General features: G+C 62.8%; 64 protein-coding genes (2 of these 64 running past the window's edge). 37 read left to right on the top strand and 27 right to left on the bottom strand.

The window, feature by feature from the left end; all coding sequences use genetic code 11:
• Positions 1 to 535, bottom strand: the 5' portion of a protein-coding gene (locus ACTJKM_RS15180) for a GNAT family N-acetyltransferase (RefSeq protein ID WP_058326245.1). 20 nt of this gene lie to the left of the window's left edge; the window shows 535 of its 555 coding nt (coding positions 1-535); its start codon is at positions 533 to 535; its stop codon lies off the left edge, out of view.
• Positions 536 to 582: 47 nt separating this feature from the next.
• On the opposite strand from ACTJKM_RS15180, the gene ACTJKM_RS15175 reads away from it, so the two are divergent.
• The 5 genes from ACTJKM_RS15175 (at position 583) to ACTJKM_RS15155 (ending at position 4,554) form a co-directional block, all read left to right on the top strand.
• The gene (locus tag ACTJKM_RS15175) at positions 583 to 951 is read left to right on the top strand and encodes a TspO/MBR family protein (protein WP_245296031.1); all 369 of its coding nucleotides are present in this window, start codon (positions 583 to 585) and stop codon (positions 949 to 951) included.
• Between the two features lie 35 nt (positions 952 to 986).
• The gene (locus ACTJKM_RS15170) at positions 987 to 1,439 is read left to right on the top strand and encodes a PaaI family thioesterase (protein ID WP_057247911.1); all 453 of its coding nucleotides are present in this window, start codon (positions 987 to 989) and stop codon (positions 1,437 to 1,439) included.
• Positions 1,436 to 2,074, top strand: a complete 639-nt coding sequence (locus tag ACTJKM_RS15165; RefSeq protein WP_058326243.1) for a 5'-methylthioadenosine/S-adenosylhomocysteine nucleosidase — start codon at positions 1,436 to 1,438, stop codon at positions 2,072 to 2,074. Before ACTJKM_RS15170 ends, ACTJKM_RS15165 begins: the two co-directional genes overlap by 4 nt.
• Before the next feature lie 161 nt (positions 2,075 to 2,235).
• Positions 2,236 to 3,798 carry a glutamine-hydrolyzing GMP synthase gene (gene guaA / locus ACTJKM_RS15160; protein WP_058324584.1) on the top strand — a complete coding sequence of 521 codons (1,563 nt, stop codon included), beginning with the start codon at positions 2,236 to 2,238 and terminating at the stop codon, positions 3,796 to 3,798.
• A gap of 12 nt (positions 3,799 to 3,810) precedes the next feature.
• Entirely contained in the window at positions 3,811 to 4,554 is a 744-nt protein-coding gene (locus tag ACTJKM_RS15155; protein WP_058326242.1) for a class I SAM-dependent methyltransferase, read from the top strand.
• Between the two features lie 42 nt (positions 4,555 to 4,596).
• Here the strand turns inward: ACTJKM_RS15155 and ACTJKM_RS15150 are convergent, their stop codons facing one another.
• On the bottom strand, positions 4,597 to 4,941 hold the full coding sequence (locus ACTJKM_RS15150) for a nuclear transport factor 2 family protein (protein WP_348627334.1): 345 nt from the start codon (positions 4,939 to 4,941) through the stop codon (positions 4,597 to 4,599).
• A gap of 134 nt (positions 4,942 to 5,075) precedes the next feature.
• A complete protein-coding gene (locus ACTJKM_RS15145; protein ID WP_440660554.1) occupies positions 5,076 to 5,501 on the bottom strand; it encodes a DoxX family protein in 426 nt (141 codons plus the stop codon).
• 112 nt (positions 5,502 to 5,613) lie between these two features.
• Between ACTJKM_RS15145 and ACTJKM_RS15140 the strand changes: the two genes are divergently transcribed.
• Positions 5,614 to 6,576: a LysR family transcriptional regulator gene (locus ACTJKM_RS15140; RefSeq protein ID WP_058326240.1), complete on the top strand. Its 963-nt coding sequence runs from the start codon at positions 5,614 to 5,616 to the stop codon at positions 6,574 to 6,576.
• Between the two features lie 36 nt (positions 6,577 to 6,612).
• On the opposite strand, the gene ACTJKM_RS15135 is transcribed toward ACTJKM_RS15140, so the two are convergent.
• Positions 6,613 to 7,059, bottom strand: a complete 447-nt coding sequence (locus tag ACTJKM_RS15135; RefSeq protein ID WP_057247904.1) for a MarR family winged helix-turn-helix transcriptional regulator — start codon at positions 7,057 to 7,059, stop codon at positions 6,613 to 6,615.
• Between the two features lie 149 nt (positions 7,060 to 7,208).
• Here ACTJKM_RS15135 and ACTJKM_RS15130 point away from each other — a divergent pair, with 149 nt between their 5' ends.
• The 5 genes from ACTJKM_RS15130 to ACTJKM_RS15110 all read left to right on the top strand — a co-directional run bounded on the left by ACTJKM_RS15130 (position 7,209) and on the right by ACTJKM_RS15110 (position 10,586).
• Positions 7,209 to 7,967, top strand: a complete 759-nt coding sequence (locus tag ACTJKM_RS15130; protein WP_110877845.1) for an alpha/beta hydrolase — start codon at positions 7,209 to 7,211, stop codon at positions 7,965 to 7,967.
• Positions 7,968 to 8,128: 161 nt separating this feature from the next.
• A complete protein-coding gene (locus ACTJKM_RS15125; RefSeq protein WP_057248239.1) occupies positions 8,129 to 8,458 on the top strand; it encodes an ArsR/SmtB family transcription factor in 330 nt (109 codons plus the stop codon).
• A complete protein-coding gene (locus ACTJKM_RS15120; RefSeq protein WP_058326239.1) occupies positions 8,455 to 8,922 on the top strand; it encodes an SRPBCC family protein in 468 nt (155 codons plus the stop codon). Before ACTJKM_RS15125 ends, ACTJKM_RS15120 begins: the two co-directional genes overlap by 4 nt.
• Before the next feature lie 123 nt (positions 8,923 to 9,045).
• Positions 9,046 to 9,459 carry a GFA family protein gene (locus ACTJKM_RS15115; protein WP_058326238.1) on the top strand — a complete coding sequence of 138 codons (414 nt, stop codon included), beginning with the start codon at positions 9,046 to 9,048 and terminating at the stop codon, positions 9,457 to 9,459.
• Positions 9,460 to 9,674: 215 nt separating this feature from the next.
• On the top strand, positions 9,675 to 10,586 hold the full coding sequence (locus tag ACTJKM_RS15110) for an alpha/beta fold hydrolase (RefSeq protein ID WP_058326237.1): 912 nt from the start codon (positions 9,675 to 9,677) through the stop codon (positions 10,584 to 10,586).
• 105 nt (positions 10,587 to 10,691) lie between these two features.
• Here ACTJKM_RS15110 and ACTJKM_RS15105 read toward each other — a convergent pair whose 3' ends face one another.
• Positions 10,692 to 11,318, bottom strand: coding sequence for a glutathione S-transferase family protein (locus tag ACTJKM_RS15105; protein ID WP_058326236.1), 627 nt, complete (start codon positions 11,316 to 11,318; stop codon positions 10,692 to 10,694).
• Positions 11,319 to 11,594: 276 nt separating this feature from the next.
• Here ACTJKM_RS15105 and ACTJKM_RS15100 point away from each other — a divergent pair, with 276 nt between their 5' ends.
• Positions 11,595 to 12,653: a succinylglutamate desuccinylase/aspartoacylase family protein gene (locus ACTJKM_RS15100; RefSeq protein ID WP_058324574.1), complete on the top strand. Its 1,059-nt coding sequence runs from the start codon at positions 11,595 to 11,597 to the stop codon at positions 12,651 to 12,653.
• Between the two features lie 41 nt (positions 12,654 to 12,694).
• Here ACTJKM_RS15100 and ACTJKM_RS15095 read toward each other — a convergent pair whose 3' ends face one another.
• Positions 12,695 to 13,177, bottom strand: coding sequence for an Lrp/AsnC family transcriptional regulator (locus tag ACTJKM_RS15095; RefSeq protein ID WP_058326235.1), 483 nt, complete (start codon positions 13,175 to 13,177; stop codon positions 12,695 to 12,697).
• A gap of 209 nt (positions 13,178 to 13,386) precedes the next feature.
• Between ACTJKM_RS15095 and tatA the strand changes: the two genes are divergently transcribed.
• The 5 genes from tatA to ACTJKM_RS15070 all read left to right on the top strand — a co-directional run bounded on the left by tatA (position 13,387) and on the right by ACTJKM_RS15070 (position 16,851).
• On the top strand, positions 13,387 to 14,556 hold the full coding sequence (tatA, locus tag ACTJKM_RS15090) for a tyrosine aminotransferase (protein ID WP_058326234.1): 1,170 nt from the start codon (positions 13,387 to 13,389) through the stop codon (positions 14,554 to 14,556).
• A gap of 7 nt (positions 14,557 to 14,563) precedes the next feature.
• On the top strand, positions 14,564 to 15,196 hold the full coding sequence (locus tag ACTJKM_RS15085) for a YitT family protein (protein ID WP_058326233.1): 633 nt from the start codon (positions 14,564 to 14,566) through the stop codon (positions 15,194 to 15,196).
• Between the two features lie 117 nt (positions 15,197 to 15,313).
• Positions 15,314 to 15,658, top strand: coding sequence for an ArsC family reductase (locus ACTJKM_RS15080; RefSeq protein ID WP_058326267.1), 345 nt, complete (start codon positions 15,314 to 15,316; stop codon positions 15,656 to 15,658).
• 21 nt (positions 15,659 to 15,679) lie between these two features.
• Positions 15,680 to 16,153, top strand: a complete 474-nt coding sequence (gene ybaK / locus ACTJKM_RS15075) for a Cys-tRNA(Pro) deacylase (RefSeq protein WP_058326232.1) — start codon at positions 15,680 to 15,682, stop codon at positions 16,151 to 16,153.
• 110 nt (positions 16,154 to 16,263) lie between these two features.
• On the top strand, positions 16,264 to 16,851 hold the full coding sequence (locus ACTJKM_RS15070) for a dual specificity protein phosphatase family protein (RefSeq protein WP_082641181.1): 588 nt from the start codon (positions 16,264 to 16,266) through the stop codon (positions 16,849 to 16,851).
• 289 nt (positions 16,852 to 17,140) lie between these two features.
• Here the strand turns inward: ACTJKM_RS15070 and ACTJKM_RS15065 are convergent, their stop codons facing one another.
• A complete protein-coding gene (locus ACTJKM_RS15065; protein WP_058326231.1) occupies positions 17,141 to 17,596 on the bottom strand; it encodes a MarR family winged helix-turn-helix transcriptional regulator in 456 nt (151 codons plus the stop codon).
• 83 nt (positions 17,597 to 17,679) lie between these two features.
• Here ACTJKM_RS15065 and ACTJKM_RS15060 point away from each other — a divergent pair, with 83 nt between their 5' ends.
• The 3 genes from ACTJKM_RS15060 (at position 17,680) to ACTJKM_RS15050 (ending at position 20,770) form a co-directional block, all read left to right on the top strand.
• Positions 17,680 to 18,351 carry a glutathione S-transferase family protein gene (locus tag ACTJKM_RS15060; protein ID WP_058326230.1) on the top strand — a complete coding sequence of 224 codons (672 nt, stop codon included), beginning with the start codon at positions 17,680 to 17,682 and terminating at the stop codon, positions 18,349 to 18,351.
• Between the two features lie 199 nt (positions 18,352 to 18,550).
• Positions 18,551 to 19,429, top strand: coding sequence for an MBL fold metallo-hydrolase (locus ACTJKM_RS15055; RefSeq protein WP_058326229.1), 879 nt, complete (start codon positions 18,551 to 18,553; stop codon positions 19,427 to 19,429).
• 87 nt (positions 19,430 to 19,516) lie between these two features.
• Entirely contained in the window at positions 19,517 to 20,770 is a 1,254-nt protein-coding gene (locus ACTJKM_RS15050; RefSeq protein ID WP_057247889.1) for an aminopeptidase, read from the top strand.
• 90 nt (positions 20,771 to 20,860) lie between these two features.
• Here the strand turns inward: ACTJKM_RS15050 and ACTJKM_RS15045 are convergent, their stop codons facing one another.
• From ACTJKM_RS15045 to ACTJKM_RS15030, 4 genes are all read right to left on the bottom strand, one after another.
• Positions 20,861 to 21,259 carry a VOC family protein gene (locus ACTJKM_RS15045; protein WP_057247888.1) on the bottom strand — a complete coding sequence of 133 codons (399 nt, stop codon included), beginning with the start codon at positions 21,257 to 21,259 and terminating at the stop codon, positions 20,861 to 20,863.
• 21 nt (positions 21,260 to 21,280) lie between these two features.
• Positions 21,281 to 21,595, bottom strand: coding sequence for a hypothetical protein (locus tag ACTJKM_RS15040; RefSeq protein ID WP_244495500.1), 315 nt, complete (start codon positions 21,593 to 21,595; stop codon positions 21,281 to 21,283).
• A gap of 38 nt (positions 21,596 to 21,633) precedes the next feature.
• On the bottom strand, positions 21,634 to 21,912 hold the full coding sequence (locus ACTJKM_RS15035) for a sigma factor (RefSeq protein WP_244495499.1): 279 nt from the start codon (positions 21,910 to 21,912) through the stop codon (positions 21,634 to 21,636).
• Between the two features lie 64 nt (positions 21,913 to 21,976).
• Positions 21,977 to 22,855 (bottom strand): EamA family transporter, encoded by an 879-nt coding sequence (locus ACTJKM_RS15030; RefSeq protein ID WP_058326228.1) that lies wholly within the window; start codon positions 22,853 to 22,855, stop codon positions 21,977 to 21,979.
• A 101-nt stretch (positions 22,856 to 22,956) separates the two neighbouring features.
• Between ACTJKM_RS15030 and ACTJKM_RS15025 the strand changes: the two genes are divergently transcribed.
• Positions 22,957 to 23,439, top strand: coding sequence for a MarR family winged helix-turn-helix transcriptional regulator (locus tag ACTJKM_RS15025; protein WP_058324561.1), 483 nt, complete (start codon positions 22,957 to 22,959; stop codon positions 23,437 to 23,439).
• Positions 23,440 to 23,445: 6 nt separating this feature from the next.
• Here ACTJKM_RS15025 and ACTJKM_RS15020 read toward each other — a convergent pair whose 3' ends face one another.
• The 4 genes from ACTJKM_RS15020 to ACTJKM_RS15005 form a co-directional block, all read right to left on the bottom strand.
• Entirely contained in the window at positions 23,446 to 24,036 is a 591-nt protein-coding gene (locus ACTJKM_RS15020) for an NAD(P)H-dependent oxidoreductase (RefSeq protein ID WP_058324560.1), read from the bottom strand.
• Between the two features lie 55 nt (positions 24,037 to 24,091).
• The gene (locus ACTJKM_RS15015) at positions 24,092 to 24,676 is read right to left on the bottom strand and encodes a chloramphenicol phosphotransferase CPT family protein (protein ID WP_063891538.1); all 585 of its coding nucleotides are present in this window, start codon (positions 24,674 to 24,676) and stop codon (positions 24,092 to 24,094) included.
• A 103-nt stretch (positions 24,677 to 24,779) separates the two neighbouring features.
• Complete coding sequence (gene xseA / locus ACTJKM_RS15010; protein WP_440660552.1) at positions 24,780 to 26,384, bottom strand: exodeoxyribonuclease VII large subunit; 1,605 nt, start codon at positions 26,382 to 26,384, stop codon at positions 24,780 to 24,782.
• A gap of 77 nt (positions 26,385 to 26,461) precedes the next feature.
• The gene (locus ACTJKM_RS15005) at positions 26,462 to 28,282 is read right to left on the bottom strand and encodes a hypothetical protein (RefSeq protein ID WP_082663435.1); all 1,821 of its coding nucleotides are present in this window, start codon (positions 28,280 to 28,282) and stop codon (positions 26,462 to 26,464) included.
• 149 nt (positions 28,283 to 28,431) lie between these two features.
• On the opposite strand from ACTJKM_RS15005, the gene ACTJKM_RS15000 reads away from it, so the two are divergent.
• From ACTJKM_RS15000 to ACTJKM_RS14985, 4 genes are read left to right on the top strand one after another with little or no spacing between them, the layout of a single operon-like run.
• Entirely contained in the window at positions 28,432 to 29,472 is a 1,041-nt protein-coding gene (locus ACTJKM_RS15000; protein WP_082663434.1) for a glycosyltransferase family 2 protein, read from the top strand.
• Complete coding sequence (locus ACTJKM_RS14995) at positions 29,469 to 30,173, top strand: class I SAM-dependent methyltransferase (RefSeq protein ID WP_057247883.1); 705 nt, start codon at positions 29,469 to 29,471, stop codon at positions 30,171 to 30,173. The genes ACTJKM_RS15000 and ACTJKM_RS14995 overlap by 4 nt, the downstream gene beginning before the upstream one ends.
• 9 nt (positions 30,174 to 30,182) lie before the next feature.
• A complete protein-coding gene (locus ACTJKM_RS14990) occupies positions 30,183 to 30,545 on the top strand; it encodes a hypothetical protein (protein WP_057247882.1) in 363 nt (120 codons plus the stop codon).
• A gap of 14 nt (positions 30,546 to 30,559) precedes the next feature.
• A complete protein-coding gene (locus ACTJKM_RS14985; protein ID WP_058324556.1) occupies positions 30,560 to 30,772 on the top strand; it encodes a hypothetical protein in 213 nt (70 codons plus the stop codon).
• A gap of 33 nt (positions 30,773 to 30,805) precedes the next feature.
• Here the strand turns inward: ACTJKM_RS14985 and ACTJKM_RS14980 are convergent, their stop codons facing one another.
• Positions 30,806 to 31,585, bottom strand: coding sequence for a helix-turn-helix domain-containing protein (locus ACTJKM_RS14980; protein ID WP_058324555.1), 780 nt, complete (start codon positions 31,583 to 31,585; stop codon positions 30,806 to 30,808).
• Between the two features lie 129 nt (positions 31,586 to 31,714).
• Here ACTJKM_RS14980 and ACTJKM_RS14975 point away from each other — a divergent pair, with 129 nt between their 5' ends.
• Entirely contained in the window at positions 31,715 to 32,131 is a 417-nt protein-coding gene (locus ACTJKM_RS14975) for a hypothetical protein (RefSeq protein ID WP_245296030.1), read from the top strand.
• 73 nt (positions 32,132 to 32,204) lie between these two features.
• On the opposite strand, the gene ACTJKM_RS14970 is transcribed toward ACTJKM_RS14975, so the two are convergent.
• A complete protein-coding gene (locus tag ACTJKM_RS14970; RefSeq protein ID WP_058326224.1) occupies positions 32,205 to 33,191 on the bottom strand; it encodes a Gfo/Idh/MocA family protein in 987 nt (328 codons plus the stop codon).
• A 200-nt stretch (positions 33,192 to 33,391) separates the two neighbouring features.
• On the opposite strand from ACTJKM_RS14970, the gene ACTJKM_RS14965 reads away from it, so the two are divergent.
• Positions 33,392 to 34,342 carry an aldo/keto reductase gene (locus tag ACTJKM_RS14965; protein WP_058326223.1) on the top strand — a complete coding sequence of 317 codons (951 nt, stop codon included), beginning with the start codon at positions 33,392 to 33,394 and terminating at the stop codon, positions 34,340 to 34,342.
• Between the two features lie 19 nt (positions 34,343 to 34,361).
• Complete coding sequence (locus tag ACTJKM_RS14960; RefSeq protein WP_058324627.1) at positions 34,362 to 34,835, top strand: GNAT family N-acetyltransferase; 474 nt, start codon at positions 34,362 to 34,364, stop codon at positions 34,833 to 34,835.
• On the opposite strand, the gene ACTJKM_RS14955 is transcribed toward ACTJKM_RS14960, so the two are convergent.
• Both ACTJKM_RS14955 and ACTJKM_RS14950 read right to left on the bottom strand, forming a co-directional pair.
• Positions 34,787 to 35,422, bottom strand: a complete 636-nt coding sequence (locus ACTJKM_RS14955; protein WP_057247876.1) for a hypothetical protein — start codon at positions 35,420 to 35,422, stop codon at positions 34,787 to 34,789. The genes ACTJKM_RS14960 and ACTJKM_RS14955 overlap by 49 nt on opposite strands.
• A gap of 89 nt (positions 35,423 to 35,511) precedes the next feature.
• The gene (locus ACTJKM_RS14950; RefSeq protein WP_058326222.1) at positions 35,512 to 36,399 is read right to left on the bottom strand and encodes a LysR family transcriptional regulator; all 888 of its coding nucleotides are present in this window, start codon (positions 36,397 to 36,399) and stop codon (positions 35,512 to 35,514) included.
• Between the two features lie 246 nt (positions 36,400 to 36,645).
• On the opposite strand from ACTJKM_RS14950, the gene ACTJKM_RS14945 reads away from it, so the two are divergent.
• The 3 genes from ACTJKM_RS14945 to ACTJKM_RS14935 all read left to right on the top strand — a co-directional run bounded on the left by ACTJKM_RS14945 (position 36,646) and on the right by ACTJKM_RS14935 (position 38,606).
• Complete coding sequence (locus ACTJKM_RS14945) at positions 36,646 to 37,641, top strand: aldo/keto reductase (RefSeq protein ID WP_057247874.1); 996 nt, start codon at positions 36,646 to 36,648, stop codon at positions 37,639 to 37,641.
• A gap of 207 nt (positions 37,642 to 37,848) precedes the next feature.
• Positions 37,849 to 38,208, top strand: coding sequence for a nuclear transport factor 2 family protein (locus ACTJKM_RS14940; protein ID WP_057247873.1), 360 nt, complete (start codon positions 37,849 to 37,851; stop codon positions 38,206 to 38,208).
• A complete protein-coding gene (locus ACTJKM_RS14935; protein WP_058326220.1) occupies positions 38,208 to 38,606 on the top strand; it encodes a VOC family protein in 399 nt (132 codons plus the stop codon). The genes ACTJKM_RS14940 and ACTJKM_RS14935 overlap by 1 nt, the downstream gene beginning before the upstream one ends.
• A gap of 64 nt (positions 38,607 to 38,670) precedes the next feature.
• Here ACTJKM_RS14935 and pheT read toward each other — a convergent pair whose 3' ends face one another.
• From pheT to infC, 5 genes are all read right to left on the bottom strand, one after another.
• Positions 38,671 to 41,097 carry a phenylalanine--tRNA ligase subunit beta gene (gene pheT / locus ACTJKM_RS14930; protein WP_440660551.1) on the bottom strand — a complete coding sequence of 809 codons (2,427 nt, stop codon included), beginning with the start codon at positions 41,095 to 41,097 and terminating at the stop codon, positions 38,671 to 38,673.
• A gap of 131 nt (positions 41,098 to 41,228) precedes the next feature.
• A complete protein-coding gene (gene pheS / locus ACTJKM_RS14925; protein ID WP_057247870.1) occupies positions 41,229 to 42,311 on the bottom strand; it encodes a phenylalanine--tRNA ligase subunit alpha in 1,083 nt (360 codons plus the stop codon).
• Positions 42,312 to 42,583: 272 nt separating this feature from the next.
• Positions 42,584 to 42,988: a 50S ribosomal protein L20 gene (gene rplT / locus ACTJKM_RS14920; protein WP_025425551.1), complete on the bottom strand. Its 405-nt coding sequence runs from the start codon at positions 42,986 to 42,988 to the stop codon at positions 42,584 to 42,586.
• Between the two features lie 39 nt (positions 42,989 to 43,027).
• Positions 43,028 to 43,231 carry a 50S ribosomal protein L35 gene (gene rpmI, locus ACTJKM_RS14915; RefSeq protein WP_025425550.1) on the bottom strand — a complete coding sequence of 68 codons (204 nt, stop codon included), beginning with the start codon at positions 43,229 to 43,231 and terminating at the stop codon, positions 43,028 to 43,030.
• 317 nt (positions 43,232 to 43,548) lie between these two features.
• Positions 43,549 to 44,085 carry a translation initiation factor IF-3 gene (gene infC / locus ACTJKM_RS14910; protein ID WP_057247869.1) on the bottom strand — a complete coding sequence of 179 codons (537 nt, stop codon included), beginning with the start codon at positions 44,083 to 44,085 and terminating at the stop codon, positions 43,549 to 43,551.
• A gap of 219 nt (positions 44,086 to 44,304) precedes the next feature.
• On the opposite strand from infC, the gene ACTJKM_RS14905 reads away from it, so the two are divergent.
• A complete protein-coding gene (locus ACTJKM_RS14905; protein ID WP_057247868.1) occupies positions 44,305 to 45,105 on the top strand; it encodes an alpha/beta hydrolase in 801 nt (266 codons plus the stop codon).
• A 288-nt stretch (positions 45,106 to 45,393) separates the two neighbouring features.
• Positions 45,394 to 46,014 carry a transglutaminase-like cysteine peptidase gene (locus ACTJKM_RS14900; protein ID WP_058326218.1) on the top strand — a complete coding sequence of 207 codons (621 nt, stop codon included), beginning with the start codon at positions 45,394 to 45,396 and terminating at the stop codon, positions 46,012 to 46,014.
• A 71-nt stretch (positions 46,015 to 46,085) separates the two neighbouring features.
• Here the strand turns inward: ACTJKM_RS14900 and mbfA are convergent, their stop codons facing one another.
• Positions 46,086 to 47,069: an iron exporter MbfA gene (mbfA, locus tag ACTJKM_RS14895; RefSeq protein ID WP_058326217.1), complete on the bottom strand. Its 984-nt coding sequence runs from the start codon at positions 47,067 to 47,069 to the stop codon at positions 46,086 to 46,088.
• Between the two features lie 163 nt (positions 47,070 to 47,232).
• Between mbfA and ACTJKM_RS14890 the strand changes: the two genes are divergently transcribed.
• Complete coding sequence (locus ACTJKM_RS14890; RefSeq protein WP_058326216.1) at positions 47,233 to 48,063, top strand: lipo-like protein; 831 nt, start codon at positions 47,233 to 47,235, stop codon at positions 48,061 to 48,063.
• Here ACTJKM_RS14890 and ACTJKM_RS14885 read toward each other — a convergent pair.
• Positions 48,053 to 49,294: an SAM-dependent methyltransferase gene (locus tag ACTJKM_RS14885; RefSeq protein ID WP_113512229.1), complete on the bottom strand. Its 1,242-nt coding sequence runs from the start codon at positions 49,292 to 49,294 to the stop codon at positions 48,053 to 48,055. The two genes, ACTJKM_RS14890 and ACTJKM_RS14885, sit on opposite strands and share 11 nt — an antisense overlap.
• A gap of 165 nt (positions 49,295 to 49,459) precedes the next feature.
• Positions 49,460 to 50,029 (bottom strand): elongation factor P, encoded by a 570-nt coding sequence (gene efp / locus ACTJKM_RS14880; RefSeq protein ID WP_057247863.1) that lies wholly within the window; start codon positions 50,027 to 50,029, stop codon positions 49,460 to 49,462.
• 160 nt (positions 50,030 to 50,189) lie between these two features.
• Between efp and epmA the strand changes: the two genes are divergently transcribed.
• From epmA to ACTJKM_RS14865, 3 genes are all read left to right on the top strand, one after another.
• Positions 50,190 to 51,242 (top strand): EF-P lysine aminoacylase EpmA, encoded by a 1,053-nt coding sequence (gene epmA / locus ACTJKM_RS14875; RefSeq protein ID WP_058326214.1) that lies wholly within the window; start codon positions 50,190 to 50,192, stop codon positions 51,240 to 51,242.
• On the top strand, positions 51,239 to 52,291 hold the full coding sequence (locus tag ACTJKM_RS14870) for a lysine-2,3-aminomutase-like protein (RefSeq protein WP_058326213.1): 1,053 nt from the start codon (positions 51,239 to 51,241) through the stop codon (positions 52,289 to 52,291). The genes epmA and ACTJKM_RS14870 overlap by 4 nt, the downstream gene beginning before the upstream one ends.
• Positions 52,292 to 52,459: 168 nt before the next feature.
• On the top strand, positions 52,460 to 52,738 hold the 5' portion of the coding sequence (locus ACTJKM_RS14865; protein ID WP_440637174.1) for a carboxymuconolactone decarboxylase family protein. It continues 153 nt past the right edge of the window; only the first 279 of its 432 coding nucleotides appear in the window; the start codon lies at positions 52,460 to 52,462; the stop codon falls past the right edge of the window.

The following is a 52,738-nucleotide window of genomic DNA, read 5'->3' as shown; positions in this document are numbered from 1 at the left end:
CGCCGGAGAGCTTTGCCAAATCGTCCCAGCGATAGGCGGTCTGGTCGTGGTTTTCGCCGCCGAGGCTTACCTGGCCCTGGCCGACGGCAACCGCACCCAGGTGCTCATAGAACGCCCTGTTCGGATTGCTGGAAAGCACCCAGGCAAACAGAGACTTGCCGCCCAGTTCCCGGCAATGGGCGGCAACGCTGCGCACTAGTGCCGAGCCGATGCCGGCGCCTTGGAATTCCTTGAGGATATAGAGCGCATAGAGCTCGCGATCGAAACGCGGCGGCATCGATCGGGCTTTTCCATAATTGGCAAAACCGATCACCTTGTTCGTGCTCATGTCGACCGCGACCAGATGAAAGACATCGGCGACGCGCATGCGCCTTGCGTGGCGCAGCGCCTGCTCTTCGACGCTCATCCCATCGAGGAAGGCGTCGGAAATCAGTCCGCGGAACGTCGATCGCCAGCTTTCGACGATGACGGAGGCGATCATCATGATGTCATCCGGACCGGCCGGCCGGATGTCGATGCGTCTGAAGCTCTTCATGGCACATGATATAGGTGGCAGATCACGGCTTCAAAACGGCAGCCCCCATGGAAAGCCAGAAAGTCTGTTTTATCTGTCGAGGCCATGAACAGAACGATCGTGTACGCAGTCCTATTCGCCACTGGTCTCGGTCTCGCGCCGCCATGCGATTGTGGCTGGCGCAGATGTTCCTCAACGTCCTCTGGTCGCCGCTGTTCTTCGGGATTGAGGACATCTCCTCGGCCCTGATCATCGCGCTATTGATTGCAGTCGCCGGTTTCGTCGTCGCAAGCCGGCGGCGGGATCGCGTTTCGGCCCTGCTGTTCCTGGTCCTATCTCGCCTGGGTTGCGTTTGCGACGACGCTCAACAGCTCGATTTTGCTCATGAATTGAACTTGTCGGACCTTCACGAGCGTGCCACTGTCCCGCAGGCATAATGATGCCACCCGACAAAAAAAGGCCATGTGGACTGATGGACGACCGTGATCCCCCCGATTTCCGAAAGCGCATCCGTGAGAGTTTCGCGCGGCAGGCGGCAATGCGCACGGTCGGCGCCGAACTGACGCTCGTTGAACAGGGCACGGTCGAGATCGAACTGCCGTTCGATGACAAGCTGACGCAGCAGCATGGCTTCCTGCATGCGGGCGTGATCTCGGCGGCGCTGGATTCGGCCGGCACCTATGCCGCCTATTCGGTGATCGACCCGGATGCCTCGATCCTGACGATCGAGTTCAAGGTCAACCTGCTTTCGCCGGGGCGCGGCGAGCGTTTCCTGTTTCGCGGTGAAGTGACCAAACCCGGCTCGACGATCATCGTCTCCGACGGGCGCGGCTACGCGATCCGCGCCGATGGGCCGGCGAAGCTGATCGCCTCGATGACCGGGACGATGATGGTGGTACGCGGACGCCAGGGGATCGAAGGATGAGTTTTGCCGTCAAAACCGTTGCCGGACGCAGGGTTCTCTACGTCATGGCCGTGGATGCCGAATACGGGACGCACCTCAAGCAGCGGATCAAACCGCTGATGACCGGCGTCGGCCCGGTCGAGGCCGCCGTGGTGCTGACGCGAACGCTCGCGGAGCTCGCCGCGGAGCGAGCCCTGCCCGATCTGGTCGTTTCGCTCGGGTCCGCCGGTGGCGCCAGGCTGGAACAGACGGAGGTCTACCAGGCCGTTTCCGTCGGCTATCGCGACATGGATGCCTCGCCGCTCGGCTTCGAGAAGGGCGCAACGCCGTTTCTCGACCTGCCGGCCGTGGTGCCGCTGCCGCTCAGGATTCCCGGCGTGCCGGAGGCCCGGCTTTCGACCGGCGCCAACATCGTCTCGGGCGCGGCGTACGAGACGATCGACGCCGACATGGTGGAGATGGAGACCTTTGCGGTCCTGCGCGCCTGCCAGTCCTTCGGGGTTCCGCTAATTGCGCTTCGCGGCATTTCCGACGGCAAGGCCGAGCTCAAGCACGTCAGCGACTGGACGGAATATTTGCACGTCATCGACGAGAAGCTTGCAGCCGTGATCGACCGGTTGGAGAATGCGATCTCAAGCGGCGCGATCCGGCTCTAAATGTGATCGTAAGTCAGAGCGGGATGCGGTCGGAAAACCGCACACACTTTTCCTCATCCCGCTCTGAAACCCCGGAATTGTCGGGGTGCAATTGAATCGTTGCGCTGATGACGGCCTTTCATTAAAGGCTCGCCATGATCAAGCTTGTTTGAAGGCCCCCAATGACCCAGACAGCCCATCCCGATACCGTCCTCATCGTCGATTTCGGCAGCCAGGTGACGCAGCTCATCGCCCGGCGCGTGCGCGAAACCGGTGTCTATTGCGAAATCGTGCCGTTCCAGTCGGCGGAGGAAGGCTTCCGCCAGCTGAAGCCGAAGGCCGTCATTCTCTCCGGCAGCCCCGCCTCGACGCTCGACATCGGCTCGCCGCGCGCGGCCTCGGTTATCTTCGATTCCGGCCTGCCGGTCTTCGGCATCTGCTATGGCCAGCAGACCATGTGCGCCCAGCTTGGCGGCAAGGTCGAGAGCGGACATCACCGCGAATTCGGCCGCGCCTTCCTGGAAGTCGAAAAGGACTGCCCGCTGTTTGAAGGCCTCTGGTCCGTCGGCTCGCGCCACCAGGTCTGGATGTCGCATGGCGACCGCGTCACCGCGATCCCCGAGGGCTTCGAGGTCGTCGCGACCTCGGCCAACGCGCCCTTCGCCTTCATCGCCGACGAGAAGCGCAAATATTACGCCGTGCAGTTCCACCCCGAAGTGGTGCACACCCCCGACGGGGCCAAGCTGATTGCCAACTTCGTGCACAAGATCGCCGGCATCAAGGGCGACTGGTCGATGTCGGCCTACCGCGCCAAGGCGGTCGAGGCGATCCGCAACCAGGTCGGTGACAAGAAGGTGATCTGCGCGCTTTCGGGCGGCGTCGACAGCTCGGTCGCGGCACTCCTCATCCATGAGGCTGTCGGCGACCAACTCACCTGCATCCTCGTCGACCACGGCCTGATGCGCAAGGACGAGGCGAAGAACGTCGTTGCGATGTTCGAGGAGCATTACAACCTGCACCTCCTGCACGTCGACGCGTCCGACCGCTTCATCGGCGAACTCGAAGGCGTCAGCGACCCCGAGACCAAGCGCAAGATCATCGGCCGCCTGTTCATCGAAGTGTTCGAGGAAGAGGCGAAGAAGCTCGGCGGCGCGGACTTCCTTGCCCAGGGCACGCTCTATCCCGATGTGATCGAAAGCGTCTCGTTTACCGGCGGCCCGTCGGTGACGATCAAGTCGCACCACAATGTCGGCGGCCTGCCGGAGCGCATGAATATGCAGCTCGTCGAGCCGCTGCGCGAACTGTTCAAGGACGAAGTCCGCGTGCTCGGCCGCGAGCTCGGCCTGCCCGACAGCTTCATCGGCCGCCACCCCTTCCCGGGCCCGGGCCTTGCCATCCGCTGCCCGGGCGGCATCAGCCGCGAGAAGCTCGAGATCCTGCGCGAGGCTGATGCGATCTATCTCGACGAGATCCGCAAGGCCGGCCTCTACGACGCCATCTGGCAAGCGTTTGCCGTGCTTCTGCCGGTGCAGACCGTCGGTGTCATGGGCGACGGCCGCACCTATGAGTTCGTCTGTGCGCTGCGTGCCGTCACCTCGGTCGACGGCATGACGGCCGACTTCTACCACTACGACATGGAATTCCTCGGCCGCGCGGCAACGCGCATCATCAACGAGGTCCGCGGCATCAACCGTGTCGTCTACGACGTCACCTCGAAGCCGCCGGGCACGATCGAGTGGGAATAAGCAGTCATCTCGATGCCGTCAGACAAGCTCTATAGCGATCCAAGCCTTGTAGAGTTCTACGACATCGAGAACGGCTGGACCGCTGATTCCGAATATCTGAAGACCATGGCCGCTAGCCGCACCTCGATCCTCGATCTGGGGTGCGGCACCGGCCTATTGGCTGCTGCTCTTGCTGTGAGTGGCAAACGGGTCGTCGGCGTCGATCCGGCGGCCGCGATGCTCGATGTCGCGAGGTCACGACCCGGCGGCGACCGGGTGCGTTGGGTCGAGGGCGACGGGCGGACCATCCGCCTCGACGAGACCTTCGATATGGTGCTGCTCAGCGGCCATGCCTTCCAGGTCTTCCTGACCAGGGAGGATCAGCTCGCCGCACTCAAGACCATCGCAGCGCATCTGGCTCCCGACGGGCGCTTCATTTTCGACAGCCGCAATCCGCTGGTCGAAGAATGGCGGGAGTGGACCGCGGCCGAATCCGAACGGGACATCGTTCATCCGGTCCTAGGCCAGGTTCTCGCCTGGAACGACGTGCAGCATGATCCGGTGACGGGTATCGTGGAATACGGAACTTTCTATCGGATCGCAGCCGACGGACGCACTTACGCGGCCCAGTCGAAAATCGCCTTCCCTTCCCATGAAGACCTCGTCGCGATGATGGACGAGGCCGGGCTCGTCGTCGAACAGTGGCTCGGCGGCTGGGACGGCAGTTCGTTCGAAACTTCCGCGCCCGAGATCATTCCGATCGGCCGGCTGAGATAGCCGCTTGCCCGGTGCCCGGAAAGCGATCGCGATGCGTCTGATCTATGGAAGCGCATCAAAAAAGAGATAGACGGCGGCGATCTTGCCATCCCGGGCGATGATGAAATCGGTCCCGGCATAGGCCGCTGTTTTGCCGGGACTGCCTGACACCCACCGGACCCGGCCGCCATTGCCTATTTCCTCAGCTGGGGCGATCGGCTGGTATTGAAAGTCGGGATGTGTGGCCTTGATCACGCCCGCGATCCGATCAATCTCGTCGCGGCCGCGGAAGATACCGCCATTGGGGTCATAGAACACGGCGTCTTCATGGAAGATCTCGTCGATCGCGGCACGCCGGCGCTCAGCGTCAATCTCACCGAACACGTCGTGGAGGTTGCGAAGCAACAAGGTCGAAACGGGGAAAGACATCACATTTCTCCGGTTGGGGTCGGGCCGATTGCCGGAAGCGTGAGGACAGGGCACAGGGTCAGGTCTGGATCGCTCAGCCCGGTGGCAACATCCGCCGATCCGGCATTGGCTGACTAATGGGCGGCAACCGCCGCGCCTGTGCCCGGCTCGCCGGCCTGGTGCCGATTGTCGATGCTGAAAGCACCGGCGCCGAATGCAGCGATCTGAAGAAGCCCACCCGCCATCATGACGTTCGTGAGGAAATGGATCATCTGGTTCTGATCGGCGAAATTGCTATGAAACGAGAAGGCCGTTGCGAGGGAGAACAGCGCGAGAGCAGCCGCTACGGAGCGGGTGCGATAGCCGGCAATGAGAAGCAGACCTCCACCAAGCTCGACAAGCACTGCCACGGTGAAGGCCAGCGGTGGAAAGGGCAGCCCGACGGCACCGATCATGCCGGTCGTGGCGCTGTAGGCGCCGAGTTTGCTGAAACCACTCATGGCGAAGGGAAGGCCGATCAGCAGCCGGCCGACAAAGGGAAGATAACGGGTCGCAGACATTGAACGTCTCCTTGACGTGGACTCCGCAATTCGTTGCGGACCAGGCCATGATGTTGCAACTCCGCTCTTTTCGAAATAGAAATGATTGAAAGTCATCATTGCAGAATTGTCGATGTCCAAGCTGCCCGATTTCGAAGCGCTGGCGATGTTTGCCAAGGTGGCGGAGGAGCGTTCCTTCGCTGCGGCGGCACGGACGATGGGGGTTTCGGTCGCAACCGTATCGCGCGCCGTCACCCGTCTCGAAGAGCGACTTGGCGGTCGTCTGCTCAACAGAACCTCGCGCCGACTTGCCCTGACCGACTACGGCCACATGCTGGCCGAACGAGCGTCCAGGATCTTCGCGGATGCCGAAGAGGCGGAGGACCTGGCGCGCGAGGCCGCCAGCCGTCCGCGAGGGCTGGTGAAGCTAGCGGCGCCGCTGTCCTTCGGCACGCGCTGGGTCGCTCCCCTTCTGCCGGAATTCTTTCGGCGCTACCCCGAGATTGCAGTCGACCTTCACTTGACCGATGCGCAGACGGACCTCATCGGCGATGGCTTCGACGCTGCGCTGCGCATCGCCGTGCTGGAGGATTCATCGCTCGTCGCGCGGCTGATCGCACCTGTCCAACGGTTCGTCGTCGCTTCGCCGGCTTACCTTGAAACAAATGGCCGCCCGCAGCACCCGCACGACCTTATCGCCCACCAGTGTCTGAGCTACGCCAACCGGGCGAAACGGGACGTCTGGCGCTTCACCCATCACGAGACCGGCGAGGAAGTGGCGGTTGCGCCCAGGGGGTTGCTGCGAGGGACGAGCGCGGAGGCCTTGCTGCCGACAGTACTCGAAGGGCTGGCGATGACCGAGCTCCCCGAGTTCATCGCCACCCAGTATTTTCCGGACGAACGGTTGGAACCTGTTCTCACCGACTGGCGTCTACCGGAAGGCGGACTGTACTTCGTGACGCCGACGGCCCGCGCGCGTCCCGCGAAGGTCTCTGCCCTCGCCGATTTCCTGATCGCCGGGCTGACGGACGCGCGTTGGAGCGCGAACGCGGTGATGGGCTGGAAGCGCCCGCCACCATCGAGAAGGCAGACATAGCCCGGCGCCGAACCGCGTCGCAATGCTGGCCCGCCTCTACGCCTTGGCTGCGTCCCGCATTCCGTTGCGCAACTTCTGGACCCTTTCGTTCAGATCGATCATCTCCGGTACGGTGAAACCCGAATGCTCCAGCAGGGAGGCCGTCAAGCATCCGGTCTTCACGTGGAGATCCCGGCCCTTGGCGGTGAGGTGAACCTCGACCAGGCGTTCGTCGACCATGCTGCGATGCCGGCCGACGAAACCGGCGGCCTCCAACCGCTTGACCGCCGGCGTAATGGTGCTGGATTCAAGGCTCAGCCGATCAGCGATCGCCGAGATCGTCAGGCCATCCTTTTCCCAAAGCGTACTCAGGACGAGATACTGCGTGTAGGTCACACCCAGCGCATCGAGCATCGGCTTGTAGACGCGGTTGATGGCGATCGAGGCGGAATAGATCGAAAAACAGAGCTGGCTGTCCAGCGGCAGGGTGGGTGCATCAGACATCGTAGTCTCCTTGGCGCAGTTCGAACCTTGTGTTGCGAAAATCAATATCGCGATAAAAAGTATCTTTACAACGAAATCGAGTCGGCGTATACGATGATTATCGCGATAACGATTTTCGCGGAAACAAACTCAACCAAGGAGACCCGAAAATGATCAAGTCCATCATCACCGCCGCCGCTTTCGCCCTCTCCGCAAGCGCGCTGACGCCGGCTGAGGCCGCCCCCGCCACCAAGAATGTCGTGCTCGTTCACGGCGGCTTCGTCGATGGCTCCGGCTGGCAGGGCGTCTACAACATCCTCAAGAAGGACGGCTACAACGTCACCATCGTCCAGAACCCGACCCTGTCGCTTGCCGATGACGTCGCCGTCACCAAGCGCGCGATCGCCGCACAGGACGGCCCGGTCGTACTCGTCGGCCACTCCTATGGCGGCGTGGTCGTTTCCGAAGCCGGCACCGACGAAAAGGTGAAGGCCGTCGTCTATATCGCCGCCTTCGCGCCGGATAAGGGCGAGTCCGTTTCCACGCTGATCGCCAACCCGCCGGCCGGCGCCTCCGTTCCGCCGATCCTGCCGCCGGTCGATGGTTTCCTGGCACTCGACAAGGCGAAATTCGCCGCCGCTTTCGCGGCCGACGTCGATCCCGAGATTGCAGCCTTCATGGCCGACTCCCAGGTGCCGTGGGGCGTGGAAGCGGCAGCCGGTGCCGTCACCGCGCCGGCCTGGAAGGAAAAGCCGAGCTTCTATCTGGTCGCCACCGACGACCACATGATCCCGCCGGCCGCCCAGCGCCAGATGGCAAAACGCGCCGGCTCCACCGTCGTCGAAACATCCGGCAGCCACGCCGTCTACGTCTCGAAGCCCGATGCCGTCGCAGCGCTTATCGAACAGGCCGCTCAAGCCAGCGAATAAGCAACCTCAACCGACAACAATACAAAGGGGCGCACCTTGGGTGGCGCCCCTTTTTCTCGTCTCGAACCCAAACTCGGACGACAGCCTTATCGTTTCAGGAGCGCCGGGCGAAACAAATAGTGTTGACTAATCAATCAGCCTACACTAATGATTTAGCCATGATGATTGAAACCGCCCCCATCACCGCCGTCATGCGCGCCCTTGCCGACCCGACAAGGCGCGCCGTCTTCGAGCGCATCGCCAATGCCGAGGAAATCACCGTGGTCGAGCTCACCCGCGGCAGCGGCGTGACGCAGGGCGCGATTTCCCAGCACCTCAAATCGCTGAAGCAGGCGGGTCTCGTCGCCGAGCGTCCGGAGGGCCGCAACGTCTATTACCGCGCCGAGCCCGAAGGCCTGGCGCCGCTCGTCGACTGGATGAGCCACTACGGCACCTTCTGGCGCGAGCGCTTTGCCGACCTACGCACACTTCTCAAGGAGATTGATCCATGACCGACGCAGCAGTTCTGAAGTCCGAGACGCAAGACATCGTCGTCGACGAGGTGTTTCCGCATACGCCCGAGACGATCTGGAAGACGCTGACCAACGGCGACCTGATGGGCCGATGGATCATGCCGCCGACGGGCTTTCAACCCGTGGAGGGCACGCATTTCACCTTCCAGACGACGCCGGCCGGCGCCTGGGACGGGACGATCCGTTGCCAGGTGCTGGAGGTGCGTCCGCATGAGCGCTTCGTCTACTCCTGGCAGGGCGGGCACGAGGGCAATACCGGCTACGGCTCCCGCCTCGATACGGTCGTCACCTGGACGCTGGCAAAGGTCGACAACGGCACCCGTCTTCGCCTTGTGCATTCCGGCTTCGTCACGCCGAAGAACGACAGCGCCTACAAGAACATGAGCGAGGGCTGGACGAAGGTCCTGTGGCGCCTCGGCTCTGTCACCGACGAACAGCACTAAATGCTAAAGCCGGATCGTCACGGCGATCCGGCACCTCACCAACCCGAACGAGCAAAGAGAATGGTCGGCGTCGCCCTTACGGCCGCGCGCCAGGCTTTGCCGTGCCCGAAACAGGAGGAATGTATGAGCAAGTCCTATATCGGCGGATGCGCCTGCGGTGCGATCCGCTACGAAATCTCCGGAGAACCGGTTTTCTCCAACGACTGCCAGTGCCGCGACTGCCAGCACGAGAGCGGAACCGGACATGGATCGCATATGACGTTCCGCCGCGACGGCGTGAAGCTCGAAGGCGAAGCCACGCACTGGGACATGGTCGCCGATAGCGGCCATGTGAAAACGCGCGGCTTCTGTCCCACCTGCGGCTCGCCCGTCTACATGACCTTTTCGGCCATGCCGGAGTTCTTCAGCGTGCGCGCGGCAAGCCTCGACGATCCCAGCCGCTACAAGCCTCAGGTCGTGACCTACGGCATACGCGGGCATGACTGGGACCATCTCGATCCGGCACTGACCAAATTCGAGAAGATGCCGCCGGCGTAGGACAGCCAATCGAAGGTTTCGCAGGGCGGGCCATGGAGTGCCCGCCCACACCCATCTGGTCGCTACCCCGGTGGGAACGAGAACAAGACCGCACATCGTTCGGCGAAGGCGAACAATAACTCCGCTTTTCGGCTACTAGTTCGAACAACGGCCCAATGTCATCTTCTGCTTATCGAAACGCCTTTTGGCACATACCGACAAACAGGAGAGACAGAATGCTCCGTTCCCTCATTGCCAGCGCAGCCATCGCCCTTGCCGCCCCGGCCCTGGCCGACGTTCAGGCCTATCCGGCGACCTTCACCACCCAGGACATCGCCACCAACGGCACCACCCTTCACGTCCGCATCGGCGGGTCCGGGCCAACCGTCGTGCTGCTGCACGGCTATGGCGAGACCGGCGACATGTGGGCGCCGCTTGCCGCCGAGCTTGCCCGCGACCACCGCGTCATCGTGCCCGACCTCAGGGGCATGGGGCTCTCTGAGAAACCGGCAACCGGCTACGACAAGAAGAACGAAGCAAAAGATATCGCCGGCGTGCTCGACGCCTTGAAGGCGGAAAAGGTCGACGTTGTCGCGCACGACATCGGCAACATGGTCGGCTACCAATTTGCCGCGCAGTACCCGTCCCGGACGACAAAACTTGTGCTCATGGATGCGCCGCTTCCCGGCATCGGCCCTTGGGAAGAGATCCTCAAGAACCCGCTGCTCTGGCACTTCCGTTTTGGCGGGCCTGACATGGAGCGCCTGGTTGCCGGCCGCGAGCGCATCTATCTCGATCGCTTCTGGAACGAATTCTCCGCCGACCCGAAGAAGTGGGACGAAGCATCGCGCGAACACTACGCCAAGCTCTATGCCCAGCCGGGGGCGATGCGCGCCGGTTTCGCCCAGTTCGCAGCCTTCGACCAGGACGCGACCGACAACCAGGCCCTCCTGAAGCAGGGCAAACTCGGCATGCCGGTTCTGGCCGTTGGCGGCGAAAAATCCTTCGGCCCCACGATGGCCGTCGTTGCCAGCGCGGCTGCCGAAAACGTCACGGGCGTGGTCATTCCGGCATCCGGCCACTGGCTGATGGAGGAGCAACCGGAAGCCACGGTGAAAGCGATCCGCAGCTTCCTCGACGCCGAGTAGCCGGAGCGCCTGAAGCCAGCCAGCATTGCCGATCGAGATCGCCGCGCGTCCTCTCCGACGCGCGGCATTGCTGCACTTTGCCGCTCGCCGGAGCGCGCTGAAGCCTCAAGCGGGCGGAATGAAAGGTTGGCTGATCGTCTGGAACACGGGGAGCGCTTCCAGCTTCTGCGCATGTGCCTGCAGATGAGGGTAGTTCGAGATCGCCACAAGATCGGTATGCACGTCGTTAAGGAACCGCAGGACGACCGCAACGGCGATATCGACATGACCGATGCGCTCCGAGAACCAGTATTCGCTCTGGCCTTGCGCACGGCTCGCCTCGAGCACGCCGAGCGTTTCCTCGATCTGGCGGCGGCAGCGATCGACCCAGAGCGCCGAGACTTCGCCATGCAGGCGTTTCTCGTAGAAAAGACTGACCGCCTTGTCGCCAAGGCCGGTCGCGAGCGTGGCGACCCGGAGTGCCCGATGTCGTGCCGGCTCGGTTCGCGGGAACATGACCTGATCGTCGGAAACGAGGCTATCGAGATAGTCGAGGATGATGTGGCTGTCGGTGAGCGCCAGCCCATCGTCCAGCACCAGGGTCGGCACGCGCGTCAGCGGATTGTGGGCTCGAATCTCGTCGGCGTTGCCGAAGGACGACCAGGGGCGGTGTTCGAAGGGGATACCGTAGAGCGTGAGCGCGATGCCCACGCGACGAACGAACGGAGAGTCGTATTGGCCGATCAGGATCATTTTGCCGTCTCCTGCCTGTGCCGCTGCATGTTTCCTTTAATCGTCGCCGATTATAAGGACAAAAACATGCAGCACTTCAAAGTGCTACAGCGACCTTTGCGCGTCTCATAAGACGCGCGGCGCTGTAGCGGTTTCTGGGAACAATAGGCCTTCCCCGGAGGTCAAAGCCAGAGCGACTTCGGCGCAACCCGATTCCGCACCCCAGTTCTTAGCGACTTGCGGAGCGCCGTTGGAATGCCGATAAGCGCCACCAACAAAACGATACGGGAGGAGCCCATGGACATTTCCGAAATCATCATCGCCGGCGATACGTCCGGCATCGAATGGCGCCTGCCTGTCTACCGCTTCAAGGGCAGGAATGCCGCGGCACCGAAGACCTATATCCAGGCGGCGCTGCACGCCAACGAGTTGCCGGGCACCGCGCTGGCGCATTTCCTGCTCGAAAAGCTGCAGCAGGCAGAAAAAGACGGCGCCATCCTCGGCGACATCACAGTCGTGCCGCAGGCAAATCCGATCGGCACGGCGCAATCGCATTTCGGCGAGTTGCAGGGCCGCTTCGACCTCGGCTCACGCACCAACTTCAACCGCGATTTCCCGCTGATCTCGCTTGCCGACCGGGACTACCTCATCGAGGATCTCGATCGTTATTCGGCGACCGACCGGCTAAAGCGCCAGCTGCTGCATATGGCGCTCGGCGCCGACCTGATGCTCGACCTTCACTGCGACGACGAGGCGCTGCAATACGCCTATATCGACGATGCCTTCTGGCCGGAGGCGGGCGACCTCGCTTCTGCGCTCGACATGGAAGCGGTCTTCCTCTCGGACGGCGAAAGTTCCGCCTTCGAGGAGGCTGTCGCCTATGCCTGGAAATATGAGACCGGGCAGAAGAAGGCGCGTGTGCCGGGACGTCTCTCGGTCACCGTCGAGCTTCGCGGCACGCGCGACGTTTATCCGGAGCTTGCCCGTAAGGACGCAGAGGGTGTCTTCCGCTTCCTCGTCGCCCGTGGCGTCGTTACCGGTGACGAAGAGGCGATCGCGCCGTTCGCCGGCATCGTCGCCCCCCTCGACAACATCGAGATGATCCGCGCGCCGGAGGCGGGCGCCATCCTGTTTCATCGCGACATCGGCGAAAGCGTGAAGGCGGGCGACCTGCTCGCCACCATTCTCGCGCGGCCGGGCCAGGCCGGCGGGACCGTCGACGTGCACGCGCCGCAGGATGGGCTGATCGTCACCCGCGTCTCGACCCGCCTTGCACGCCGACGTTCGGACCTGATGAAGATCGCCTGCGCTCAGCCCTCTAACGCCGCGCGCAAGCCGGGACCACTCGAAGCCTAAGCAATCCCGAGGAAGCGCGAAGCCGTCCCCAATCGCCTCATTCAGCGGCCGTCACCCAAGGTGGCGGCTGTCATCTTTGGGCTATCGAGAAGGATGGTCGAGCGCAGCGTCTTGATCTCTGCAATCTGTTCGAACTCGCTCCAGAGCAGGCGCTTGTAGTCGGCGACGTCGCGCACGGCGATCTTCAGGAGAAAATCGAAGTCGCCGGCGACCGTGTGGCATTCCACCACCTCAGGCATGCGCGAAACCAACTCGATGAAACGGTGACCGACCTTGCTTGCGGTGCGCTCCAGCGTCACTTCGACGAACGCCTGGAAACCGACACCGGCAGCCTTCGGATCGACCACGACCTGCTGGCGGATGACGCCCGTCGCATAGAGCCTGGCGAGGCGGCGCGACAGCGGCGCCGGCGAGAGACCGACCCGGGCCGCGAGCTCGTTGTTGCTCAACGACGCATCCTCGACGAGCAGACGGATGATGCGTCGGTCAACCTGATCCAGTTCCATCACCACCTTTTCAACCATCACCAAGCTCCAACGCGCAAATCAGCAAATCAATTGCAGAGTTTTGCGCAAATAGCACGCTGTCGATATTGCTTCTGCGGCAAAAATCGCATCGATTTTGCGCTGATCCTGACTTAAGAAGGAAGCCGCAGGGCAAGCCGGAGGAACGGCGGCCGGCAGGCATTCTCGACCGATAACGCATCGCTGCCATTCAAGGGGGATTTTCCGGCATGTTCGACGCACTGACCCGCCAACCCGACGATCCGTTGCTGGCCCTGATCGGGCTCTACCGCAAGGACGAACGCCCCGGAAAGGTCGATCTCGGCGTCGGCGTCTACCGCGACGAAACCGGCCACACGCCGATCTTCCGCGCCGTCAAGGCGGCCGAGAAGCGGTTGCTCGAAACCCAGGACAGCAAGGCCTATGTCGGCCCGGAAGGCGACCTCGTCTTCATAGATCATCTCTGGACGCTGGTCGGCGGCGATACCATCGATCGCAGCCACATTGCCGGCGTGCAGACGCCGGGGGGTTCCGGCGCTCTCAGGCTCGCGGCCGACCTCATCCATCAGATGGGCGGCAAGCGCATCTGGATCGGCCTGCCGAGCTGGCCGAACCATGCGAGCATCTTCAAGACGGCCGGCCTTGAACCCGCCGGCTACCCGTTCTTCGATGTACCAACACAGACGGTGCTCTTCGACAACATGATCACCGCGCTGCAGGGAGCCTCTGCCGGCGACGCCGTATTGCTGCATGCGAGCTGCCACAACCCGAGCGGCGGCGTGATTACCGAAGCACAGTGGATGGAGCTTGCCGCCGTCATCGCCGAGCGCGGCCTACTGCCGCTCGTCGATCTCGCCTATCAGGGGTTCGGCCGTGGCCTCGACGAGGATGTCGCCGGCCTTCGCCACCTGATCGGCGTCGTGCCCGAGGCGCTGGTTGCCGTCTCCTGCTCCAAGTCCTTCGGCCTCTATCGCGAGCGCGCCGGCGCGATCTTCGCGGTGACGACCTCGTCCTCCTCGGCCGATACGGTCCGCTCCAACCTCGCCGGCCTCGCGCGCACCAGCTATTCGATGCCGCCGGATCATGGCGCCGCCATCGTGCGTTTGATCCTTTCCGACGCCGACCTTAAGCGCGACTGGAAGGAAGAACTCGAAACCATGCGGTTGCGTATCACCAACATCCGACGGGCGCTGGCCGAGGGCCTGCGCGATCGCTGGCAGGCGCTCGGCGCCGTCGCCAGCCAGGAAGGCATGTTCTCGCTGCTGCCACTCGCAGAGGCCGATGTGATGCGGCTCCGGAACGAGCACGGCATCTACATGCCCGGCTCCGGCCGCATCAACATCGCCGGCCTGAAGACGGCCGAAGTCGAGGGCGTCATCGCCAAGTTCAAAAGCCTCTGAGGATAAGATGGCCGAGCGCAGCATCGACGTGTCCGAAGCCCCGGTAGAACGCCATCGCCTCTATGAGGATGCGCTGGCGATTCTCATGGGCACGCTGATCATGTCGCTCGGCGTCATCATCTACAGCAAGGCGATGCTCTTGACCGGCAGCACATCGGGCCTGGCGCTGCTTTTGCAGTATGCAACCGGGGCCGAGTTCTGGCTGGTCTTCTCCCTCGTCAACCTGCCCTTCTACGTCCTGGCGGTCAAACGGCTCGGCTGGATGTTTGCACTGCGCACCTTCATCGCCGTCAGCCTCGTCTCGCTGTTTTCGCGGCTGACGGCCGGGTGGGTTGAGATCGCCCGGCTCGATCCCATCTATGCGGCGGTTGTCGGCGGCGGACTGATGGGCACGGGCCTGCTCATCCTCTTCCGCCATCGCACCGGGCTCGGCGGCATCAACATCGTAGCGATCTATCTCCAGGAAAAGTTCGGCGTCCGCGCCGGTTACTTCCAGCTCGCGGTCGATCTCGCCATCCTTGCCGCCGCCTACTTCGTGCTGCCGCCCGCAAACCTCGTGCTTTCGGTCGTGGGTGCAGCCGTCGTCAACATGACGCTCGCGATCAACCACAGGCCCGGCCGCTATGCCGGCGTGACCTGAAGCAAGGTCGGCGTCTTCCCTCGGGCTCGCCGGGACGCTATCACTCCTGCCACGCTTTGAAATTGTGCGATTCCGGATGGTTTCCCGGAGTTGCTCACGACGATGTTGGGGCATGGAATGACGGTTACGATCTACGGCATCAAGAACTGCGACACGATGAAGAAAGCGCGCACCTGGCTCGAAGGCCGGGGCATTGACTATCGCTTTCACGACTACAAGGCCGAGGGGATCGACCGCCCGCACCTCGAACGCTGGTGCAAGGAAGCCGGGTGGGAAACGGTGTTGAACCGCGCCGGCACGACCTTCCGCAAGCTCGACGACGCCGACAAACAAGACCTTGACCAGGAAAAGGCAATTGCGCTGATGCTGACGCAACCCTCGATGATCAAGCGCCCGGTGCTCGAGGCCGACGGCAATCTCTTGATCGGCTTCAAGCCTGACCTCTACGAGGCAGCGCTGTAGCGCCTGAGCCGGAGCCAAACGATGTCGAAGACCACGCGCGCCACGCAAATGCTTTCGAAGGCCGGCGTCGCCTTCAGCGTGCACAGCTACGACTACGATCCCAATGCCGAGCGCGTCGGCCTGCAGGCGGCCGAAGCGCTCGGCGAAGATCCGAGCCGGGTGCTGAAGACCCTGATGGCCGAGGTCGACGGGAAACCAGTCTGCTGCGTCGTGCCCTCCGACCGCGAAGTCAGCATGAAGAAGCTCGCCAGCGCTTTTGGCGGCAAGTCGGCCGCCATGATGAAGCCGGCCGATGCCGAGCGGCTGACCGGCTACCATGTCGGCGGCATCAGCCCGTTCGGCCAGAAAAAGCTCGTGCCGACGGCGATCGAGGAGGCCGCGCTTGCCGAGACGCAGGTCTATATCAATGGCGGCCAGCGCGGGCTGCAGGTGCGGCTCGCGCCGCACGACGCACAGGCCGCACTGAAGGCGATCGCGGCACCGCTGATCGCCTGAAACGCCCGCCATCAAAATATCGCAGATGCCTTATACGTGCCGCAGAAGCGGGATGAAACTGTGCAACTTTCGCATGCACGTCCGCTCACGAACGGCGTCGGGTCTGTCTCATGGCATCTGCAGGGTTTCTCACCGCGAAGCGTCTTTTGAAACGCCTCGTCGTCGTCACGGGTGCGCTTGGTGCAGCCTTGGCGCTCTATCTCGTCGGCCTGCAATGGACCGGCAACTTCCACACGCTCGTCGCTGGTGAGGTCTATCGTTCGGCGCAGCCAAGCCCTGAGGCGATCGCCGCCTATTCCAAGGGCTACGGTATCCGCACCATTCTCAACCTGCGTGGCGAGAAACCGGACGAGCGCTGGTACCGCGACGAGGTTGCCGCCGCCGAGCGTAACGGTATCCGGCTCATCAACTTTCCCATGTCCGCCTCGGCAGAGATCGACCGCAACGAAACCGACGCGCTGATGGCGATCCTCCGGGATGCGCCGAAACCGCTCTTGATCCACTGCAAGGCCGGCGCCGACCGCACCGGGCTCGTCTCTACGATCTACCTGCAACAGATCGCCGGCGTCGACGAGGAGACGGCCGAGTGGCAGCTTTCGCCGCTCTACGGCCATGTCGCGCTCCCCTATCTCTCCGGCACCTTCGCCATGGACGAAACCTGGGAAGCCCTCGAAAAATCCTTCGGACTGAATAGCTGAGGACGAAGGCGTCATAGATTGGCGCTTGCTGCCCCATGCCCCTCATCCGGCCTGCCGGCCACCTTCTCCCCGCAGGCGGGGCGAAGGAGACTCGCGGCAACCGCTCACCACAGCAAGCATCTCCCTCGATTTCCTCCTCACAGTGTCTCCGTTCGACAGCGTTGCGGCGGGGCACGTCCCCTCTCCGCCTGCGGGGAGAGGGGTAGGGTGAGGGGCAAACTTGCGCACAGGCGGCAGTCCGATTACCTGGCATTGCGAAGACGCGAAGCCGTTGCACGCTTGAAACGCCCTACCTGAGCTTCGCCAGCAGCGTCGCCAGTTGCCGCGACTCCGCTTCGGTCAGTCTGGCGCCGACATGGGCCTCGATCGATGCGCCATATGTCTGCCACATGCGCTCCCGCATCACCCGGCCCGCCTGCGTGATCACCACCCATTGGCCGCGTCCGTCGGCGTCGAAGGCTTCGCGGCAAACGAGGCCTTCCTTGACCAGCCGATCGATCAGGCGCGAGAGGTTGTATTGCGCAAGCAGCGTGCGGGCTTCGAGGTCGAAGGGACGCAGCCGGCCACCTTCCGCTTGCACCAGCTCCCACAACACGTCGTACCAGCCGAGCGGCGGCAAGCCTGAAGCCTTGAAATCGGCCTCAATCCGCGCAAGCACGCGCTCGCGCGCGCGCATCAACCCGATCCAGGCTTCCGTGGTTTCCGGTCGGGGACGCTTTCCGTCGTTTCTTGTCTCAGTGGTCATAGATGCAATTACATCCATCTTGAAAATCGAAGCAAGCCCACATACATGCAAATGCATCTACTTGCTTCAACCGGGAGACTGCCATGCTTACCCTCGTCAGCCACCATCTCTGCCCCTATGTGCAGCGCGCCTCGATTGCGCTGGATGAAAAAGGCGTCCGTTTCGAACGGACCTATATCGACCTCAAGGCCAAGCCCGACTGGTTCCTGAAGATCTCGCCGCTCGGCAAGGTGCCGCTGCTGCAGGTGCCGCAGAAGGGCAATGAAGCCGTGCTGTTCGAAAGCTCCGTCATTGCCGAGTATGTGGAGGAAACCCAATCGGGGGCCAAGCTGCACCCTGAAGACGCGTTGGAGCGCGCCCGGCATCGCGGCTGGATGGAGTTTGGTTCGTCGATCCTTTCGGATCTCTGGGGCTTCGAGACTGCCAAGGACCAGGAAACCTACGAGCAGAAGCGCAAGGCGCTCGCCAGCAAGTTTGCGACCGTTGAAGCGGCGCTCAACGACGGCCCTTATTTCGCCGGCGCCGGCTTTTCACTGGTCGATGCGGTCTTCGCGCCGATCTTCCGCTATTTCGATCTTTTCGACACACTCGCCGATCACGGCATCTTCGACGGGCTCGATCGTATCAGCGCCTGGCGCAAGGCGCTTGCCGAACGGCCGAGCGTCAAGGCGGCGGTAACGGCCGATTACAGCGAGCGGCTGATGGCCTTCCTCAGGGATCACGACGCCTATCTGCTGCGTGCCCGGCAGGCGTAAGGCGGCGGCGCGAGGTCACGTCAGTCCTTCATGCTCCCGCTCCAGCGGCCTGGATCCTTCTCATTGGTTCATTGAAACATCGAATTGACCCAACGCCTTGAAAGCAAGCTATTGCGGACGGAAAAGCGTTTCACACTTTTCCTGGAATTGCTCTAAGACGGTGACCAAGCCGTGTTGAGAGGAGCGCATCGTGGCGGACATGACCTCGACCTTGACGATCCTGGAGCCCTATCCCGGCCTCTACGCCTATTATGACGGGCGCGTCGCCGGGGTGAGGCTCTACTCGGAGGCCCCGAACTGGCTCGACGACGGTGCCTATGAACTGGGCGTCACCTCCTATGCCATCGTCGGCGGCCACGAGGCGCTGGTCTATGACACGCATATCTCGCTCGACCATGCCCGGGCGATCCGCAATCACCTCGAAAGCCTCGGCGTCACCTCGATCCGCGTGGTGCTCAGCCATTGGCACAAGGACCATGTCGCCGGAAACGCTGTCTTTGCTGATTGCGAGATCATCGCGCTGAAGCTGACGGCGGAGAGACTTCACGAAAACCGCGAAAAGATCGAAACAGCGACGCCGCCGATCCGGCCCCTCGTCATGCCGAGCCGGATGTTCGAGGGGACGCTCGCGCTCACCGTCGGCGAACGTCGGGTGGAGTTGCATCACTTCGCCATCCACAGCGCCGACGGCAACGTCATCTGGCTGCCCGAGGAAAAGCTGCTGCTCGCCGGCGATACGCTCGAGGATACAACGACCTATATCAGCGAGGCTGACCAGACGGCGACGCATGTCGCCGAACTCGTGCGCCTGCGGCACTGGCCGATCGAAAGGATCCTGCCTGCTCACGGCGACCGCATGCGCATCGCCGCGGGCGGCTACGGGCCGGAATTCATCGATGCCAATCGCCTCTACATCGAACGGCTGACCGATGCGATCGCGGCCGGCACCCCTATCGGCACGCTCAAGGATTTCGCCGCCGAGGAGATCGCCTCAGGCGCGATCCTCCATTTCGAACCCTACGAGGCGGTGCACCGGAGCAATGTCGAACGGATGCAGGCCGCTCTCAGGACGGATTAAGTTGGGATCGCATGATGACCACCAACCTTCATTTTCGCCGCAAAGCGCTCTAAATCTTCTTCTTCCGATTCAATAGACAGGCAGATCATGACCTATCCCGCCAATACGCCCACTCCCATCGATCCGGTGAAACTCGACAAGCTTGCGGAAGTCGCGATCCAGGTCGGCCTGCAGCTCCAGCGCGGCCAGGACCTGGTGATGACCGCGCCGGTGGCGGCAATGCCACTCGTCCGCCTCATCACCAAGCACGCCTACAAGGCGGGTGCCGGACTGGTGACGACGCTCTACTCCGATGAAGACACGACGCTTTCGCGCTATGCCTACGCTCCCGACGAAAGCTTCGACCGGGCGAGCGACTGGCTCTTCGACGGCATGGCCAAGGCCTTTGCCGGCGGTGCGGCGCGCCTCGCAATCTCCGGCGACAATCCGATGATGCTGTCGGCGCAGGACCCGGCCAAGGTCGCGCGCGCCAACAAGGCGAACTCGATCGCCTACAAGCCGGCGCTCGAAAAGATCTCGAACTTCGACATCAACTGGAACATCGTTTCCTACCCGAACCCATCCTGGGCAAAGCTCGTCTTCCCGAACGATCCGGAAGACGTTGCCGTCGAGAAGCTTGCGAACGCCATTTTCGCCGCCTCGCGCGTCGATGTCGCCGATCCGGTTGCGGCCTGGAAAGAGCACAATGCCAATCTTGCCCGGCGCTCGGCCTGGCTGAATGGCGAGCGTTTCGCAGCACTGCACTTCACCGGCCCCGGCACCGACCTGACCGTGGGCTTGGCCGATGGTCATCTGTGGTGCGGCGGCGCGTCGGAAGCCAAGAACGGCGTTACCTGCAACCCGAACATCCCGACCGAAGAAGTGTTCACGACGCCGCATGCGCTGCGCGTCGAGGGCCATGTCTCCTCGACCAAGCCGCTGTCGCACCAGGGAACGCTGATCGACAATATCCAGGTGCGCTTCGAAGGCGGCCGGATCGTCGAAGCGAAGGCCTCGCGCGGTGAGGAAGTGCTGAACAAGGTGCTCGACACAGATGAGGGTGCACGCCGGCTTGGCGAAGTGGCGCTGGTGCCGCATTCCTCGCCGATCTCGGCAAGCGGTATCCTCTTCTACAACACGCTGTTCGATGAAAACGCCTCCTGCCACATCGCGCTCGGCCAGTGCTATTCCGGCTGCTTCGTCGACGATGCCAAGCTGACGCCGGAACAGATCCGCGCCCAGGGCGGCAATTCAAGCTTGATCCATATCGACTGGATGATCGGCTCGGGTGAGGTGGACATCGACGGCGTGCGCGCCGACGGCAGCCGCGTTCCGGTCATGCGGAAGGGCGAGTGGGCCTGATCACGGCTTCTCCCCCGACTCGGGCATTCTGAAAGTTTCGGTGGCCGTCGCTAAAAATGCGGCGGCCTTTCCTTTGGAGAGTTGACCCCGTCAGCCGTTGGCAACGCGTTTCAGACGCGGCATCTCCGCCGACTGGTAGAGCGACAGCACGTGGCCATCTGGATCGGCGAATTCCGCCGACCAGCCGCCTGGCGCGTGGCTCACCGGCGTGACGATCGTGGTGCCCTTTTCGGCAAGTCCACCGACCACATCGTCGATGCCACCCTCGGCGAGATCGAAGACGACGATCGGTGAATTGCCGGGCTTGCTTTCGGCGACAAAGAAGATCAGCTCGACATTGCTTTCGATGGTGGCCATCAGCCAGACGCCGGCTTCATCGTCATCCATCCGCTGCACCTCAAGACCAAGCACATCGCGATAGAAGGCTTCCGTCCGGATGATATCAGAGACGTAGTAGCAGATGGCTCCGATACGTGGTTTCGACAGCATTGGTTGCTCCCTTTCTGTTGGTTACACCGGCTTGTTGCCGCCGGCCGCCGTTTCGTGAGACGCACGCAAAGAAAAATTGACCGCGAAGAGGTGACCATCGGGATCGTGGCTAGCAAAGGCGGCACGGCCGCTGCGCGTCACCGGCAGGAGCGCCTGGCGGATGCGGCCGCTATCCAGCGGATAACGCAGCCCGGTCAGTTCCAGATTGGTCTCGAGGTGGCCGGCATCGCGCCAGGCTCGGCGCAGCAGCAGGATGCGCTGACGCAGCGCCTCGTCGGAAATCTTGAGGAGATGGCGGATCTCCAGTCGGTTATGACCGGCAATGGCGAGCAGCATCACGATCCTGAGACTGGGCGCGAGCGTGGCCGCAAAGCTTAGAGGATCGCTCGACGCCGCCGCGCCCTGCGTTTCCGGCTCAGGCGCCTGTCGCTCGCGCCGAAGACGACGAGCGGCCGTGCGCGCCTGCATCGCGGCGAGCTTGCGAATGACACCGCGGAACCAGGCGCGATCACCAACGTGGGGAAGCGCTTTGCCTTGAGCGCCACGATCAACGCTTCATGCAGCAAATCCTCCGCTTCGGCCGCACGGCGGGTCTGGCGCTTGGCGAAGCGGAGGAGATCGAAATAGTGCGCCGGCGTCAGGTGCTCGGTCATCAGGGCTCAGGGATTGAGGTTCCCGGCAATGTGAAGCGCTTGCCCTATGGTTGCAAGACCACGCTCAGGCGCGGGCCGGTCGTACCTTCGGCATCAATTGTGCGCGCTGGCTGAGCCAGACACTGGCGAAGACGACGAGGATACCGAGGGCCTGGACCGACGTCAGATGCTCGCCAAGCACGCCCCAGCCGAGCAGGATGGCAACGACCGGGCTCAGGAAGCCGAGCGGCGATACGGCTGACGGTTCGAGGCGCGACAGGCCGCGGAACCAGAGCAGATAGGTGAAGGCGGCGCCGATCAGGCCGAGATAGGCAAGCCCGAGGACGTTGGCCGTGGTCAGCGGCGGTAGCGACGGCTCGAAGAACAGCGCCACCGGCACGAGAAGCAGGCCGCCCGCCGCCAATTGCCAGGCGGTGAAGGTGAGCGGCGGCACCGGTGGCGCCCAATGACGGCTCAGCACCGTGCCAAAGGCCATGGAGACGGCACCGGCGAGGCCAGCAAGAACGCCGAGCGGATCGAGCACGGCGCCGGGCGTCAGCACCAGGAGGGCGACGCCGGCAATGCCGGCCAGACCGGCAACAACGCTGAGTACGCGGATCGGCGACCCCAGGAAGACGCGCGACAGCAGTATGACGATCAGCGGCTGGACGGCGCCGACGGTTGCGGCAACGCCCCCGGGAAGGCGGTAAGCCGAGACGAACAGCATGGCCCAGAAGAAGGAGAAGTTCAGCGCACCCAGCACGAACGTCCGGAGCCACCAGATGCCTTCAGGCAGGCGCCGGACGAAGAGCAGCAATAGAAGCCCGGCTGGCAGCGCGCGCAGCATCGCGACGGTCAGCGGATAGCCTGATGGCAGGAACTCTGTGGTGACGAGGTAGGTGCTGCCCCAGATGGCCGGCGCGATTGCAGTCAAGGCGAGATCGACGTTACGGTTCGTGCTCATATCTTTATCTCAAGAATCTCTACATCAAGATAAATTGAGACTACCATAGTTTATCTCTACGTCAAGATACCCTATAGCTGGCAAAACAGTGGAGACCTCGGATGGATCGTGTCGACAGGATATTGGCCCAATGGCACCGGGAACGGCCGGATCTCGACGTGTCGGCCATGGGCCTGCTCGGTCGCCTCTCGCGGCTTTCGACCCATGTCGCCCGGGAGATCGAGAAAAGCTTTTCCGAACGCGGCCTCAGCGCGTCGAGCTTCGACGTGCTGGCGACGCTGCGCCGCTCCGGCGCACCCTACCGGCTCTCGCCCGGCGAACTTCTGGATACGACCATGGTCAGCTCCGGCACGATGACCAACCGCATCGACCAGCTGGAGAAGGCGGGACTGGTCGAGAGGATCGCCAATCCCGAGGACAGGCGCAGCGTCATCATCGCACTGACGGAAGAAGGGTTGCGCCGTGTCGATGAGGCGGCAACCGCCCATGTGGCGAACCAGCATCGCGTTGTTTCCGAGCTCTCGCCGGAGGAGCGCGCGGCGCTCGACGGGTTGCTACGCAAATATCTTGCTGCCTTCGAGTAGCCGCGGCTAGATACGGGCGACGAGCCGGCGCACACGCGCCAGATGCGCCTTGCGTTTGGCGTCAGTCGCCCTGTCCATGTCGTGCAGGCTGAGCATGCGGAAATTCAGCCCCTTGGCACAGAAGGCGGCGATGCCACGCTTCAACAACCGCTTCACCGGATTGCCCATATAGAGGTGCACCACCCACCAGGGCGAGCCGGTCGTGGTCAGCGCCCAGAAGACTTTGATGTTGTGAAGGCGCGGGATGATGCGGCCACCGGCTGGGTCATTGTCGAAGGCGACGCCCGGTGCGAAGACCCGGTCGAAGAACCCCTTGAGGATCGCCGGGAAATTGAACCACCATTGCGGAAAGACAAGGACCAGGCCATCGGCTGCCTGCAGCCGCTTTATCCAGTCGGCGGCTGCCGATCGATCATAGGCGTCGGTGAAATAGCTGCCTCGCTCCGCCATGCTCAGGCGCGGATCGAAATCCTCGCGATAGAGATCGAGCAGGTCGACGGAATGGCCGCTCGCCTCCAAAGCAGCACGCGCTTCACGCGCCACGTTCGCGGCAAAACTGTCTTCGAGCGGGTGAGCAAGCACGAGCAGAATATGCATCTGTTGTTCCTCATTCGTAGGCTGGGGCCGAAAACGAAGGCAAGCTTTTGCCCGGCTAACGAGGCGGAACGGCCTTTTTCGATCGAGCCTTGAGAGCGAGTTCATCGAAGACGGATGGCGACCGGCGCAACGTCCAGGCGGAGATGAGCTTAGCCGCGTTGTCTTCGGCCGCGTCTCGCGAATGAAGCTGAAGGTCGTAGCGCTGCCCCTCATGAATGCGGTGAAAGTCGTCTGCGGCGCTGCCAATTGGCCGATCGGACCGAAGCGTTTCTCGTCGCACGAGTTCCGCAAGCTCACAGTGAAGCGCGACAAAGTAGACATCGAAGGGTTCGAACATCACCGCCAAATCAGCCGCCCAGCCGGGCTCCTCGAGAATATGCTCCAGCAGGAGACTGTTGCCGGCCGAAGCATAGGCAACCAGCGAGCGATGGAACCCTTCGAAGAAACGGGCACGATGGTCCCTCCAGCGAAAATCTCCGCGCCGAAATCTTTCCATCGGCAGCATGCCCGAGTCGCGCAGATGGTCGATCGAGACGTGCCAGAACGGTTCGCCGATCTGCGCCTGGACCGCGCGCGCCAGCGTGGATTTGCCGCTGCTGGAGGCACCATGGATGAAGATGATCTTGGCTCGTTCGACCATATCCGACTCAATCTCCGAGGGAGCGAACGCTGGCGTTATGCCACCTCCGTGACAGCAGGATGAAACGCGCTAGAGCGTCCTTTGTNAACGCACAAAGGACGCTCTAGAACAGGCTACCCTGCTTTGGCGGGTCTGCCGCCGGCTCCGTGGGCTTCTGCTGCTTCTTGCGCGGCGCCGACGGCGGAGAAACCGGTTCGCTCTCCCCCTCGCCCGCAATCGCCGAAACGCGGCCATCGGCGAATTCCAGGCTGAGTGCCATGCCGGCGGAGACGGCCGCCGCTTGGCGCACAGGACCGCCATCGGCATCGCGAACCAGCGCGAAACCGCGCTGCAGGACGTTGCGATAGGAGAGCGACTGCAGGATGCGATCCTGGGCGACGATGACGCTGCGAAGGCGGCGCACGTCGGCGCGCACGGCAACGTCGGACCGGGCGGCAAGGCCTCCGACGCGATCGGAGGCGCGATGGATCTGGCCGATGAGGCGTGAGGGCAGCGCGCGCAGCGCAGCATCCGCCGCCTGGACCCGCGCCTCGCCGCGATGCACCTGCCGCTCGACGATGCGCTCGGCCTTGTTCATGGCATCGACCAGACGCTGGCGGCGCTCCGAGAACTTGCCTTTGAGAAGATCGGCACGCAGCTCAGACGAGACGCGCTCGAACTGGCGGCGCTTGTTGGCGGTGTTCATCTGCAGGCCACGCCCGAGGCCGAGGGCGGCCTCGTCGAAGCGGCGGCGCGGGAGCGCCAGAAGCTGATCGAGAGACGGCAGGGCACGTGCCAGTGAACGCACCGCCTGGCGGCGATTGTCCATCTGCCGCCCGACCGCAGCCTTGAGGCGCGCCGAGAGGCCGGAGACCCCGGCTTCGAGATCGGCCTTGACCGGTACCGCCATTTCCGCCGCACCCGTCGGCGTCGGCGCCCGCTGGTCGGCGGCATGATCGATCAGCGTCCAGTCGGTCTCGTGACCCACGGCGGAAATCAGCGGGATCTCGGAAGCCGCCGCAGCCCGGACCACCGCCTCGTCATTGAAGCCCCAGAGGTCCTCAAGGCTGCCACCGCCGCGGGCAACGATCAGCACGTCTGGCCGGGCGATCGGCCCACCGGGCGCGATGTCGTTGAAGCCGCGGATCGCCGCCGCCACCTCGTCGCCAGAGCCGTCGCCCTGGACGCGCACCGGCCAGACGACGACATGCACGGGGAAACGGTCGGCAATGCGGTGCAGGATATCGCGAATGACAGCGCCTGTTGGCGAAGTGACGACGCCGATCACCTTGGGCATATAGGGCAACGGCCGCTTGAGGCCGGCATCAAACAACCCTTCCGCAGCCAGCTTGCGCTTGCGTTCTTCGAGGAGCGCCATCAACGCGCCGGCACCGGCCGGCTCCATCGTTTCGATGACGATCTGGTATTTCGACGAACCCGGGAAAGTCGTGACCTTGCCGGTCGCGATCACTTCCATGCCCTCTTCCGGGCGGAAGCGCAGGCGCGAGAAAGTACCCTTCCAGATCACCGCATCGATGCGCGCCCGGTCGTCCTTGAGCGCGAAATAGGCATGGCCCGACGAGTGCGGGCCGCGATAGCCCGAGATCTCGCCGCGCACGCGCACCTGGTCGAAGGCCTGCTCGACCGTTCGCTTGATCGAGCCCGAAAGCTCGGACACCGAATATTCGGTGAGGTTGCTCGGAGAATCGCTGTCGAAGAAAGAAGCCATAGCTTCTTTTACCGCACCCTTCGCCGAAGGCCAGCACATCCGTTGCGCTTTCCAACGCCCCAAGCGGCCGACGCCGCTTACGGTTTCAGCGCATAGAGGCGAATGGGCGAGCCCTCGGAAACCGGCAAGGGCGAAAGGAACGCCGGCACACGCCCGGCGGCAAGCTCAGCATAGAAGCCTTGTGGCGCCCGCGCGGCGATCATTCGCGCCTGCACGTCCGCAGCGCAGAAGGCCAGGACCGGATGTCCGAGCTGGCGCAACATGACCGCCGCGTCCTCGGCCGGTGCCAGACCGATCTTCAGCTCCATGAGCATGCCGGCGGCATTGCGATGGTAGGGTGCGCTCAGCACGCGGTGCTGGGTGCGGCGAAGCAGGGTTGCACCGATATCCGATGGCCCGACAATGAACGACGGCGGCAAGCCTTCCAGATCGGTCAGCGATGACGTTGTCAGGCACGCCTTACCGTTCGAGGTTGCGGTTTCACCCGCCACAACTCCTCCGATTCCCTTGTCGACAAGAACCCCGGCAATGGCCCAAACCGCTGGAACCGAAATGAGAAGCGTGCCGACATAGAGCAGAGACGCGCCCACGCCTGCCGTTCCGCCGTTTGAGCGGGCACGCAGATTCGAGAGCAGCAACGCGATCGGTACGATCGCCAGGAGATTGGAAAAGGCCATTCCGCGTACCTGGATGAGCGCAATCATCAGGCTCGAAGACACAAGCGCGAAGAGGATGAGGTTGAGATCGACCCTGTCGCGACGCCAGATGCGCCAGGCACAGAGAAGCGCGGCAAAGGCACCGGTGAAGTAGTAGGCGCCGATGCTCGCGGGTTCCCCCGTTGCAACGGCTGCGAAAGAGCGCGCTTCGGTGACGTTGTCGAGCCACAGCTCGCGGAGCAACGGGTCAAGCGCTGCCAAGGGATTGCCCAGGCATTGCGGCGCCACCCACAGTGCCACGACAATGACCCCCAGGCCGCAAGCGCCAAGGGCAAAACACCGCACGACAGTCGACCGACGGCTTAGCGTGGCGGCGGCAAGCGCCAGCAGGCCGCCTCCGGTCAGCGCCAGCGAGTAGAAGGCGATCGAGAGGTTGTCGCAGGTTGCGGCCAGGTAGAGGCGCGGCGGTACCGTCACGAAGAAGAAGAGGCTCAGGCTTGCAGCGAGCGAAAGGCCAAAGGCAACGGTAGCCTGCGAAGCCTGTCGGCCGACCCAAACCCACTGGCAGGCAACGACCGCGCAGACCACAGCCACAAACGGCGTCGTTTCCGCACCAATGGCAATCGCCAGCGCCGCCGCCAATCCTGCAATGGCGTAGCTCGACGCGCGAAACTCTCGATCGACCAGCGTTGCTGCCATGGCTGCGACGAGTACCAACTGCACGTTGTGGTGATCGATCGAGCCGCCAAGGAAGCGATTGGTGGTGACGATGAAGATCGTGGTGAGTCCCAGGCAGAAATGCATCGCCGCCACGCCACCGGCACGACGGCCGGCCAGGCCCATGGCCGCCAGCAACGGGATCGCAAGCGAAATCGGCCAGAACCCCAAGGCCAATGTTTCAGCCTGCACCGTCCCGACGAACGGCCTGAAGACGGAAATGAGTGCGGCGATCGGCAGGTCGATGAGGCGTGACCAGTGCATCAGCGTGCCGCCTTCTAGGCCGAGGCGGGCTTGCGTCAGGTCGAACCAGCTCTGGCCACCGAGGAGATCGCGTACCTGAACCAGACGCATGACATCATCATTGTCGCGGCCAACATAGTCGGACGCCATCAGGTACCGGGCGACAAGGACGAGGATGGTGGGAGCGCCGTAGACGAACACCATCGAACGCAGGCTCGACCAGAACGGCCTCGGCGCGTTCTTCGAAATCGCCTCGGAAAGCGTCGCCGTCCCGTTCGCCATGGATCCTCGCCCGTCTCGATCACATCGCAACCTAACGACGAGCGCTCAAAAAAGCGTAAAGCCCGCGACAATTGGGGGAGCCTGCGCGCACGGACGTGGCCCTTGGCGTCTTGTTAACACCCTGATGCCTATGATGGCGCCGATCCAACATGAGCCGAGCCACCCGGATGTTCGACCGTTTCAACATCGCCGTTCTGCTGCCTTGCTACAACGAAGCGTCGACCATCGGGCAAGTGGTTCAGGGCTTCCAGGCGGCGCTGCCGTCAGCGCACATCTATGTCTACGACAACAATTCGACGGACGGCACGGCCCTGAAGGCCATGCTTGCCGGTGCGACCGTCGTGCGCGAGCGCCGGCAGGGCAAGGGGCACGTGGTGCGCCGGATGCTCGCCGATATCGATGCCGACATCTATGTCATGGCCGACGGCGACAGCACCTATTGCCCGACGGATGCGGAAGATCTGATCCGCACCTTGATCACAGAGCGCACCGACATGGTCGTCGGGACCCGGCGCGGCGTCCACAACGACGCGGGCAGACAGGGTCATGCGCTCGGCAACAGGCTCTTCAACCTTCTCTACCGATCGATGTTCGGTACGGATTTCAACGACATCTTCTCCGGCTACCGGGTCTTCTCGCGGCGGTTCGCCAAGAGCTTCCCTGCCATTTCCAACGGCTTCGAAATCGAGACGGAGATGTCCGTCCATGCCTCGCGGCTGAAACTGCCTGTCGCAGAGCTTGAACTGGACTATGGCCGGCGACCCGACGGTTCCCATTCCAAGCTATCGACATACAAGGACGGCGCCAAGATCCTCTGGACCTTCGCAATGCTCATGAAAGAAACGCGGCCTTTCACGTTCTTCGGACTCATTGGCATGGCTTTCCTCTCGACGAGCGTCGGTTTCATGATGCCGGTGTTGCTCGAATATTTCGCCACCGGGCTCGTGCCGCGCATGCCGACCTGGGTCTTCGCGCTGGCCATGCTGATGGTGTCGATCATCATGTTCACGGCGGGCCTGATCCTCGATTCCGTCTCACGGGCCCGGACCGAGCAGCTTCGCCTTCACTATATCGCAACCGCCGCACGGGCCGCTCCCCTCGACAGCGCGAAGGGCGGCCTCGGTTTGTCCCAGACCGAGGATTTGGCGATCGGAACGCAGGCACGGATCGTTCGGGAACGTCACGGATGAACCGGGAAACAACCAACCGCATACGCTTCATCATCGAAGACGTCATACCGCCGATCCTCAGGGATTCGCGCCTGTTCAAGGGCATGGCGAGCCTCGCCTGGGGCAAGCACATCGCGCATCTCGCGGAGTTTCGCGCACGGGCGCCGTTCCTGTCGGCACGCGAATACGAAGACCTCTATCGGCGCCATCCGAGGGTTCACGAGGGAACGGACAATTCCGAAGCCTGCGTACGCAAGATCGCCGCAAGCATCGCCGGCGACAGCGTCTGCGACGTCGGCTGCGGAACCGGCGTTCTGTTGAAACGGATCCGCGCTGCCAATCCCGAGGTCAAGCGCCTGACAGGCGTCGACTTCGCCATCGACGACGCGGCCCGGATCGAGGGCGTGGAATATCACGCGGCGATGATCGAGGACCTGCCATTTGCGGATGGCGAGTTCGACACCGTCGTCTGCACCCATGTCATCGAACATATCCTCGACTATCGCAAAGCGATCTCCGAACTTCGACGGATTGCCCGCCGGCGCCTGATCATTGTCGTGCCACGCGAGCGCGAGTATCGCTACACCTTCAATCCGCACTTCAATTTCTTCCCCTATACCCACTCCTTCCTTCGCGCGGTGCATCCGGTGCCAGCCGAGCACGAGTGCATCGATATCGGCCGCGACATCTACTATCGCGAAGACAAAGCTCTGGCGGTGTGAGACGTGGCGATGAACCTCAATCTTCAGCCCGCCGTCTGGTTCGGACTGTTCTTCACGCCGGTGCTGATTTCGGCCGGTCAGATCCTCTTCAAGCTGACAAGCGCCAAGACCGGGGATGCCAACGCGCAAGGGCTGCTGGCGCTGGCCCTTAACCCGACATTGCTCACCGCCTTGGCCGTCTACGGCATCGGCACGATCATCTGGATCTTCACGATCAAGTCCGTGCCGCTGACGATCGCCTATTCGTTCATGGCGCTCACCTTCTGCATTGTGCCGCTGCTTGCCGCCGTCTTTCTCGGCGAGGCGGTAACGCTGCGCTACGCCCTCGGTGCCGCGCTGATCATCGGCGGCATGATCATCATCAACTCGTAAGGATACCCGGGACCATGATCGTCACCGCCTCCTTCCTTCTCGGCATCATCACATGCGGTCTGCGCTCTGCGCGTGTCTGCGTGCTGGTCGGTGCGGTGCTGCTGGCTTTGGCAGGTGTCAGCGGCAGCTGGGTCGAAGCGGTCGCAGCGATTGGCGCCTATAATATGGGCGTCGCGTTGATGCTATGCGGCGCCATCGCAGTCGGCCTGCAGCGCGACAGCCACTAGCGCCGTGCGCTCAGATGAGCGCACAAAGAATGCTCATCCTTTTCGCTCGAAAAACGCCCTGGTCTCCTCGTCCGCGGGGAAGAAGGATTCGATCAGCACACCCTCCACCAGGGCATCCTGGGTCGAGCCGAAGGTCTGCAGCGTGGTGATGAAGCTCAGCCGCAAGCCGCCGACATCGAGTTCGATCGGCAGAACGGGCAGCCGGTCAGTGTCCGGATGATTCTCGACCGCGCGCGCCACTGCGGGATTGGACGCGGCCTTCTCCAGGCGTTTGCCGAGGCGGCTGCGCGGTCCTTGCAGCCAGGCCTCCGTGCGCACGCGCTGCACGAGATCGGCGGCCGCCGGCTCCCAATTGACGACCAGCTTGCGCACATTGTCATTGCCGAGGAAGGTGTCGAGGAAATTTTCTCCCGGCTGGAACGGAATGTCGGCGGCGACGGCCAGGCTCGCCAGCGCCGGGTTGACCACCAGCAACGTATATTCGTGGTCGAGCACCAGGCCGGGATAGGGATCGTGGCGCGCCAGGATCAGCCTGATGGCATTGGCGACGGCCGGCGGCATGGCGTCCAGGCCCGCGGCCGGCCGTGTCGCCATGCGCGGTCGATAGCCGGCTGCCGAAAACAGCGTCCCCTGGTCGCGGGCCGGGACTTCCAGCACCGAGGCCAACCGCAGGATCATGCCTTCCGACGGTTTCGAGCGGCCGGTTTCGAGGAACGAGAGGTGACGCGCCGAAATGCCGGCGGCGACCGCCAGGTCGAGCTGGCTCATGCGGCGGTGTCCGCGCCACTCCTTCAGATGTTCGCCAAACTGCATGTGTCGTGATTCTCCATTTGCCCGGCAGACTGGCGCGCGTGCCGGGTAAAATCCATTACCTCAGAGGTAATTGGTTTGATGACGTCATCAGCGCAACATCCGGCCATCGACAAACGGATGGAGCCGAAGATGACCCTCTCGAACCGCAGCCCGCTCAACAAGACCTTCCTCGCCGACGGCGCCTTCTCGCTCGTCTCCGGCGCCGCGCTGATCCTCGCAGCAGTGCCGCTGGCTGCACTGGTCAACGCCGCCGCGACGCCCCTCATCACGCCTGTCATGTTGAAGGCGCTGGGTGCCGGTCTGTTGATCTGGGGGATATTCCACCTCTCGGCGGCGCGCAATGGCGGCCCGGTGACGGCTTCGGCGCGCATCAGCATCGCCGGCGACATGCTCTGGCAGGTAGGAAGCTTGGCATTGCTGCTCGCCGCCTATGCCTCCCTTTCCGCCGCCGGCATTGCCCTCGTCGTCATCGGCATGATCGGCGTCGCCGACTTCCTGTTCTTCAAGCTGCGCGGTCTGGCGCAGGAGCGCGGGGCGATCGCCTGACGGATGGTCTCAAGAGATCGCGAAAGGCGTCCGCCGGTCATGCCGGCGGACCTTCTCGTATTCTTCGATCGTCTCAGATGGTCTCCCAGCCATCCTTGGCGCTGGCGCGATAGATCGCGTCGATGAATTTCTGATTGAGACGCGAATTCTCGAGCGTCACCACTTCCTCGTCCTCACCCTTGGCGGCGCGCGAGAAGGCTTCCGCCTGAAGCTTGTACTGGCGGGCATCCTGGAAGCGGAAGAGCTGGGACTGGGCGTGGTTCTGGTTCGTCAATTCCACCTCCTCACGGCCGTAACGATCGGCGTTGAAGGGCGACTTCACCTCGATGAAGCCCTTGTCGCCATGGAAGACCATGACCTGGCGGGCGGCGAGCTGGGTGGAGATATAGAAGCTCAGCTCGAAATCGCCGAAGTCTGCCCGCACGCTCGAATAGATGTCCGTGCCGAATTCCGGATCGCGATCGGTGCTTGCCTGCGCCCGCACCGGCTCCTTGCCGGTGACGAAACGGGTGGTGATCGTCGGGTACACACCGATATCCGGCAGACCGCCGCCGCCGAGCGCTGGAATGTTGCGCATGTTGTTGGGGTCGCGGTTGAAATAGGTGAAGGCGCCCTGGACGTGGCGCAGCCGGCCGATCGCGCCTTCGGCCAGCAGCGAGCGCACCTTGCGCCAGACGGGGCTGTAGGTGACCATGAAGGCTTCGGCGATCACCACGCCATTGCGATCTCGCGCCGCAATCAGCGTATCGATCTCGGAGGCGCGTAGCGCAATCGGCTTTTCGCACAGCACGTGTTTTCCAGCGTCGGCCGCCTTGATTGACCATTCGACGTGCTGCGCCGTCGGGAGCGGAATGTAGACCGCATCGATCACGTCGGACGCCAGCATCTCCTCGTAGGAACCGAAGGCATGCGGTGCGGAGAAGCGATCGGCCATCGCCCGGGCTTTTGCGAAGTCGCGGCTGGCTACAGCCGAAACGACGCAGTTTTCCGCGTCCTGAATGGCCGGCACGACGAGGTCGCGGCCGATCCGGGCCGTGGACAGAATTCCGAAACGTAACATGGTGAAGCTCCCTGATTTTGCGGCCGAGACTAGCGCCGAGGTACGTACCTATCAAGCGATTGATACCGTTCCGGCCGAGATTCGCGTTTCGCAGAAAAAAGCCGGCAGACGGGTGACAATGTCAGCTTTTCTGCCCTATCTTTCCCTTCGCAATCCTCCCGATCGCGATATGCTTTCATCCAGTCCAATGGAGCGAAACCATGGAAAAACTGAGACTTGGCCGTACCGACCTGACAATCGCGCCCCTTGTCTTCGGCGGCAATGTCTTCGGCTGGACCGCCGACGAAAAGACCTCCTTTGCGCTGCTCGACGCCTTTTTCGATGCCGGGTTCAACGCCATCGATACCGCTGATGTCTACTCCTCCTGGGCGCCGGGCAATCAGGGCGGCGAATCCGAAACGATCATCGGCAAATGGCTGAAACAGTCCGGCCGGTCGCGCGACAAGGCCGTCATCGTCACCAAGGTCGGCTCCGAACTCGGGCCCGACCGCAAGGGGCTTTCGCGCCGCTGGATCCTGCAGGCGGTCGAGGATTCGCTGCAGCGGCTGCAGACCGACCATATCGATCTCTATCTCTCCCATTGGCCCGATCCGGAAACGCCCTACGAGGAGACGCTGACGGCCTACGACCAGTTGCTGACCGAGGGCAAGGTCCGGGCCATCGGCGCCTCCAACCTGAACTCGCTGCAACTGCGCGAGGCGCTCGACGTATCCGCAAACCAGGGCCTGCCGCGCTATCAGGTGTTGCAGCCGGAATACAATCTCTACGACCGCGACGCGTTCGAAGGGCCGCTGCGCGATCTCTGCATTGCCGAGGAGATCGGCGTCATCAGCTATTTCGGGCTGGCGCGCGGCTTTCTCTCGGGAAAGTACCGGACGCACAAGGACCTCGAAGGCTCGGCACGCGGCAGCGGCGTCGAGAAATATCTTGACGGGCGCGGCATGCGCATCCTCGGCGTGCTCGACGACATCGCCGCCGACACCGGAGCGACCCAGGCGGAAATCGCGCTCGCCTGGATCCGGACGCGCAAGGGCGTCACGGCGCCGATCGCCAGCGCGACCAGCCTCGCGCAGTTGGAGAGCCTCATTCGTTCTGCCGCACTGGAGCTGTCGGATGAAGCGATCCGAAAGCTCAACGATGTGGGCGAATGACGGGAGCAAAACCAACCCGATGGCATTGACGACACGCGCTGCGACAGCCGGCGACGAGGCGGACTGGCGCCGCCTCTGGGCCGGCTATGTCGCCTTTTCCGGCACCGATCTCGCCGGGGACATCATCGACCTCACCTGGAAGAGGCTGACCGATCCCTCGACGCCGCTTTTCGCGCGCTTGGCGATCCTCGACGAAAAGACGGTGGGCTTTGCCATCTGCCAGGAGCAGCTCGCCACCTTCTTCCGGCAACCGATCTGCTACATCGAGGATCTCTATGTCGATCCCGCCGCACGCGGCCAGGGCGTGGCACGGGCAATGATCGACGATCTCATCGCGCATTGTCAGGAGAAAGGCTGGGACCGGCTCTACTGGTACACCGAGGCCGACAATGCCATGGCGCGGCGGCTCTACGACCGCTACTCCGGGACCGACGAGCACGTGCGCTACAAGGTCAATTTCGGCACGTTCCTCAAATCCGGAAATCCGGCATAGGCCTCCGCATGGCTACCGGCCTGATTTGCCATGCCGGCCTTCGTCAGCAGCCCGCGCGGTTGGATAAAACTCGATATCCGACGCGCCGGCCGCTCGTGCCACTGGATGTTGAAGGCCCATAACTTCGGGAAAAAGCAAAGCGAGGCATAGGGCAGATGGTCGTGGATCCACCAGGCGATCGACTGCCAGCCGCCGATATCGCCGCGGCGATCCCAGACCCAGGGGATGACGATGCAGGCGCTGGCGCCGATGCATCCGTCGGCATCGCGCATGTCCCAGATATGGTCGGCGGCCGAAGCGGCATTGGTCGAGCAGTTGAGACCATTGGCATTGCCGAAGCCGTTGACGGCGCGGTTGCGGTAGCCTGAGCGAATGACGAGGCGACCGAAGGTCGCCTCTAGCGGCTCCAGCAGCTCCTCGCAGAGGCGGCGCCCGGCCTCGATCGCGAGATCCGGATCGTCAGGAATGTTCGGGATGCGATAGAAATCGGCGATCTCCGAATGCAGAAAGTCGCGGAAGAAGAAATTCCTGGACAACCGTACCCGGCCGAGATCTTCGAGACCCTTCATCGAACCGGGCTTCTTCATCGTTTTCCTTTCTCATCCGAACAAACGGAGTGCGAGACCAATGGCATTCCAAATCCGGCCCAACGGCGCCACCCAATTCCACACCGCGGCTATCTGTGCCGGAAGAAATCGATGAAGGCGCGCAGTGCCGGCCGCATCTGCCTGCGGCTTGGATAATAAAGATAGGGGCCGGCATAGGGTGCGCACCAGTCTTCCATGACACGCTCCAGCCGTCCTTCGGCGATCGCCGTTTCCACCCGCGACAGGAAGAGATAGGCAAGCCCGGCGCCGCCCATCGCCGCCTTGATGATCGGCCGGTCCTCGCCGAGGATCAGCGGGCCCTCGACCGATACCGTCAGCTCCTCGCCGCCCTTCTCGAACTCCCAGCGATAAAGCGTGCCGTTGGAGAAGCGTCGGCGGATGCAACGATGCTCCGCCAGGTCGCGCGGATGCTGCGGCCGCCCGTGGCGCTCGAAGTAGTCGGGCGAAGCGACGACGGCGCTTTCCAACTCAGGCCCAACTTTGACGGCGATCATATCGGCTTCCAGGCTTTCGCCGAGCCTGATGCCAGCGTCGTAGCCTTCTTCGACAATATTGGTGAAGCCATCCTCATTGGCGATTTCCAGGACGATCTCCGGATAGAGGTTCAGGAACGCGCCGAGCCTTGGCGCGACGATCAGATCTGCTGCAAACCGCGGCGCCGTGATGCGCAGATTGCCTGCGGGACGCTCGCGGGCGTCCGCGGCCGCTTCCAACGCATGGGCGATCTCGTCCAGCGCCGGTGCCAGCCTTTCGAGCAGCCGGCGACCCTCCTCGGTCGGCGCGACGCTCCGTGTGGTGCGCGCCAGCAGGCGAATCCCAAGGCTCGCCTCGAGGCTGCCGACGGCGTGGCTGACGGACGACGGCGCCACGCCGAGTTCTCGGGCGGCCCCGCGAAAACTGCCATGGGCGGCAACGGCGGCCAATACCGCGAGTTGAGAAAGCTGCGTTCTGTTCATTGATCGAAATAATAGAACAGCCCGTGAGAATTAACAGTGATTTTCAGCCGCCGCGTATGGCCCTATTCTTCAATCGTCGCCAACGTCTGGACGAAGCGAGGAGCTCGTCTGCGATGGCAACGAGGAACCGTCGCCCGCCATTCAGGCGCATCGGCGGTGTCCAGCCACCAATTCATGCCTCGGACGATAGACGCGCCCTCCCAGCGCGTTCGTTCCGACGCGTGACAGCCAGACAAAGGAAACGACATGAAGACCCGCAAACTCGGGAACGACCTTACCGTCTCCACCATCGGCCTCGGCTGCATGGGCATGAGTTTCGCCTATGGCGCAGCCGATGAGGCGGAATCGATACGCACCCTTCACCGCGCCGTCGACCTCGGCATCACCTTCTTCGACACGGCCGAAGTCTATGGTCCTTTCGAAAACGAGAAACTGCTCGGCAAGGCGCTCGGTTCCATGCGCGACAAGGTGACGATCGCCACCAAATTCGGCTTCCGCATCGAAGCCGGGGTGCCGGCGGCCCAGGCGATCAAGGGCGTCGACGGACGGCCGGAGCACGCGAAGGCGGTGGCCGAAGCCTCGCTCAAGCGGCTCGGAACCGATGTCATCGATCTCTATTACCAGCATCGTGTCGACCCGGAGGTTCCGATCGAGGATACCGTCGGCGCCATGGCCGAATTGGTGCGCGAGGGCAAGGTGCGGGCCCTCGGTCTTTCCGAAGCGAGTGCCGCCACCATCCGTCGGGCCCACAAGGTTCATCCGATCGCCGCTGTCCAAAGCGAGTATTCTCTGTGGTCGCGTGACCCGGAAGCGGACGTGCTCGCCACCTGCCGCGAACTCGGCATCGGCTTCGTGCCCTACAGCCCGCTCGGGCGCGGCATGCTGACCGGCGCGCTGCGCAAGGCCGATGATCTGGAAGCCGACGATTTCCGGCGCTCGCTGCCGCGTTTCCAGGCGGAGAATTTCGACGCCAACGTCCGGCTGGTCGAAACGCTTCAAGCGCTGGCTGAGGAAAAAGGCGTGACCGCGGCTCAACTCGCGCTCGCCTGGGTCATCAACCAGAGTGATTTCATCGTGCCTATCCCGGGCGCCCGCAAGCTCGACCATCTGGAGCAGAATGCGGCCGCGGCAGGCATCCCGCTCAGTGCTGAGGAATCCAGCCGCCTCGCCGAAGCGCTGTCGCCGGCACTTGTCGCCGGCAATCGCTACACGGACGCCTCGCTGGCGCTCACCAACCGTTGACCTTGAGCGTTTCCAGGAGAAACGGAGTCTTGGAAACGCTCTATCTCTGTGTTTTCACCGCATTTCCTGACGGAAAACCGCTTCGCACTTTTCCTGGAAATGCTCCATTTCTCCCCGTCTTCCGCAGATGGCGGGGAGATTTCCCATCGAAATTCACGCCGGACGCACTACCTCTCAACCAACGGCAACAAATCCGGAGGAGCGGGAATGTCCGACGAGCAGGCGATTAGCGCGGTGGTGCACCTCTATGTCGACGGCATGGCCTTTGCCAACGAGGGCGCGCTGCGCAAGGCGTTTCACCCCGATGCGGCGATTATCGGCAACTACAAGGGCGCGCTCGAATGGACGACGCGCGACGGCTTCATCAAGACGATCATCGAGACGGGTGCAGCCCCCCCTGGAACCCAGCCGGAGATGGACGTGCAGAAGATCGATATCACCGGTGACACTGCAACCGTGAGGGTGGTCGACAGTTTCGCCGGCGAACGCTATTCCGATCATCTGTCGCTGGTGAAGATCGACGGGCGCTGGGTGATCGTCAACAAGGTCTTCCATCAGCACGCGTGATGACGGCACCCCCAGAGAAACCCGAGCCGACGGGCAGGCTCATCGGCATCGACCATATCCAGCTTGCCATGCCGGCGGGTGCCGAACCGGCGGCACGCGGCTTCTACAGCGGTCTCCTCGGCCTCTCGGAGGTGAGCAAGCCGGCCAATCTTCTCGCGCGTGGCGGCTGCTGGTTCGAACAGGGCAGCATCCGCCTGCATCTCGGCATCGACCAAGACTTCAGGCCGGCACGCAAGGCCCACCCGGCCTTTCTCGTCGACAATCTCGACCGCCTGACGCTGCGGCTCGAAGCGGCCGGTGTGACGATCGCCCAGGACGAGCCGCTTGCCGGCTACCGCAGATGTTATGTCCACGATCCCTTCGGAAACCGCATCGAACTGATGCAGCGCGTGGATTGAACCGCAAAACGAAAAGGGCCGCTGGATCGCAGCGGCCCTTTCGATTGATACGTGCTTGAGCCGGTTACGCCCGCAGAACGCCGCCCGTCGACTTCGTCACATTGGCGACGATCTTGGCGGTGAGCGCTTCAAAATCCTCGTCGGTCAGCGTGCGCTCGACCGGCTGGATGGTGACCTCGATGGCGATCGACTTCTTGCCTTCGTCAAGCGAAGCGCCCTCGAAGACGTCGAAGACGCTGACGCCGGTGACCAGCTTGCGGTCGGCGCCGGAAGCGGCGCGCAGGATGGCGCCGGCCTCGACCGCCTTGTCGACGACGAAGGCGAAGTCGCGCTTGACCGCCTGGAACGGCGAGAGATCGAGCGCCGGCTTGGTGCGGGTCGCCTTCTTCTTCGGTTCGGGCATGGCGTCGACATAGATCTCGAAGCCGCAAAGCGCGCCGGAGACGTCGAGCGCTTCCAGCGTCTTCGGATGGAACTCGCCGAAGGTGCCGAGAACGATCTTCGGGCCGAGCTTGATCGTGCCGGAGCGGCCGGGATGGTACCAGGCGGGACCGCCCGGCTCGAACTGGACGTTGCCCATCGCCACGCCGCAGGCTTCAAGCACGGCAATCGCATCAGCCTTGGCGTCGAAAACGTCGACCGGCTTGCCACCGCCCTTGGCCGCGTTCGACCAGAGACGGCCGGCGCCGTTCAGCGCGGCCGTGCCGCGGCGGATGCCGCCGGCAACGCGGCGCTGCGCGTCCGGCGTATCGCCTTCATAGGTGCCCGAGACCTCGAAGATCGCAACGTCGCCAAAACCCTTGTCGGCATTGCGCTGGGCGGCCGTCAGCAGGCCCGGCAGCAGCGACGGGCGCATGTCCGACATGTCCGAGGCGATCGGATTGGCGAGCTTCAGCGCCGGCGCGCCGCCGCCGAAGAGCTTTGCCTGATCCTCGGAGATGAACGACCAGGTGACCGCTTCCAGCATCCCGCGGCTTGCAAGCGTACGCTTGGCAAGGCGCGTGCGGATCTGCAGCGTCGTCAGGATCTTGCCGTTGACCGTGCCATGGCTCGGCAGCGGGGCCGCAACGATGTTGTCGACGCCGTGGATGCGCATGACCTCTTCGACAAGATCGGCCTTGCCGTCGACATCCGGGCGCCAGGACGGAACCGAAACCTTGAAGCGTTCACCCGAGCCTTCAACACCGAAGCCGAGCTTCCTCAGGATCGAGATGCTCTCCTCGGAGGAAACCTCGAGACCGGTCAGGCGCTTCACCTCGGAAACCGGGAAATCGACGATCTTTGGCTGATAGCCGGCATAGCCGACCACTTCCGCCTTGGCGGCCTTGCCACCGCAGAACTCGAGCACGAGCTCGGTGGTGCGCTCAAGGCCGGGCACCATGTATTCCGGGTCGACACCACGCTCGAAACGGTAACGCGCATCGGTGATGATGCCGAGCGTGCGGCCGGTCTTGGCGATGTTCATCGGATCCCAGAGCGCCGATTCGATCAGCACGTCGGTGGTGTTCTCGTCGCAGCCGGAATGCTCGCCGCCCATGACGCCGCCGATCGATTCGATCGCCTTTTCGTCCGATATGACGACGTTGTTGGGGCCGAGCTTGTATTCGCGCTGGTCGAGCGCCAGCACCGTCTCGCCGTCCCTGGCGCGGCGGACCGTCAGGTTGCCCTTGACCTTGGCGGCGTCGAAGACGTGCATCGGTCGGCCCTGGTCGAAGGTCATGTAGTTGGTGATGTCGACCAAAGCGTTGATCGGGCGAAGGCCGATCGCCAGCAGCCGCTGCTGCATCCACTTCGGCGACGGGCCGTTCTTGACGCCGCGCACGAGCCGCAACGAGAAGCCGGGGCACAAGTGCCTGTCTTCGCCGAGGTCGAGCGTCAGCTTCACCGGCGTTTCGCCTTCGACGGCGAAGGAGGGCGCAGGCCGTGCTTTCAGCGTGCCGAGGCCGGAGGCCGCGAGGTCACGGGCAATGCCGTAGACACTGGTGCAGTCCGGGCGGTTCGGCGTCAGGTTGATCTCGATCATCGGATCGTCGAGACCGGCATAGGCGGCGTAGCTCGTACCGACCGGCGCGTCAGCCGGCAGGTCGATGATGCCGTTGTGATCCTCGGAGATCTGCAGTTCCTTTTCCGAGCACATCATGCCGCGGCTTTCGACACCGCGGATGGTGCCGACGGCGAGCGTCACGTCGATGCCGGGCACGTAGGTGCCGGGAGCGGCAAAGGCGCCGACGAGGCCGGTGCGCGCATTCGGCGCGCCGCAGACGACCTGGATCGGGGCGCCCGAGCCGGTGTCGACCATCAGTACGCGGAGTTTGTCGGCATTCGGATGCTGCTCGGCCCAGACCACCTTGGCGATGACGAAGGGCTTGAAGGCGGCCTTGTCGTCGACGTCCTCGACCTCGAGCCCGATCATCGTCAGCCGCGCGCAGATCTCTTCCAGCGAAGCGTCGGTATCAAGGTGGTCCTTGAGCCAGGAAAGCGTGAATTTCATGATTTCACCTGTGTCCTAGAGCATTTTGCAGTCAGGTGGCATCACCTGACGTCGCACAAATGCGGCAAAACAAAAAGAAGGAGCGGAAGCGCGAACGAATGTGAGCGCATCCGCTCTGATCAGCTGCGCGATCAGGCCGACAGACCGCCGAACAGCGTCGGCATGTCCAGCGGGCGGAAGCCATAATGGGTCATCCAGCGAACGTCGGCATTGAAGAAGTCACGCAGGTCAGGCATGCCGTATTTCAGCATGGCGATGCGGTCGAGGCCCATGCCCCACGCAAAACCCTGATACTCGTCCGGATCGAGCCCGCCGGAGCGCAGCACGTTCGGATGCACCATGCCGCAGCCGAGTATTTCCATCCAGTCGGTGCCCTCGCCGAACTTGACGATCGGGCCGGAGCGGTCGCACTGGATATCGACCTCGAAGGACGGCTCGGTGAAAGGGAAGAACGACGGACGGAAGCGCATCGTCACCTGGTCGACCTCGAAGAAGGCCTTGCAGAACTCTTCCAGAACCCAGCGCATGTTGGCGACGTTCGCCGCCTTGTCGATCACCAGGCCTTCGACCTGGTGGAACATCGGCGAATGGGTCGCGTCGGAGTCCTGACGGTAGGTCTTGCCGGGGATGATGATGCGGATCGGCGGCTGCTGCGCTTCCATGGTGCGGATCTGCACCGGCGAGGTGTGCGTGCGCAGCACCTTGCGGTCGCCCTTCTCATCCGGATTGAAGAAGAAGGTGTCGTGCATCTCGCGGGCCGGGTGGCCCTCCGGGAAATTCAGCGCCGTGAAGTTGTAGTAGTCGGTCTCGATATCCGGACCTTCGGCAATCGAGAAACCCATGTCGCCGAAGATCGCGGTGATCTCGTCGACGATCTGGCTGATCGGATGAATGCGGCCGCGCTCGGCGGGCGACGAGCGGACCGGCAGGCTGATGTCGACCGTCTCTCGCGCCAGGCGCTCGGCGATCGCCTGATCCTTCAGCGCCGACTTGCGGGCGGCGATCGCGTCGGCGACCGTGGTCTTCAGCGCGTTGATCTGCGCACCGCGGGTCTGGCGCTCTTCCGGCGTCATGGTGCCCAGCGTCTTCAGGAGCTCGGAGATCGAGCCCTTCTTGCCGAGCGCATTGACGCGCACGGCCTCGATCGATCCCTCATCGCCTGCGGCATCGATGTCCGCCAGCAGTATCCGTTCCAGTGTTTCCAGTTCGCTCATTCTGTCCTGCCTCGATGCGGGAATGGGTTCGGTTCTATATCGGCTCAAGTCTTCAGGAATGTGATCGCGCCGCGGTCGCAAAGAATGCCAGTGCAAAGACGCAGGGACGACGAAGCCGGAGGCCCGGCTGAAGCGTCGTCGGAAGGTGGAACCGGGGCAGTTCCTTTCGATCGTCTCGCACGTTCATCTCGCGAAATAAGAAAAACCCGCGCTAGCCCTGCCAGCGCGGGTTTCCCAACGAATTTTAAGTACGGTTTTGGGAAAACGCTGGCTTAACGGACAGCGCTTTCAAACTCGTTTGTCGTGCCGGCTTCCTTGAGGTAGGCAAGCGCCTTCTTGGAAGCTTCGACGAGGGCGCCGAATGCTGCCGGCTCATGGATAGCCATGTCGGACAGAACCTTGCGGTCGACTTCGATGCCAGCCTTGTTCAGGCCGTCGATGAAGCGGCCGTAGGTCAGGCCGAATTCGCGGACGGCAGCGTTGATGCGCTGGATCCAGAGAGCGCGGAAGTTGCGCTTGTTGACCTTGCGGTCGCGGTAAGCGAACTGCTTCGAACGATCAACCGCAGCCTTCGCAGCGCGGATGGTGTTCTTGCGGCGGCCGTAGAAGCCCTTGGCTGCCTTGAGTGTCTTCTTGTGCTTGGCGTGAGCGGTTACGCCGCGTTTTACACGTGCCATGTCATGATCTCCTTAACGTGTCCAAAATGCCTGAAAGTCTTAGAGACCGTTGGGCAGGTAGTTCTTGATGACCTTCTTGCCATCAGGCTCCGCGAGAACCATGGTTCCACGTGCGTCGCGGATGAACTTGTTGGAACGCTTGATCATGCCGTGGCGCTTGCCAGCAGCTGCTGCACGAACCTTGCCAGTAGCGGTGATCTTGAACCGCTTCTTGGCAGACGATTTCGTCTTCATCTTGGGCATTTTGCTACTCCATTTTTCTTAAGAATTCGAAACGGACAGACGAGGTCCATTTCCAGCGTTAAGAACGGCCACGGCATGCCCTGCCGGACCGTTCGGACGGGGGCTTATAACCGCACATGCCGAAAAGCGCAACTGGGGAATCGAAGATGGCGCTGCAAGCGGTGGCCGAACGCTTCCCCATACATCTCTAGCACGTTCGTCAGCGCATGCTCTAGGCGGGAGCGCGATCTGCGGCGGCCGCCGCCGGCCTCGAAGAAAAAAGCCGCCCGGAAGGCGGCTTTCATCAATTTGGTCTTACGACTGACGGCAGCGGCGGCTTAGCGCGGCGCCAGAACCATCATCATCTGGCGGCCTTCGAGCTTCGGCTCGGCCTCCACCTTGGCGATCGCCTGGGTATCATCCTTGACCTGGAGCAGAAGCTTCATGCCCAGTTCCTGGTGGGCCATTTCGCGGCCGCGGAACTTCAGCGTGACCTTGACCTTGTCGCCGTCCTCGAAGAACCGGTTCATCGCCTTCATCTTCACGTCATAGTCATGCGTGTCGATGTTCGGGCGCATCTTGATTTCTTTGATTTCGACGATCTTCTGCTTCTTGCGCGCTTCGGCCGCCTTCTTCTGGTTGGCGTATTTCAGCTTGCCAAGATCCAGAATCTTGCACACCGGCGGTTCGGAGTTCGGTGCGATCTCTACCAGATCAAGACCTGCTTCTTCCGCCATGCGGAGCGCCTGGTCGATCGGGACGGCACCGATATTCTGGCCTTCGGCATCGATAAGCTGAACCCGGGGCACCCGGATTTCCTTGTTTGAGCGCGGTCCCTCCTTGACGGGGGCGTCCGTTTTGAACGGTCTGCGAATGGTCGTACTCTCCTCGAGCTATTTCCGAAATGTTGTTTAATTCGTTCGCCGGCGCGATCACAAACGAAGCGCCTGAATCTGTCACCGACGGCAATGTGTGAATTGCGGCGCGAGAGTCAATAGCACGGCTTTCAAGGAAAATCACCACCTGTCGATACCAAGGCGAATCTGTTTTAGAAAGAAAATCGCCAGTTAAACGGGCTTTTGGAGATTACGGGCATGCACAATACGCCAGCCGAGACGGAAATCAGCTTCATCGAGGTCGGCACGGATGCGGCTCAGCGCAGGATCGCGATGCGCGTGCGCCACCCGGAGAAGCCATCGGGACAGCCGACGCTCGTCTGGCTCGGCGGCTACCGTTCGGACATGACCGGCACCAAGGCGGTCGAGGTCGAGCGCTATGCCATGGAACGGGGCGCGGCCTGCGTGCGCTTCGACTATTCCGGCCACGGCGCCTCCGGCGGCGCCTTCACCGATGGCACGATCTCGCGCTGGCTCGAGGAGAGCCTTGCGGTCATTGATCGGGCGGCGCCGGGCCGCGTCGTGCTGATCGGCTCGTCGATGGGCTGCTGGATTGCGCTGCGGGTCATCCAGGAGCTCAGGCAGCGTGGCGACGGAAACCGTGTCGCCGGCCTGGTGCTGATTGCGCCGGCGCCGGATTTCACCGCCGAACTGATCGAACCCAACCTGACCGAAGCGGAGAGGGCCTCGCTTGCCGAACGCGGCTTTTTCGAGGAACCCTCCGAGTACAGCCCGGAGCCGAACATCTTCACCCGCGCCCTCATCGAAGACGGGCGCGTGAACCGGGTGCTTGAGGGCACGATCACCACCGGCTGTCCGGTGCACATTCTGCAAGGCATGCGCGACCCCGACGTTCCCTATACCCATGCGCTGCGGCTGATGGAGCACCTGCCCTCCGACGATGTCGTCATGACACTCATCCGCGATGGCGACCATCGCCTTTCGCGTGAAGAAGACATCGCTAAAATGAAGCAGGCCATCGGCACGATGCTCGCCTGAGCCCGGGCGGGAGAACGCCCCGCCCCTTCCGCCGCAAATTGCCCCAAAACCGCGCTGCCCCGTGGACCGCCCACGATGCAAGGGTTTTCGCGCGCGCGGCCCCGCTTTTAACCATAAAATCCGATGTCCCGATTCCGGCGATTGACTCTGCCGCGCCGACGCTATTAACTCTTTATTAACGATTAGAGCAGCGACGGGGACGAACCTAAAGAAGCTGCCCTCAACTCAGGATTGCGCGAATACGTCCGGACAGGAAGAGCCCGGCATACCGCGTTGCAGGGGATTTGTATGGCGTCTTGGACTGGAGTTAAGGGAAGTATCGCGGCGTTCTGCGCACTTTTCATTTCAGCAAACACGGCAATTCCTGCACAGGCAGGTTCTTCTCCATGGATGCAGACCGGCTCGGCGACATCGCAGCCGATCGGCCACTACGAATTCTGCCAGAAGTACAAGAGCGAATGCAATGTGCGCTCCAAGGGAACGGTTGCTCCGCGCGTGACCGAACGCGGCTGGGCCACCATCCGGCAGGTGAATGCTGCGGTCAATCGCGAGATCACGCCGGTCACCGACCTGGAACTGCACGGCAGGGACGAAGTCTGGTCCTATCCGGACAACGCCGGCGACTGCGAGGACTTCGTGCTTGAGAAGCGCAAGCGCCTGATGAGCAAGGGCTTCCCGGCGAGCGATCTCCTGATCACCGTCGTTCGCAAGCCCGATGGCGAAGGCCATGCGGTGTTGACCGTCCGCACGGCGCAGGGCGACTTCATTCTCGACAATCTCGAAAACGGGGTAAGGCTCTGGACCAACACGCCTTACCGCTACCTGAAGCGCCAGGCCTCGAACCACAGCGGCCGTTGGGTCACCATCCAGAACGGCGCCGAAGTCGTCGTCGGCTCGGTCGGCAACTGATCCAAAGCAAAGTAAAGAGTTTCAAAAAGGGCCGGTCAGACCGGCCCTTTTTCGTATTTGCCGCTCACCCGTCACGCGTTGCCGATCAGGATGCCGGCCGCGAGCACCAGGCCACCGCCGAGCACCACCTGGAATGCCGCCCGCAGGAACGGTGTTTCCATATAGCGGTTCTGGATGAAGGCGATCGCCCAGAGTTCGAAGAAGACGATCACCGCCGCCGTGGCGGTCGCCGTCCAGAAATGCGGGATCAGATAGGGGAGCGCGTGGCCGAGGCCGCCGAGTGCGGTCATGATGCCGGAGGCAAGGCCGCGCTTGATCGGCGAACCGCGGCCTGAAAGCTTGCCGTCATCGTGGGCCGCCTCGGTGAAGCCCATGGAGATGCCGGCGCCGACAGAGGCCGAGAGACCGACGAGGAAGGTCTGCCAGGTATCCTGGGTCGCGAAGGCGGCGGCAAAGATCGGCGCCAGCGTCGAAACCGAACCATCCATCAGGCCGGCAAGGCCGGGCTGTACGTAAGTGAGGATGAACTGACGGCGCGACGTCTGGTCCTCTTCGGCGCGCACGTCTTGGGGCGTGTGCTCTTCGCCAAGCCGCCGGGCGAGCGATTCATGCGATTTTTCCGCGATCGCGAGATCGCCGAGCAGCTTGCGGGTGGCGGCATCCTGGGTTCTCGCCGCGGCCTCGACATAGAAACGGTGCGCCGCTTCCTCCATCGCTTCGGCTTCCTCGCGCGCCTTTTCGATCGGCATTTCGGCAATCAGCCAGTCGGGCTTGCGCTCGGGGAAGTCGCGCACGTGTTCGCGCCGGACAAGGGGAATGCGGCTGCCGAAGCGCTGGACGTGCAGATCGATCAACCACTGCCTGTGGTGGCTTTCTTCCTCCGCCATCTCCTCGAACACTTTTGCCGAGTGGGGATATTGCTGCCGGAGCGCATCGGCATAGGCGAGATAGATGCGTCCGTCGTCCTCTTCGGACGAGATCGCGAGCGCCAGGATTTCCTGCTCGCTTAAGGAAAGAAAGGGACGTTTGGAACGGGCGAAGAGGCGCGAAAACATTGGGAGAAAACCTTCTTTAGAATAATTCTAAAAATAGAAAACCGAGACGGCACCGTCAAGGCCAAAGCCATGCAATCATGCGACAATCTCTCGACAGAGTGTCGCGGCTCAGCCACGATGAAGGCTCTCGCGAATTCCCTTCATTCCCGGAGCGATCGCCTCGATGAGGACCATCTATTCGCTTTCCGAAAGCAAGGACACGTTACTGGATCGGCTTGGAGCCAGGCTTGCCGCGCGGCTGCAAGCGCAGACATCCGGCTACGAGCCCTATACCCCTTCCGATCAGGAAACCCTGGCGCGCACGCTGCGCCCGGGCGACGTTCTCCTGATCGAGGGCAACCAGAGGGTTTCGGCGGCGATCAAGTATCTGACGCAATCGACCTGGTCACACGCCGCGTTCTTTGCCGGCGACCAGATGCCGCTGACGCTCGACCAGGCAACGCTGCCGGTCATCGAGCGGCCGCAACTCATCGAGGTCAATATCGGCGAGGGTTGTGTTGCGGTGCCGCTGAAGAAATACGCGTCGTTCAACACGCGCATCTGCCGGCCGATCGCGCTGACGCCGGATGATCGCACGGCGCTCGTCGGCTTCATGATCTCGCGGCTCGGGATGAAATATGACCTGAAGAACATCCTCGACATGCTGCGCTATTTCATGCCGACCCCGCCGGTGCCGGTGCGCTGGCGGCGGCGCCTGCTTGCCTTTGGCTCCGGCGATCCGACGCGGGCGATCTGCTCGACGCTGATCGCAGCCGCCTTCGAGCAGATCCGCTATCCGATCCTGCCCGAGGTCACCCGCGCCCCCGGCCGGGCGGCTGCTACCTCGACCTATTCGCGCGAGGAGATCCTGCACATCCGGCACCATTCGCTCTATACGCCCAGGGATTTCGACCTCTCGCCCTTCTTCGCGATCGTCAAGCCGACGCTCGAATTCGGCTTCGACTACAAGCGGCTGCGCTGGAACGGCGACGGCGATCACCCGTTCAAAGGTTGAGGGCGAGCGCCTGTTCGCGGGCCATGAAATCGCGCTGACGATCGGTGATGTAATCGCGCACGATCGGCGCCGCATCGCGCGAGCGCGAGAGCTGCATGTGAAAGACGAGCTGGCTGCCGGTGCGGAACATCATCTCGGCGCTGATCAGATAGAACTCCCACATGCGCGCGAAGCGCTCGTCATAGAGCCCGATCACCTTGTCGCGGTTGGCCTCGAAGCGCGCACCCCAATGGGCGAGCGTCGTGGCGTAGTGCACCCGCAAGAATTCGAGATCCGTGACCCAGAGACTGTTGCGCTCGACCACCTCGAAGACCTCCGAGAGCGCCGGCGAATAGGCGCCCGGGAAGATGTATTTCCGAAGCCAGGAGCTCGCCATGCCGGGGGGGCTCATGTGACCGATCGAATGCAGCACCGTGAGGCCGTCATCCGGCATCAGCGCATTCAGCTTCTTGAAGAACTCGTCATAGTGATGCACGCCGACATGTTCGAACATGCCGACCGAAACGATGCGGTCGAAGGGCCCCTGGACATCGCGGTAATCCTTAAGCTCGAAACGCACCCGGTCCCCTAGACCTGCCTTCCGCGCCCGTTCGGTGGCAAGCGCCTGCTGTTCCTTGGAAAGCGTCACGCCGAGCACCTGCACATCCGCGAGCTCGGCAAGATACATCGCGAGATCGCCCCAGCCGCAGCCGATATCCAGCACCTTCATGCCGGGTTCCAGGCAGAGCTTGGAGGCGAGCAGCCTCAGCTTGTTGCGCTGCGCTTTTTCGAGCGTCTCGTTGGGCTCGCGGAAATAGGCGCAGGAGTAGAGCATGTTCTCGTCGAGGAACAGCTTGTAGAATTCGTTGCCGAGATCGTAGTGATGCGCGACGTTCTGCTGCGCCTTGCCCTTGGGATTGGCCTGCTGCCGCTTGCGGAACCGCATCTTCACCGCCCGCAGAAGTTTCTGGATCGGATAAGACCCGAGCGACAGCCGATTGATCGAGAAAAGCGTCAGGAAGTCCCTGAGCGTCGAGCCCTCCTCGAAGCGCATGGTGCCGTCCATATAGGCTTCGCCGGCGGCGAGTTCGGCGTTGAAGACGAGGCTGCGGTAGAGCTTCTTGTCCGTGAGCCGCATCGTCACCTCCGGTCCGGGCGTGCCGGAAAAGACGTGGCGCTTGCCGTCGGCGTCGATCACCGTCAGGCGGCCCTTGCGAATGAAGGACTTCATCATATGCGACAATGGGAACATGCAGACCCTCTTGAGACAACTGTCGTATCAGCGCCGGCATCCTAGCACCCGTTTTTCGAAATGCTCCCCTTAAATTTCTGGTTGCTCATCAAGCTCTTCCCGGAACGAAAACGGGGACGGCAGCCTTCGCCACCGTCCCCGTTCAACTGTTATTCGGCGTTAGCCTCAGTCCTTGGCGCGCTCGACGTAGGAACCGTCTTCCGTCGCGATGACGACGCGGGTGCCGGCCTGGATGTGCGGCGGAACCAGCGTGCGGACGCCGTTCGAGAGAACCGCCGGCTTGTAGGACGACGATGCCGTCTGGCCCTTGACGACCGGCTCGGTCTCGGTGATTTCGAGCGTCACGTGACGCGGCAGGTCGATGGCGATCGCCAGACCTTCGTGCACCGAAAGAATGCAGGCCATGCCTTCCTGCAGGTAGGCCTTGAGGTCGCCGATGTCGTCGGTGCTCATGACCAGCTGGTCATAGCTTTCCGGGTTCATGAAGTGGAAGCCTTCGGCGTCTTCATAAAGGAAGGTGTGCTCGCGGTCTTCGACGAAGGCGCGCTCGACCTGTTCGGTCGTGCGGTAGCGCTCGGAGACCTTCACGCCGTCGGAAATGCGGCGCATATCGACCTGGGTGACCGGCGTGCCCTTGCCCGGGTGGAAGTTCTGGGCGGTAAGCACGACATAGAGCTTGCCGTCGACGTCGAGAACGTTGCCCTTACGGACAGATGAAGCGATGACCTTGACCATTAGTCTTCCTTGTAACAGAGGTATGCGCGACACCGCGGGCCGGAAACACTGGCCCTGAAGGACGCGGAAAGAAGGATTTCGCGCCGCAACTACCCTAATTTCGTGCAAATAGCCAGCCTGAGCCGCTGTCTGCGCGAAGAAAGCCTGGACTGAACCGATCATGTCGCATGCCTCACCCTGGTGGACACCCGATGTCCATGCCGACCGGCGCCCGTTTCTTCTCGGCCGCAACCGGATCCAATCGGCGTTGCGCCGGTTCTTCGAGACACGCGATTTCATCGAGGTGGACACGGCAACGCTGCAGGTCTCGCCCGGCAACGAGGCGCATCTGCACGCCTTCGCGACAGAGGCTCTCCATCACGACGGATCGAGCCATCCACTCTATCTGCACACCTCGCCGGAGTTCGCCTGCAAGAAGCTGCTTTCCGCCGGCGAACGGCGCATCGCCTGTTTCGCCCATGTCTACCGCAACCGCGAGCGTGGACCGCTGCATCACCCTGAATTCACCATGCTCGAATGGTACCGCGCCGGCGAAAGCTACGAGGCGCTGATGCGCGACTGCGCCGAGATCCTCGCGCTTGCGGCAGAGACCACCGGCACCAAACAGTTCATCTTCCAGGGACAGGCCTGCGATCCCTTCGCGACGCCGGAGCGACTGAGCGTCGCGGAAGCCTTCGCGCGCTTTGCCGGCATCGACCTCCTGGCCTCGATCGCGGCGAACGGTGAAACCGATCGCAACCAACTGGCCGCGGCCATGACTGCAGCCGGACTTCGGGTCGCGTCCGATGACACCTGGGCCGATCTCTTCAGCCGCGTGCTCGTGGAAAAGATCGAGCCGCACCTCGGCTTTGGCCGCGCGACGATCCTCGACGAATATCCGACTGCCGAAGCGGCGCTGGCGCGACCGGCCGCGCGCGACCGGCGCGTCGCCGAGCGCTTCGAGCTCTATGCCTGCGGCGTCGAGCTCGCCAATGCCTTCGGCGAGTTGACGGATGCCGTCGAACAACGCCGGCGCTTCGAGATGGAAATGGCAGAAAAGGCGCGTGTCTACGGCGAGACCTACCCGCTCGACGAGGATTTCCTGGCAGCACTCGCGATCATGCCCGAAGCGAGCGGCATCGCGCTCGGCTTCGACCGGCTGGTGATGCTTGCAACCGGTGCGTCGCGTATCGACCAGGTGCTCTGGGCACCGGTGGCGGAGACGCAGCCGTGAACGTACATCGCCCGATCAAGACTGCGCGAGAGCTCGTTGAGGCAGGTCTCGTCGACCGCAGCAATGAGGCCGCGGTTGCCGCCGTCGCCGAGCGTTATGCGGTTGCGATCAGCCCTGTCATTGCCGGCCTCATCGATCCCACCGATCCCGCCGATCCGATCGTCCGGCAGTTCGTGCCCGATGCCGCCGAGCTGACGCTGCTTCCCGAAGAGCGCGAAGACCCGATCGGCGACAAGCCGCACAGTCCCGTTGCCGGCATCGTCCATCGCTATCCGGATCGGGTGCTCTTGAAGGCCGTGCATGTCTGCCCGGTCTATTGCCGCTTCTGCTTCCGCCGCGAGATGGTCGGGCCGCAGGGGCTCGGCACGCTGACACCCGCCGAACTCGATGCGGCGATCGCCTACATCGCCGAACACGAGGAAATCTGGGAGGTGATCCTCACCGGCGGCGATCCCCTGGTGCTGTCACCGCGGCGGCTCACCGAGCTCATGGAACGGCTGAAACCGATCCCGCATGTGAAGATCGTCCGCTTCCACACCCGCGTGCCGGTTGTCGAGCCGTCGCGCGTCGACGCCGAATTGATCGCTGCACTGAAGGCTAACGGCAAGGCGACCTATGTGGCTCTGCACGCCAACCACCCGCGCGAGCTGACTGAAGAGGCGCGCGCCGCCTCGGCACGACTGATCGATGCCGGCATCGTCATGGTCAGCCAGTCGGTGCTCTTGAGGGGCGTCAACGACGACGCGGATGTGCTGGCTAGCCTGATGCGCGCCTTCGTCGAGACACGGATCAAGCCCTATTATCTTCATCACCCGGATCTGGCCCCTGGCACCAGCCATTTCCGTCTGTCGATCGAGGAAGGCCAGGCGCTGGTCGCAGCCCTGCGCGGCCGGGTCTCCGGCCTTTGCCAGCCGACCTACATCCTCGACATTCCAGGTGGTCACGGCAAGGCGGTCATCAGCGCCGCGACGATCGCGACCGATGGCGGCGGCTGCTACACGGTCACCGATTTTCGCGGCGGCGAGCACAGCTACCCGCCGAAAGCCTGATACGCCGCGAGAAATCGCGTCTCGCCAACACATTGAAATTTCATCTAAATATTGCGGACCTGTATTTTTCTTGGCGATTTTCGAGAAAAATCGTAGAGCCGCGTCACAGGCTTTCGACGTCAATCGTCACATGGTCATAGGCAACACAACAACGATGGAGTTGAGACCATGACCGATACCAAAGCCGTCCGCTACGAGCAGGAAATCCCGGACGTGCTTGGAGCGCTCGCCGATGTGCACAAGACCATGGACGTGCACGGGCTCGATCGGACCATTCATAACCTGGTGCAGCTTCGCGCCTCACAGATCAACCGGTGCGGCTTCTGCGTGAAGATGCACACCAAGGAATCCCGCGCCGAGGGCGAGAGCAACGAACGGCTCGACCATATCATCGTCTGGGACCAGGTGAATGATTTCACACCGCGCGAGAAGGCGGCACTTGCCTGG

Origin of the sequence: Ensifer sp. 22460, from assembly GCF_052044935.1 — a bacterium.
In the GTDB taxonomy this organism is placed as follows: domain Bacteria; phylum Pseudomonadota; class Alphaproteobacteria; order Rhizobiales; family Rhizobiaceae; genus Ensifer.
Note: the sequence above shows the minus strand (reverse complement) of the source record. Positions and strands in the feature narration are given on the sequence as shown.

Bases quoted from the DNA above. Each gene is read 5' to 3' on its own strand.
- tatA (WP_058326234.1), top strand. From the start codon at position 13,387: ATGTTCGACGCACTGACCCGCCAACCCGACGATCCGTTGCTGGCCCTG.
- ACTJKM_RS14955 (WP_057247876.1), bottom strand. From the start codon at position 35,422: ATGAAGAAGCCCGGTTCGATGAAGGGTCTCGAAGATCTCGGCCGGGTA.
- ACTJKM_RS14960 (WP_058324627.1), top strand. From the start codon at position 34,362: ATGGCATTGACGACACGCGCTGCGACAGCCGGCGACGAGGCGGACTGG.
- guaA (WP_058324584.1), top strand. From the start codon at position 2,236: ATGACCCAGACAGCCCATCCCGATACCGTCCTCATCGTCGATTTCGGC.
- ACTJKM_RS14990 (WP_057247882.1), top strand. From the start codon at position 30,183: ATGAACCTCAATCTTCAGCCCGCCGTCTGGTTCGGACTGTTCTTCACG.
- ACTJKM_RS15095 (WP_058326235.1), bottom strand. From the start codon at position 13,177: ATGGTTGAAAAGGTGGTGATGGAACTGGATCAGGTTGACCGACGCATC.
- ACTJKM_RS14900 (WP_058326218.1), top strand. From the start codon at position 45,394: ATGGCGTCTTGGACTGGAGTTAAGGGAAGTATCGCGGCGTTCTGCGCA.
- ACTJKM_RS15155 (WP_058326242.1), top strand. From the start codon at position 3,811: ATGCCGTCAGACAAGCTCTATAGCGATCCAAGCCTTGTAGAGTTCTAC.
- ACTJKM_RS14975 (WP_245296030.1), top strand. From the start codon at position 31,715: ATGACCCTCTCGAACCGCAGCCCGCTCAACAAGACCTTCCTCGCCGAC.
- ACTJKM_RS14905 (WP_057247868.1), top strand. From the start codon at position 44,305: ATGCACAATACGCCAGCCGAGACGGAAATCAGCTTCATCGAGGTCGGC.
- rplT (WP_025425551.1), bottom strand. From the start codon at position 42,988: ATGGCACGTGTAAAACGCGGCGTAACCGCTCACGCCAAGCACAAGAAG.
- ACTJKM_RS14935 (WP_058326220.1), top strand. From the start codon at position 38,208: ATGACGGCACCCCCAGAGAAACCCGAGCCGACGGGCAGGCTCATCGGC.
- ACTJKM_RS15050 (WP_057247889.1), top strand. From the start codon at position 19,517: ATGACCTATCCCGCCAATACGCCCACTCCCATCGATCCGGTGAAACTC.
- ACTJKM_RS15070 (WP_082641181.1), top strand. From the start codon at position 16,264: ATGGCATCTGCAGGGTTTCTCACCGCGAAGCGTCTTTTGAAACGCCTC.
- ACTJKM_RS14985 (WP_058324556.1), top strand. From the start codon at position 30,560: ATGATCGTCACCGCCTCCTTCCTTCTCGGCATCATCACATGCGGTCTG.
- ACTJKM_RS15015 (WP_063891538.1), bottom strand. From the start codon at position 24,676: ATGGTCGAACGAGCCAAGATCATCTTCATCCATGGTGCCTCCAGCAGC.
- ACTJKM_RS15035 (WP_244495499.1), bottom strand. From the start codon at position 21,912: ATGACCGAGCACCTGACGCCGGCGCACTATTTCGATCTCCTCCGCTTC.
- ACTJKM_RS15025 (WP_058324561.1), top strand. From the start codon at position 22,957: ATGGATCGTGTCGACAGGATATTGGCCCAATGGCACCGGGAACGGCCG.
- ACTJKM_RS15040 (WP_244495500.1), bottom strand. From the start codon at position 21,595: ATGCTGCTCGCCATTGCCGGTCATAACCGACTGGAGATCCGCCATCTC.
- ACTJKM_RS15080 (WP_058326267.1), top strand. From the start codon at position 15,314: ATGACGGTTACGATCTACGGCATCAAGAACTGCGACACGATGAAGAAA.
- ACTJKM_RS14950 (WP_058326222.1), bottom strand. From the start codon at position 36,399: ATGAACAGAACGCAGCTTTCTCAACTCGCGGTATTGGCCGCCGTTGCC.
- ACTJKM_RS14945 (WP_057247874.1), top strand. From the start codon at position 36,646: ATGAAGACCCGCAAACTCGGGAACGACCTTACCGTCTCCACCATCGGC.
- ACTJKM_RS14995 (WP_057247883.1), top strand. From the start codon at position 29,469: ATGAACCGGGAAACAACCAACCGCATACGCTTCATCATCGAAGACGTC.
- ACTJKM_RS15140 (WP_058326240.1), top strand. From the start codon at position 5,614: ATGTCCAAGCTGCCCGATTTCGAAGCGCTGGCGATGTTTGCCAAGGTG.
- ACTJKM_RS15045 (WP_057247888.1), bottom strand. From the start codon at position 21,259: ATGCTGTCGAAACCACGTATCGGAGCCATCTGCTACTACGTCTCTGAT.
- ACTJKM_RS15120 (WP_058326239.1), top strand. From the start codon at position 8,455: ATGACCGACGCAGCAGTTCTGAAGTCCGAGACGCAAGACATCGTCGTC.
- ACTJKM_RS14940 (WP_057247873.1), top strand. From the start codon at position 37,849: ATGTCCGACGAGCAGGCGATTAGCGCGGTGGTGCACCTCTATGTCGAC.
- epmA (WP_058326214.1), top strand. From the start codon at position 50,190: ATGTCGCATGCCTCACCCTGGTGGACACCCGATGTCCATGCCGACCGG.
- ACTJKM_RS14970 (WP_058326224.1), bottom strand. From the start codon at position 33,191: ATGTTACGTTTCGGAATTCTGTCCACGGCCCGGATCGGCCGCGACCTC.
- xseA (WP_440660552.1), bottom strand. From the start codon at position 26,384: ATGGCTTCTTTCTTCGACAGCGATTCTCCGAGCAACCTCACCGAATAT.
- ACTJKM_RS15175 (WP_245296031.1), top strand. From the start codon at position 583: ATGGAAAGCCAGAAAGTCTGTTTTATCTGTCGAGGCCATGAACAGAAC.
- efp (WP_057247863.1), bottom strand. From the start codon at position 50,029: ATGGTCAAGGTCATCGCTTCATCTGTCCGTAAGGGCAACGTTCTCGAC.
- mbfA (WP_058326217.1), bottom strand. From the start codon at position 47,069: ATGTTTTCGCGCCTCTTCGCCCGTTCCAAACGTCCCTTTCTTTCCTTA.
- ACTJKM_RS15000 (WP_082663434.1), top strand. From the start codon at position 28,432: ATGAGCCGAGCCACCCGGATGTTCGACCGTTTCAACATCGCCGTTCTG.
- ACTJKM_RS15110 (WP_058326237.1), top strand. From the start codon at position 9,675: ATGCTCCGTTCCCTCATTGCCAGCGCAGCCATCGCCCTTGCCGCCCCG.
- rpmI (WP_025425550.1), bottom strand. From the start codon at position 43,231: ATGCCCAAGATGAAGACGAAATCGTCTGCCAAGAAGCGGTTCAAGATC.
- ACTJKM_RS15020 (WP_058324560.1), bottom strand. From the start codon at position 24,036: ATGCATATTCTGCTCGTGCTTGCTCACCCGCTCGAAGACAGTTTTGCC.
- ACTJKM_RS15060 (WP_058326230.1), top strand. From the start codon at position 17,680: ATGCTTACCCTCGTCAGCCACCATCTCTGCCCCTATGTGCAGCGCGCC.
- ACTJKM_RS15165 (WP_058326243.1), top strand. From the start codon at position 1,436: ATGAGTTTTGCCGTCAAAACCGTTGCCGGACGCAGGGTTCTCTACGTC.
- ACTJKM_RS15085 (WP_058326233.1), top strand. From the start codon at position 14,564: ATGGCCGAGCGCAGCATCGACGTGTCCGAAGCCCCGGTAGAACGCCAT.
- ACTJKM_RS15135 (WP_057247904.1), bottom strand. From the start codon at position 7,059: ATGTCTGATGCACCCACCCTGCCGCTGGACAGCCAGCTCTGTTTTTCG.
- ACTJKM_RS15030 (WP_058326228.1), bottom strand. From the start codon at position 22,855: ATGAGCACGAACCGTAACGTCGATCTCGCCTTGACTGCAATCGCGCCG.
- ACTJKM_RS15125 (WP_057248239.1), top strand. From the start codon at position 8,129: ATGATTGAAACCGCCCCCATCACCGCCGTCATGCGCGCCCTTGCCGAC.
- ACTJKM_RS15065 (WP_058326231.1), bottom strand. From the start codon at position 17,596: ATGACCACTGAGACAAGAAACGACGGAAAGCGTCCCCGACCGGAAACC.
- ACTJKM_RS15130 (WP_110877845.1), top strand. From the start codon at position 7,209: ATGATCAAGTCCATCATCACCGCCGCCGCTTTCGCCCTCTCCGCAAGC.
- pheT (WP_440660551.1), bottom strand. From the start codon at position 41,097: ATGAAATTCACGCTTTCCTGGCTCAAGGACCACCTTGATACCGACGCT.
- ACTJKM_RS15170 (WP_057247911.1), top strand. From the start codon at position 987: ATGGACGACCGTGATCCCCCCGATTTCCGAAAGCGCATCCGTGAGAGT.
- ybaK (WP_058326232.1), top strand. From the start codon at position 15,680: ATGTCGAAGACCACGCGCGCCACGCAAATGCTTTCGAAGGCCGGCGTC.
- ACTJKM_RS15100 (WP_058324574.1), top strand. From the start codon at position 11,595: ATGGACATTTCCGAAATCATCATCGCCGGCGATACGTCCGGCATCGAA.
- ACTJKM_RS14885 (WP_113512229.1), bottom strand. From the start codon at position 49,294: ATGTTCCCATTGTCGCATATGATGAAGTCCTTCATTCGCAAGGGCCGC.
- ACTJKM_RS14890 (WP_058326216.1), top strand. From the start codon at position 47,233: ATGAGGACCATCTATTCGCTTTCCGAAAGCAAGGACACGTTACTGGAT.
- pheS (WP_057247870.1), bottom strand. From the start codon at position 42,311: ATGAGCGAACTGGAAACACTGGAACGGATACTGCTGGCGGACATCGAT.
- ACTJKM_RS15005 (WP_082663435.1), bottom strand. From the start codon at position 28,282: ATGGCGAACGGGACGGCGACGCTTTCCGAGGCGATTTCGAAGAACGCG.
- ACTJKM_RS15055 (WP_058326229.1), top strand. From the start codon at position 18,551: ATGACCTCGACCTTGACGATCCTGGAGCCCTATCCCGGCCTCTACGCC.
- ACTJKM_RS14980 (WP_058324555.1), bottom strand. From the start codon at position 31,585: ATGCAGTTTGGCGAACATCTGAAGGAGTGGCGCGGACACCGCCGCATG.
- ACTJKM_RS15115 (WP_058326238.1), top strand. From the start codon at position 9,046: ATGAGCAAGTCCTATATCGGCGGATGCGCCTGCGGTGCGATCCGCTAC.
- ACTJKM_RS14965 (WP_058326223.1), top strand. From the start codon at position 33,392: ATGGAAAAACTGAGACTTGGCCGTACCGACCTGACAATCGCGCCCCTT.
- ACTJKM_RS15105 (WP_058326236.1), bottom strand. From the start codon at position 11,318: ATGATCCTGATCGGCCAATACGACTCTCCGTTCGTTCGTCGCGTGGGC.
- ACTJKM_RS15145 (WP_440660554.1), bottom strand. From the start codon at position 5,501: ATGTCTGCGACCCGTTATCTTCCCTTTGTCGGCCGGCTGCTGATCGGC.